This is a genomic window from Microbacterium sp. 18062 (genome assembly GCF_902706225.1).
Taxonomy (GTDB): Bacteria; Actinomycetota; Actinomycetes; order Actinomycetales; family Microbacteriaceae; genus Microbacterium.
Genome location: NZ_CACSKB010000006.1, coordinates 1 through 57,372, shown reverse-complemented (window position 1 = coordinate 57,372; position 57,372 = coordinate 1). Strand labels below are relative to the sequence as shown.

Here is a 57,372-nt window from a genome sequence, read left to right as displayed (position 1 = left end):
GCGACGCCGACATCATCGACGAACCGGTCAGCGTGGACGCCGCCGGCTTCGACATCCTGAGCACGCAGACCGCGCAGGTCGCGGTGACGCTGCCGGTGACGGACGTCGACGACGACCTGGTGGACGACGACATCCTCGCGGACGACATCGCGCCGGAGCCGGTCGCCGTCGTCTCGATCGAGGGCGGCGTGGACCCGGTCGACGACGTTCACGTGGTGCACGAGGACGACGTCGAGGAGACGGTGGACGACGGAGACGACACGACCGTCGACGCCGAGGACGCGGTGGAGGTGCACGACGTGGACACATCCGAGCAGGAGCCTGAGGCCGTGACGTCCCCGGCCACCGGTGCCTCGGCGCCGCAGGAGACACCGGTCTTCCGGTCGACGACTCCGGTCACGCTCCGCACGACCGAGACCCGGCCGGTGACGGTGCGCTCTCCGGACCCGGTGTCGCCGCCCGAGCCCGAGCGCGCCCACGCGACGGAATCCGCATCCGCCGACGCCGTCCCCGCGCCCGTCACGCTGGCTGCGCGTCGCGTGGACGAGCGCGATGCGGAACGGGAGACGGCCGATCTGCTGACGGCCGACCGGCTTCTGCAGAGCGATCGCCTGCCGCGTCGCGAGCCGGAGGGCACGTGGCCGCACTTCGTCTACGCGTTGACCGGAGGCCGCGTGCGCCTCGGCGACAGTCGCCGCGCACGGGCGCGGCGTGCGCTCGACGCGAGGATCGCCGCGCCCCTCAACGGCGGTGCCCGGTTCGTGGCCGTGCTCTCGCGCAAGGGCGGCGTCGGCAAGACGACGGTGACGGCGTTGCTCGGCATGGCCCTCGCGGACGCGCGCGAGGACCGGATCATCGCGCTGGACGCCAACCCGGATCGCGGCACGCTCGCCGAGCGCATCGGCCGTCCGAGCGGCAAGACCGTGCGCGACCTCACCGGGTCCCGCACGCGCGTGCACGGCTTCAACGAGATCTCGTCGATCGTCGTGCGCGACGAGACCCGCCTGGACGTGCTGGCCTCCGACGCCGACCCGCGTATCTCCGAGGCGTTCGACGACTCCGACTACCGGGACGTCGCCGCGCTGGCCGCGCACTACTACTCGATCGTGCTGACCGACACGGGCACGGGCATCGTGCATTCCGTGATGAGCGCGACGCTCGAGGCGTCCGACGCCCTCGTGATCGTCGCCGGGCTCAGCGTCGACGAGGCGCGTCTCGCGTCGGAGACCCTCACCTGGCTCGAGACCAACGGCTACACCGAGCTGGCGCGTTCCGCGGTGGTGGTGCTCAACTCCTCGCGTCCCGGTGCCGCGCTCGTGCGACAGACCGAGCTCGAGGAGCACTTCCGCAGCCGGGTCCGCGCGGTCGTCCGCCTGCCGTACGACGCGCGGATCGCCACGGGCAGCGCGATCACGTTCCGCGACCTCCAGCCCGCGACCCGCGCGGCCGCGCGAGAGCTCGCCGCCGTCGTGGTGTCCGGCATCGGCTCGGTCCCGGTGACGGGCGCCGCGTGACGGTTCGCGCCATCCGCCTCTTCGGCGACCCCGTCCTGAAGACCCCGAGCTCACCGATCGCCGAGATCGACGACGGCATCCGCGCTCTCGTGCGCGACCTCGTCGAGACCGTGGAGCTTCCCGGGCGGGCGGGCGTCGCCGCGCCCCAGATCGGTGTGGGGCTGCGGGCGTTCAGCTACAACATCGACGGAGACATCGGGTACGTCCTGAATCCCGTCCTGGTCGAGGCGTCGGGGGAGCCGGAGCTGATCGGAGAGGGATGCCTCTCCGTCCCCGGGCTCTGGCACGACGTGCTGCGTCATCCGCACGCCAAGGTCGTCGGCATCGATCTCGACGGCGACGAGGTCGTGCTCGAGGGGGACGGGCTGTTGGCGCAGGCGCTGCAGCACGAGACCGATCATCTCGACGGAAAGCTGTACCTCGACCGCCTCGACCGGGAGCGCCGTCGCGTCGCACTGCGCGAGGTGCGCGAGAGCGACTGGTTCTGACTCGAAGGTCTCCGCTCTCGATCCCTGAGCGACGAGACGAGCGGAGCGGAACCCGTTCCGGTGGGGCGCTTCGTCTCGCTGCGCTCGCTCAGCGACCGGACTTTCTCGCCCCACGGCGGCCCCCGCCAGGCGCGGGGGAAGCTGATGCGGAAGTCGCCCGTCCTCGACCCGTCAGCGCAGGACTCTCGCACCGGACTCTTGCTCGCCGCGGACCGCCCTGGAGGAGCGCGGGCCCGTGCTTGGGGCCGCGAGACTGCACGTGGGCGCCGAGACGGTGGGGTTGCCCCACGGTCTCGGCGCCCCGTTGCAGTCTCGCGGGTGAAGGGCGTGCGGGTGAGGACCGCGACCTGTCGTCTCGTCTATCCCGCTCGGGAACCGCGCTCGGGTCCTAGGGCAGCGAGATGTTCTGGGTGTTCTCCGGCACGCTGTAGAGCTCTTCGATCTCGCCCGCGAAGTCGTCGAGGATGACGCTCCGTTTGATCGAGAGCTTCGGCGTGAGATGCCCGCTCGCCTCGGTCCACTCGGTCGGCAGGATCACGAACTTGCGGATCGACTCGGCGCGGGAGACGGTGGCGTTCGCCCGGTCGATGGCGTGCTGGATCTCGGCGCGCACCGCCTCGTCCTTCGCCGCCTCCTGGATCGACAGCTCGGCGCGATGCCCGTTGTTCTGCAGCCACGTGGGCAGCATCTCGGAGTCCAGCGTGATCAGGGCCGAGATGAACGGCTTCTGATCGCCGACCACGACGACCTGGCCGACGATGGGGTTCGAGCGGATGGGATCCTCGAGCGCAGCCGGTGCGACGTTCTTGCCGCCCGCAGTGACGATGATCTCCTTCTTGCGCCCCGTGATCGTGAGGAAGCCGTCGCCGTCGAGCGTGCCGATGTCGCCGGTCTTGAACCAGTCGCCGTCGAACGCGTCCGCCGTGGCCTCGGGATTGCGCCAGTACTCTTTGAACACGTTGATGCCGCGCACCTCGACCTCGCCGTCCTCGGCGACCCGGATGCCGACGCCCGGCAGGGCGGGTCCGACCGTGCCGATCTTCGACTTGGTGGCGAGGTTCACGGTCGCCGGCGCTGTCGTCTCGGTCAGGCCGTATCCCTCGAGGATATGCACGCCCAGGCTGTGGAAGAAGTGGCCGAGGCGGGGGCCGAGCGGAGCGGAGCCGGAGACCGCGAAGGTGACGTTGCCGCCCATCGCCGTCCGCAGCTTCGAGTAGACGAGCTTGTCGAACAGCGCGAACGTGATGCGCATCCCCAGCGGGATCCGCCTGCCGTCCTGCAGACGCTGCGAGTGGTCGATCGCGGTCTGCGCCGCAGCGCGGAAGATCTTGCCCTTGCCGCCGGCCTCCGCCTTCTGCTCGGCGGAGTTGTAGACCTTCTCGAACACACGCGGGACCGCGAGGAGGTACGTCGGGTGGAACGATCCGAGCGCCGCGAGCAGCTGCTTGGTGTCCGGCTGGTGGCCGGTCTTGACGCCCGCGTGCACGTTCAGGATCGAGATGAAGCGCGCGAAGACGTGTGCGGCCGTGATGAACAGCACCGTCGACGCGCCCGGCGTCTGCACGACCTCGTCCAGGGCCTTGGCGGAGTTGCGCGAGAGCTCGACGAAGTTGCCGTGCGTCAGGACGCATCCCTTGGGCCGTCCGGTCGACCCGGACGTGTAGATGAGAGTGGCGATGTCCGATGCGACGGCGAGGCCGCGGCGCCGTTCGATCTCATCGTCGGACACCGATGCTCCCGCCGCGACGATCGTGTCGAGGTCGCCCGCCTGCATCTGCCACGCCGTGCGGATGAGCGGGAGGTTCGCCCGCACCTCCTCGAGGCGCGCCGCGTGCTCGGCGGACTCGACGAGGACCGCGACCGCGCCGGAGTCGGAGAGGATCCATTCCACCTGGTGCGCCGAGCTCGTCTCGTAGATCGGTACCATCACCGCTCCGGCATAGAACAGGGCGAAGTCGACCAGCGTCCAGTCGTACGTCGTGCGAGCGAGGAAGCCGATCTTGTCGCCGGGCTCGACGCCGGCGGAGACGAACCCCTTCGCCAGAGCGATGACCTGCCGCTGGAAGTCGGCGGCGGAGATGTCGCGCCATCCGTCGCCGTCGGGCACCGCGAACAGGGCACGGTCGGGCGTCGCAGCGACCCGGTCGACCAGGAGGTCGGTGACGTTGGCCTGGGGATCGGCGGGGACGATCGCGGGGACTTCGAACTCTACGGCGCTCATTTCGGCAGCTCCTTCGATACCGGGGCGGGCAATGCTGATGAGACGCAAGTCTACGCATGCGTGAGACTGAGTCCCACCGTCGCCGCGCGAGTAGGAGTCGCGAGGCGTCGCGCACTAAGCTTCTGTGGGCTCACCGGAGCCGAAGGGATGGCACCGTGCTCGCAGTGGGGCTCGACACCGAGGAGGTCGACCGGTGTTCTACTGGCTGATGAAGTACGTCGTGATCGGCCCGATCATCAAGGCGATCTTCCGACCGTGGATCGTCGGACGCCGCAACATCCCGGCCGAGGGTGCCGCGATCCTCGCGAGCAACCATCTCTCTTTCGCGGACTCCATCTTCCTCCCGCTGATGATCGACCGGCGGATGTCGTTCCTCGCCAAGAGCGACTACTTCACCGGCCGTGGGATCCGTGGATGGGCCACCCGGTTCTTCTTCAAGGCAACCGGCCAGATCCCGATCGACCGCTCCGGCGGCAAGGCCTCCGAGGCCTCGTTGAACACCGGCCTGCAGGTGCTCGGGCGCGGCGACCTGCTCGGCATCTATCCCGAGGGGACCCGCAGCCCGGACGGCCGGCTGTACCGCGGACGGACGGGACTGGCGCGGATGGCGCTCGAGGCGCACGTGCCGGTCGTGCCGGTCGTGATGGTCGACACCGACACGGTCATGCCCATCGGCAAGCGCATCCCGCGGATCGGGCGTGTCGGCATCATCATCGGTGAGCCGCTGGACTTCTCGCGCTTCGCCGGTATGGAGGGGGACCGCTACGTCCTGCGCTCGGTCACCGACGAGATCATGATCGCTCTGCAGCGGCTCGGAGCGCAGCGATACGACGACGTCTACGCCTCGACGGTCAAGGACCGGGCGGCCGTCGCCGGCGCGTCTGAGACCCCCCGCTCGTCGCTAGACTGACGGGATGCTCTCCTCTCTCGACCCGCTTGATCATTGGCGTGCGCTGCCGATCAAGCAGCAGCCCGTCTGGCCCGACGCCGACGCCGTGGCCACCGTCTCCGCCGAGATCGCGACCCTTCCGCCGCTCGTCTTCGCCGGCGAGGTGGACCGCCTGCGCGACCGCCTGGCGCGCGCCGCATCCGGGCGTGCGTTCCTCCTGCAGGGAGGGGACTGCGCCGAGACGTTCGCGGGGGCGACGGCCGAGCAGATCCGCAACCGCATCAAGACCGTGCTGCAGATGGCGGTCGTCCTCACCTACGGGGCCTCGATGCCGGTCGTGAAGATGGGCAGGATGGCGGGGCAGTTCGCGAAGCCCCGATCGAGCGAGTCCGAGACGCGCGGCGATGTGACGTTGCCCGCGTACCGCGGAGACATCGTCAACGGCTTCGACTTCACCGAGGGCTCGCGCACGCCCGATCCGCAGCGCCTGCTGAAGGGGTACCACACGGCGGCGTCGACGCTGAACCTCATCCGCGCCTTCACCCAGGGCGGGTTCGCGGACCTCCGCGAGGTGCACAGCTGGAACAAGGGCTTCGCCGAGAACCCGGCCAACCAGCGGTACGAGCGGATCGCGACTGAGATCGACCGTGCCATCAAGTTCATGGAGGCCGCCGGCGCCGACTTCGACGCGATGCGCCACGTCGAGTTCTACACCGGTCACGAGGGTCTGCTCATGGACTACGAGCGCCCCATGACCCGCATCGACTCGCGCACGCACACGCCGTACAACACCTCGGCGCACTTCCTGTGGATCGGCGAGCGCACCCGCGAGCTCGACGGGGCGCACGTCGACTACTTCTCCAGGATCCGGAACCCCATCGGGGTGAAGCTCGGCCCGACCACATCGATCGAGACGGCCCTGGCGCTCATCGACAAGCTCGACCCCGAGCGCGAGCCGGGCCGGCTCACCTTCATCACCCGGATGGGTGCGGGAAAGATCCGCGACGCGCTGCCGCCGCTGCTCGAGGCCGTGAAGGACTCGGGTGCGACGCCGCTGTGGGTCACCGACCCGATGCACGGCAACGGCATCACGACCCCCACCGGCTACAAGACCCGCCGTTTCGACGACGTCGTCGACGAGGTGCGCGGGTTCTTCGAGGCGCACCGTGCGGTCGGCACGCACCCGGGCGGCATCCACGTCGAGCTCACGGGCGACGACGTCACCGAGTGCCTGGGCGGCTCCGAGATGATCGACGAGGCGACCCTCGCCACCCGCTACGAGTCGCTGTGCGACCCGCGTCTGAACCACATGCAGTCGCTCGAGCTGGCCTTCCTCGTGGCCGAGGAGCTCGAGAAGCGCTGATGCGGAGGTCTCCCTGAGCTGAGGAGTGCTCGCTCCGAGACGAAGGACGGCGACCGGGCTTCCCCAACCTCATGGAGTGCCCCGCCAGAGGCATGGAGGAGCTGATGTGAAAGTCTCCCCGAGGGGGGACTCCGCATCCTTCGCTGGTCGTCTGCGACCGCGGCCGCTGACCCGGCGGCGAAGGCGGATGCGGCGAGCCGCCCGCATCCGCCTCGTCACTCAGCCGGAGACGTTGAAGCGCAGCGAGACGCGGGTGCCGCGCTCCACCATGGACCCGGCGCTCGGCGACTGGGATTCGACCTCGGTGGCGTCGTTCGGGAACAGATCCCACGTCGAGAGATACTCGGCGGTGAACCCGGCGTTCGACAGCGCCCGCTTCGCCTCGTCGCGCGTCATCCCGTCGACGTCGGGGACGGGGAACAGCGGCGGACCGTCGGAGATGATCAGGGTGACCGTGTCTCCCGGGCGCCAGTCACCGCCGCCGTCGCGATCGGCGAGCCCGATCACGTTGCCCTTGGCGATGTCCTCCGAGTTCTGCGTCGGCCGGTTGTCTGAGACCACCAGCTCGACGCCTTCGAGGACCCGGACGGCGTCGTCCACCCTCAGTCCGGACACATCCGGCACGGGGCCGCGGGAGACGACGAGGCTCGCGGTGTCACCCTCGTAGACCGTGCAGCCGTTCGTGCAGTCGACCGGGTCGCCGCCCGAGGGGCGGACGACGGACGCCGCCACGACCGTGCCGTCGGCCGCGTCCGTGAAGAGGTACTCGGGATCGGTGAGCCCGACCTTCGCCTGCTGCAGGGTCGCGGTCACCTCGTCCAGCGTGCCGCCGGCGAGCGGACCGAGATCGTGGGGCTGCGGCCCGAGCGACACGACCACGCGCACGGTCGAGTCCTTGTCGAGCCGTTCGCCGCTGCCGGGCTCGGTGCGGATCACCCGTCCCGTCTCGATCTCGAGGCTGTACTCCTCGCCGCGCTCCGCGACGAGGGTCTCCGCGCGGAGGGCGCTCTGGGCCTCTTCGAACGTGAGGCCCTCCACGGCCGGCACGGCGACGAGCGATCCGGGGCCCGAGCCGAACCACCATCCGGTGCCGCCGGCGATCGCGGCCAGCAGCAGCACGATCGTGACCAGCCACCCGCCCTTGGCGGCGCGGCGGCGAGCGGCGCGGCGCAGGCGGGTGGCGTTGTCGGCGTCGTCCGCGACCGGCTGCGGCCCGGTGAGGGCGGCCGGCAGTGCCTTCGTGAGCTCGCCCGAGTCGTATCCCTCCTCGGCGACGGCCGTTCCGATCGCGAGGGTACGCGCGACCTGCGGGGCGACGCCCAGCTCGCGCTCGATGTCGCGGAGCCGTCGCAGCATCTCGTCGGCGTCGACGGGGCGGGCATCGGGGGAGCGTTCGGTCGCCCAGAGGACGAGCTCGTCGAGCTGCTCGGGCACGCCCGGGTTCTTCGCGCTCGGCCGCGGCACGGAGTCCGTCGCGTGCTGGTAGGCGATCTGCATCGGCTGCTCGCCCTTGTAGGGCTGCTCGCCGGTGAGCATCTCGTAGAGCATGATGCCGAGTGCGTAGATGTCGCTGCGGGCGTCGGCGCTGCCGCGGGTGACGAGCTCGGGGGCGAGGTACGCGATCGTGCCGAGCAGCATCTGGCCGCTCGCGGTGTTCGCGGTCGTCGCGCGCGCGAGGCCGAAGTCGCCGATCTTGATGCGGCCGTCCTCGGCCAGCAGCACGTTCTCCGGCTTCACGTCGCGGTGCACGATGCCCGCCCGGTGTGCGGCGGCGAGCCCGGAGAGGATCGCGTCCATGATCGTGATCGTCTGCGGGACCGAGAGACGACGGTGCTCCTTGAGCAGATCGCGCAGGGTGATGCCGGGGAGGTACTCCATGACCATGTAGGCCATGTCGCTGTCCTGACCCTGGTCGAACACGTTGACGACGTGCGGATCGGCGAGCCGAGCGGCCGCTCGTGCCTCCTGGATGAAGCGGCTCTGGAACACGGAGTCGTCGCTCAGATGCCCGTGCATGACCTTGAGGGCTACACGCCGCTCGAGGCGCAGGTCGGTCGCAACGTACACCGTCGCCATCCCGCCGCGGGCGATGCGCGCGCGCACGCGGTAGCGACCGTCGACCAGACGGCCGATCAGCGGATCCGCGCGCTGGCTCGTGCTCACGCTCAGAGTCTACGGATTCGCGGCTGTGAGCCCCGGCAGCGGCTCACCCTCTTCCTGCGCGATTCCGTCTCGCCGTGAGCGATCAGTCTGTCAGCCGAGGATCGCGAGCCACGTGGTCGCCGGCTGCTCCCAGCGCGCGTAGCGGTCGGGGTACGCGGAGATCTGCACCGCCTGCGCCGCATCCGCGTAGGGGAGCGTCTCCCACCCGGGGATGTCGAGGAGGCCCTGCGTGCGCGTGCCGTTCGGATCGGCGGGTCCGCCGAAGAACGCGCGCGTCGCGCGGTCGGGGTCCCGCACCTCGTCCGCAGTGCCCCATCCGGTCGACGGACGCTGCTGGAACAGGCCCAGCGAGTCGCGGTCGCCCCAGTCGAGGTTGCGCAGCCAGGACTCCTGCATGGCCGTGCCGAGCGCGATGAGGATGCCGCGGTCGGAGACGCCGAGCTCGCGTCCGATGCGGATGATCGTCTGTGCGTTCGCCGCCTGCTCGGCATCGAGCTCGAGCGCGGGAGCGGCGGCGGGCACCGGTGCGGCGGCGGGCTCGGCGGAGGCGGCGGGCGCGGCTCCCGGGATCGCGATGCTCTGACCCGGGTAGATGATCGAGTCCCACGTGAGGCCGTTGGCGGCGAGCACGGCCTGCGTCGTCGTGCCGTTCCGGCTCGCGATCGCGCTGATCGTGTCGCCCGCCTGCACGACGTGGACGCTCGTCGCGGGCGCGGCCTGTGCCGCCGGGGCGGCGGGTGCCGGCGCGGCCGCCACGGGCGCCGTGAGCCGGAGCACGGCGCCGGGGCGGATGACGGAGTCCTGCCAGCTCAGCCCGTTCCATGCGAGCACGTCCGCGGTCGCCAGGCCGTATCGCGAGGCGATCGCGCTCACGGAGTCGCCGGCGACGACGGTGTGGGTCTCGGGCGGGGGGACGGCAGTGGCGCGCAACGTGTGCGCACCGCCGTTCTCGAGGGCCGAGACGCGGCTCTCGGCCGCTTCGACGGGGGTGGGATGCAGCGCGAGCGCGACCCCGCCGGCGACGGCGGAGAGGCCGAGAGCGGCGAGACGGGAGTGTGCGAGGGCGTGCGAAGACATGGGCGTCCTCCTCATGGTGGATCGTCCTTCCGGGGGTCCGGCCACACTGGCACGCGTGTATAGCTCTGTCAAGGAGAGTGACGCATGGGGCGTATGTGACGAGGGCTTCCCGACGCACGACCACGCTCCCGAAGGTCGGAGGCGAGTGAGACAATGGCGGAGTGACTGGCGACATCGACACCCGCACGCCCACCGACTGGCTCGCTCTGCCGGACCTGGTCGAGATCACCGGCGAATCCCTCAGCCGGGTACGTCGCTACATCGACGACGCGTATCTCATCGGATCGCGTCGGCACGGACCGTTCACGGTGCCGAGCGTCTTCATCGTGGACGGAGCGCCGCTCGGCTCGCTCCGCGGGACGATCATCGCCCTGCGGGACGCGGGACTCACCGACGACGAGGCCATCGACTGGCTGCTCGAACCCGAGGAGTCCATCGGGCAGGCGCCTATCGCGTCTCTCCTGCAGGGACGTAAGAGCGAGGTTCGGCGCGTCGCACGCACCCTCACCTGACCCGAAAGTCTCCGCGCCCCGGTTCTGTTGAGCAGGCGCATTGCCTGGACTTTCCCCACCCCACGGAGCGCCCCGCAGGGGCGCGGAGAAGCTGAAGCGAAAGTCTCCCCTCTCGGTCCCTGAGCGAGAGGCGGAGCGACGAGACGAAGGGGCGGGGTGGGCGCTTCGTCTCGCTGCGCTCGCCCAGCGACCGGAGTGCGCCCCCGCGGTTCCTCCCGTGCGGCGGCGCGTGCCGCTCAGGCGGTCCGCGAGGTCGCCGCGCGCGCGAGGTCCCGCAGCTCGCCGACCGCGACGTTCCCGAGCGGGGCGCCGGAGAGCGCGCGGTCCGCATCCCGGGCGTAGGCCGCGATGAGGTCCTCGACGCGGTCGAGCGCGCCGCTGTCGACGATGGTCCGCTGGAGAGCGCCGATCTGCTCCGCGTCGAGCTCTGGATCGCCGATCAGCTCGTCGACGACGGCGCGGGCGCCGGGCGCCAGCACCTCGCGCGCATACGCGACCAGCACGGTGCGCTTGCCCTCGCGGAGGTCGTCGCCGGAGGGCTTGCCGGTCCGGGCCTCGTCGCCGAAGACGCCGAGCACGTCGTCGCGCAGCTGGAACGCCATGCCCACCGGATGCCCGAACGCGCTGAGCGTCGACAGCTGGCCGGTGCTCGCTCCGGCGAGCGCCGCGCCGATGCGCAGGGGCTGCTCGACGCTGTAGCGCGCGGACTTCAGCGACGCGACGCGCAGCGCTCGCTCGGCGTGCCGGTCGTCGCCCGCGACGAGGAACGCGGACTCCTCGGCGATGTCGAGGAACTGACCGACGGTCACGTCCCGGCGCATTCGCGCGTACTCGGCGCGGGCCGTGGCGGCCTCGTCCGAGCTCGCGGTGGTCAAGCCCTCCTCCAGCAGGTCGTCGCTCCAGGCGACGAGGAGGTCTCCGGAGAGGATCGCGGCCGAGCGTCCGAAGGCGGCTGCATCGCCCGCCCACCGCTGGTCGCGATGGTGCGCCTCGAGGGCGCGGTGCGCGGCGGGCTTTCCTCGCCGGGTGTCCGAGTTGTCGATCAGGTCGTCGTGGACGAGCGCTGCGGCGTGGAAGATCTCGAGCGCCGCGGCCGCCGCGATCACGGCGTCGCCGGGTCGCGCGACCCGGCCGCCGGCCTCGGCGACGGCGCGCCATCCGGTCAGGCAGAAGCGCGCGCGAAGGCGCTTGCCGCCCTGGACGGCGGATGCGGATGCGCGGACGAAGTGCACGGCCTCCGGACCCGCCTCCGTCGCATTCCGCAACCGGGATGCGAAGAAGTTGTCCAGACGCTGGGAAACCGCCTCGATCGCGTCTGACATGCTCGACACGGGCCTAGCCTAGTCAGAGCGCCGACGCGTAGAATTCTTGTCACACCGTCACCCAAGGGGGATGAATGCCTCTCTCCGAACAAGAGCAGCGTCTGCTCGATGAGATGGAACGCCACCTCATGAGCAACGACGCCGATGTCGTCACTGCTCCGCAGGTCGGTCGCGCCCTCAGCTATCGCAACATCGTCTACGGCACGATCATGGTGCTCGCGGGTCTCGGTGGCCTGATCGTGGGACTTTCGACGCAGTTGATCGTGGTCGGTGTCGTCGGTTTCGTCCTGATGCTCGGCGGTGTGATCGTCGCGGTCACCCCTTCCCGCACTCTGCGGAGCTCTCCGTCCTCCGCTCCGCGCGCGGGAGGCAAGGACGCCAAGACGTCCGGCTCCTTCATGGATCGTATGAACGACCGATGGGACCGCCGCCAGGAAGGCCGCTGATCCCACGCTGATCGCCTGAGCGCCGCCCCCTTTCGAGGGGGCGGCGCTCTTTCGTGCGTCCGAGGCGGGGATCGTCGGCGACCGCGCTGTCGAGCTTTTCGGCGTCGGGGGGAGCGCCGGCCCATCTCGGAGCCGTTGCAGGTAGTGAAGTGGAGGAAAGTGGAGTAAAGTGGGGGATACCTCACACGTGGGCCGGACGAAGGAGGGGGGATGCGCGGATGCTGCTGGGTACTCACACCCCCAAGCTCGACGACAAGGGGCGCGTCATCCTTCCGGCCAAGTTCCGCGACGACCTCGGAGCGGGCGTCGTGATCACCCGCGGTCAGGACCGCTGCCTCTACGTGTTCAGCGAGGCCGAGTTCGAGCGCGTGCACGAGCGCATCCGCGAGGCGCCGCTGAGCAACAAGCAGGCCCGTGACTTCCTCCGCATGTTCCTCTCGGGCGCGAGCGCCGAGAAGCCGGACGGCCAGAACCGCGTCACCATCCCGCCGGCCCTGCGCAGCTACGCGGGCCTCGAGCGCGACCTCGTGCTCACGGGCGTCGGCGCCCACGCCGAGATCTGGAACGCCGGCGCGTGGAACACGTACGCCGAGAGCAACGAATCCGTCTACTCCGAGCTGGAGCAGGAGGTGATCCCGGGCCTGTTCTGAGCCCCCGGTCCCGATTCCCAGCCGCCCCCGCCCTGACGCACTTCCCCCGCGCCAGGTAGGAGAGCGGATGGGGATCGGGACCGAGGGACCCGGCCCCCGCATCATGAGCCTCCGTGACATCCACACCCCGGTTCTGCTCGAGCGGACGATCGAGCTGCTCGCGCCGGCGCTCGACGCGCCCGGCGCGGTCCTCGTCGATGCGACGCTCGGCATGGGGGGACACAGCGAGGCGTTCCTGGAGCGTTTTCCCGGTCTGCACCTGATCGGACTGGACCGCGACACCGATGCGCTCGGCATCGCCGGCGAGCGGCTCGCCCGGTTCGCCGGACGCACGACCCTCGTGCACTCCGTGTACGACGGCATCGCGAGCGCCGTGGTGGGCGCGGGCATCGACCGCGTGGACGGGGTCCTCTTCGACCTCGGCGTCTCGTCGCTGCAGCTCGACGAGGCCGACCGCGGGTTCGCCTACGCGAAGGATGCCCCGTTGGACATGCGCATGGACCAGACCGAGGGGCCGACCGCCGCCGACGTGCTCGCCACGTACTCGGAGGGCAACCTCCGCCGTATCTTCGAGCGGTACGGCGAGGAGAAGCTCTCCGCCCGCTACGCCCGCGCCATCGTGATCGCGCGTTCCGACGCACCGCTCGAGCGCTCCGGACGACTCGTCGAGATACTGGACGCGGCCACTCCGGCCGCGCTGAAGAACGCCGGACACCCCGCCAAGCGGGTCTTCCAGGCGCTGCGGATCGAGATCAACGGCGAGCTCGCCTCGCTCGAGCGGGCGATCCCCGCCGCGCTCGATCTGCTACGGGTCGGCGGGCGCATCGTCGTACTCTCGTACCAGTCCCTCGAGGACCGCTTCGTCAAGCGCGAGCTCGCGCGCGCGGCGTCCTCGACCTCGCCCGCGGGCCTGCCCGTGGAGCTTCCCGAGCACGCCGCCCGGTTCCGCCTGCTTGTCAAGGGCGCGGAGCTCGCCGGCGACGACGAGCGCGCGCGCAACCCGCGCGCCATCCCCGTGCGCCTGCGCGCGGCCGAGCGCATCCGGGAGGTCGCGTGAACACGGCAACGGCGGTCACGCCCTACCTCGCTCCGGTCCCCTTCGAGGAGGAGACCGGACAGCGCGACCCGGGTCGAACCCTTCGTCCCGTCGAGCAGCCGGCTCGCCGCCGCCGCCCGCGCCTCGCGTACGGAGTCCTGGCGGTCGCCGGCGCGCTGGCGATCGCCGGCGCGCAGATGCTGTTCTCGGTGCTGTCGACCCAGAGCTCCTTCGAGCTGTCCGCGCTCACACAGCAGCAGCGCGAGCTCACCTGGCAGAAGCAGATCCTCTACGACGAGGTCGCGGGGCTCAGCTCGCCACAGTACCTCGCCGCCAACGCTGCGGCGCTGGGCATGGTCATCAACGAGTCGCCGAGCTACCTGCGGCTGAGCGACGGCGCCGTCCTCGGCAGCCAGCAGGCATCCGTCTACACGTCGTCGATCGACGCGCTCGGGCGCGGCTCGGTGGCGAACTCGCTCCTGACCGAGACCCCGCTCGTCACGGCGCCGGACGCCACGATCGACGGCGTGCAGACGCCGGTCGCGGATTCGGGCGCCGATACCGCGACACCCCCGGCGCTGACCGACGGACTGCCGACCCCCACGACACACTGAGACCATGACGACGAGAAGCACCCGCAGCCCCCGTCGCCGCACCGTCGTGGCCCTCGCCGTCGTCCTGGCGGTGCTGGTCGTCTTCGTCGTCCGGCTCGTCGACATCCAGGTCGTGAACGCCCGCGAGCACGTCGAGGACTCGGTCAACATCGCCACCGGCGGCAAGAACGTCCTCTACGGCACCCGGGGGTCGATCGTCGACACGAACGGGCAGACGCTCGCGGGCAGCATCCTGCAGTACGACGTCCAACTGGACCCGAGCAATGTGGGACCGGTCACGCGCACCGACGCGAACGGCGACACCGTCGAGGTGGACTGGCCGACGATCGCCGCCGAGATCGGCGCGATCACCGGGCAGAGCGCCGAGGACGTGCAGAAGATCGTGTCGGACACGCTCGCGGTCAACCCCGACAGTCAGTACGCCGTGCTCGCGACAGGCCTCTCGACCGAGAAGTACCGGGCTCTCGTGGACCTCGGCCTTCCCTTCCTCACTCCGACGCAGCATCCGGCGCGGACGTACCCGGACGGCGCGGTCGCCGGCAACCTCGTGGGTTTCGTCGGCTCGGACGGCACCCCGCTCGAGGGCCTCGAGAGCTCGCAGGATTCCTGCCTCGCCGCCACCGACGGGGAACGGGTCTTTCAACGCGGGAAGGACGGCGTCGTCATCCCGGGCACCGAGACCGAGACGCCGGCGGTGGACGGGGGCACCCTGACCCTCACGATAGATCGCGACCTGCAGTGGTACCTGCAGCAGCTGATCGCAGAGCAGACCCAGAACCAGGGCGCGCAGCACGGGCAGATCATGGTCGTCGAGGCCAAGACGGGAAAGATCCGCGCGGCGGCCGAGTACCCGACGGTCGACCCCAACAACGTCTCGGCGACGGACGAGTCCGATCGCAGCAGCCGGATCTTCCGCGGCACGTTCGAGCCGGGCTCGACCTTCAAGGCGCTCACGGCCGCGATGGCCATCGACTCGGGCGTCGCGACGCCGACCTCCACGGTGGTGGCGTCGGGCCGGGAGACGTTCCCGAACGGCGCGCGCATCACCGACGCGCTCTCGCACGGCGCCACGACCTACACGCTCGCGGGCGTGCTCATCGACTCGTCGAACGTCGGCATCTCGAAGTTCGCCGAGATGGTGCCCGCCGAGACCCGCTACGACTACCTGCAGCGCTTCGGCATCGGCCAGGTGAGCGCCGTCGGGTTCCCCGGCGAGGAGACGGGCGTGCTGCGCCCGGTCGCGGAATGGGACAACCAGACCTTCTACAACACCTCATTCGGACAGGGCGTGTCGACCACCCTCCCGCAGCTCGTCGGCGCCTACCAGGCGATCGCGAACGACGGTCTCAAGGTGCCGCTCTCGCTCGTCGAGTCGTGCACGCTCGCCGACGGAACGGTCGAGGAGACGGACGCGGGCCCCCCGACCCAGGTCGTCAGCTCGTCGAGCGCGGAGCAGGTGCAGCAGATGCTCGAGAACGTGTTCGTCCAGGGCTCGCTCTCCAAAGCCCTCGCCATCGACGGGTACCGGGTCGCGGGCAAGACCGGAACCGGTGAGATCTCCGAGGGCGGCACGTACAAGAGCGGCGTCTACTTCACGACCCTCATCGGCTTCGCCCCCGCGGACGACCCGGAGTACGTGGTCGCGGTCACCCTCGACCAGCCCACTGGGGTAAGGTCGTCTGCGGCCAACGCGGCGGCCTTCCAGCAGGCGATGACCCAGGTTCTGAAGACATTCCGGGTCATGCCCTCCGACTCGCAGCCGGTCCTGCTGCCCAAGACCGGCTGAGCCGCGGGCACCCGCACCAGACATGATCGCACTCACTCTCTCCCACATCGCGCACGTGCTCGGCGGCACCCTCCGGCTCGCTGGCACCGACACCCCCGACTCCGTCGTCGACGGCGTGGTCGACACCGACTCCCGCGAGATCGGGCCCGGCGACGTCTTCGTCGCCAAACCCGGCGACACGACCGACGGTCACCGCTTCGTCGGCGCCGCGGTGGACGCGGGCGCCGTGCTCGCCATCGTCGAGCGGCCCGTCGAGGTGCCGGTCACCCAGATCGTCGTGGCGGACGCGGTCGGCGCCCTCGCCGACCTCGCGCGCGAGGTCGTTGTCAGAGTCCGCGCCGAGGGCGATCTGCGCGTGGTCGGCATCACCGGCTCGAATGGAAAGACGACGACCAAGAACCTGCTCGCCCGCATCCTCGAGCCCGAGGGCGAGACGGTCGCCCCGCGTGCCTCGTTCAACAACGAGGTCGGCGCCCCGCTCACGATGCTCCGGGTCCGGCAGGACACCGGATTCCTCGTGAGCGAGTTCGGCGCGAGCGGCCCGGGCGAGATCGCGCGCCTCGCGGGGCTCGTCGAGCCCGATCTCGGTGTCGTGCTCATGGTGGGGATGGCGCACGCGGGCGGCTTCGGCGGCATCGAGGCGACCTTCGCGGCGAAGTCCGAGCTCGTGCGGGCTCTGCGTCCCGGCGGCCTCGCCGTGCTCAACGCCGACGACGCACGCGTGCGGGCGATGGCGCCGATCGCGGCGGAGCGGGACGCGTCCGTCCGCTGGTTCGGCCATTCGGCCGAGGCGGCGGTGCGCGCGAGCGACGTCGAGGTGTCCGCATCCGGCACCCGGTTCACGCTCACGGTCGACGGCGAGTCCGCGGCCGCCACGCTCCGCGTGCTCGGCGCCCACCACGTCATGAATGCCCTCGCCGCCGTCGCCGCCGCGACCGCTCTGGGCGTCGGCCTCGCGGAGTGCGTGGCACGGCTCGAGACGGTCGAGATCGCCGAGCGCTGGCGCATGCAGCCCCTCGGCTCGGACCGCATCCGCATCATCAACGATGCGTACAACGCGAGCCCGGACTCGATGACGGCTGCTCTGCGCACCCTCGCGCAGATCACGGGGCCCGCAGAGCGCATGGTCGCCGTGCTCGGTGCGATGAGCGAGCTGGGCGAGTACGCCGGCGAGGAGCACGACCGCATCGGCGAGCTCGCCGTGCGCCTGCGCATCCCGAGGATCGTCGTGATCGGGACGGAGGCGCGGCGCATGTACATCTCGGCGATCGCCGAAGGCTCCTGGAGCGACGAGGCCGTCTTCTTCCCCGACGCCGACGAGGCCTACGACTACCTCCTCGGCGAGCTGCGCGACGGCGACCGGGTGCTGGTGAAGTCCTCCAACTCCGCGGGCCTCCGGTTCCTCGGCGACCGACTGGGAGAATCGTTCTCGTGAGATCCCTCCTGACTGCCGCGGCGATCTCGCTGGCCTTCACGCTGTTCCTCACCCCCGTTTTCCTGCGGCTGTTCCGCAAGTGGGGCTGGGGACAGGTCATCCGTACGCCGGAGAACGTGCACAACCCGAGCCACGGTGCGAAGCGCGGCACCCCCACGATGGGCGGCACGATCTTCATCGTGGGGGCTCTGGTCGGATACTTCATCGGCACGTATGCGGGCGGCAACCCGCCGACGATCTCCGGACTCCTGGTCATCTGGATGATGGTGGGGTTCGGTGCGGTCGGGTTCATCGACGACTACATGAAGGTGCGGCGGCAGAACAGCCTGGGGCTGAGCGGATGGCGCAAGATCCTCGGCCAGGTCCTCGTCGTCGTGCCGTTCGGGATCGTGGCGCTCCAGTTCCCGAACGCCGACGGGCAGACGCCGGCGAGCCCGTACGTCTCGCTCTTCCGCGACATCCCCGTGCTCTCGTTCATGGCGCTCGGGTTCGTCGTCGGATGGATCCTCTACCTCGCCTGGATCGCCTTCCTCGGCGTCGCGGCGTCGAACTCCGTCAACGTCTCGGACGGCCTCGACGGGCTCGCGGCCGGGTCGGCGATCTTCGTCACCAGCGCGCTCGCCCTCATCGCGTTCTGGCAGTTCAAGCAGCCCTGCGACGTCGAGGCGATCGGGCGGGGATTGCAGGACGCCTGCTACCAGACCCGGGATCCGTTCGACCTCGCCATCATCGCGGCGGCGTTCATCGGCGCGCTCGTCGGCTTCCTCTGGTGGAACGCGCCCAAGGCCCAGGTCTTCATGGGCGACGTCGGCTCGATGTCGATCGGTGGGATCATCGCCGCCATGGCGATCCTCACCCGCACCGAGATCCTGCTCGCCGTCATCGCGGGCGTCTACGTCCTCGCCTCCGGCTCGGTGATCCTGCAGCGCGCCTACTTCAAGCTGACCCGCGGCAAGCGGCTGTTCCTGATGAGCCCGCTCCATCACCACCTCGAGATGCGGGGGTGGCCGGAGATCACGATCGTGGTCCGGATGTGGATCATCGCGGGCCTGCTCGCCCTGGCGGGCGTCGGCCTCTTCTACGTGGAGTGGCTGGTGCGCACATGAGCGAGGCGCGCCTCGATGCGCTGACCAGCTGGAACGCCGACTGGTCGGGGCTGCGGGTCGTCGTGCTCGGTCTCTCCGTCACCGGCTTCTCCGTCGTCGACACGCTGGCCGAGCTCGGTGCCGATGTGCTCGTCGTGAGCGAGCAGGCCGACGAGGAGTACGCGCGGCTGCTCCCGGTGGTCGGAGCGCGGCTGTGGACCGGCCCGCTCGACCGGGTGCCGCACGAGGTGCGCCACCATCGTCCCGAGGTCATCGTCGCCTCTCCGGGCTTCGCCCCGTGGCATCCGGTCGTCGGCTGGGCACAGGGCGAGGGCATCCCGCTCTGGGGCGACGTCGAGCTCGCCTGGCGTGTGCGCGACAAGGTCGTGCGGGCAGACGGCACGCCCGCGGACTGGGTGCTGATCACCGGCACCAACGGCAAGACGACGACGACCGGGCTGACGGCCGCCATGCTCGCCGCGGGCGGGCTGCGCGCGGCGCCCTGCGGCAACATAGGGATCCCGGTTCTCGACGCCGTCCGCGATCCCGGGGGTTTCGACGTGCTGGTCGTCGAGCTCTCCAGCCATCAGCTCTGGTACCTGTCGCTGCAGACCGGGCCCGAGCCGCTGTCTCCGCACGCCGGCGTCTGTCTCAACCTCGCCGATGACCATCTCGAGTGGCACGGCTCCGCGGACGCGTACCGCGACGCGAAGGCCGTCGTCTACCGGAACACCCGCGTCGCGTGCGTCTACAACAAGGCGGATGCGGCCACGCGCCGCATGGTGGAGGAGGCCGACGTCGTCGACGGCGCCCGTGCGATCGGGTTCGACCTCGGCTCGCCGGGTCCGAGCGACCTCGGCGTCGTCGACGGGATCCTCGTCGACCGCGCCTTCCTCGAGGACCGCCACCGCAGCGCTCTGGAGCTGACCACTCTCGACGAGCTCCGGGCGCAAGGACTGTCCGCGCCGCACGTGGTCGCGAACATCCTCGCCGCGGCGGCCCTCGCCCGGTCGCTCGAGGTCGCGCCCGAGCACATCCGCAAGGCGCTGGCCGGATTCCGGCTCGACCCGCACCGCATCGAGGTCGTCGCCGTCGCCGGGGGAGTCACCTGGGTCGACGATTCCAAGGCGACCAATCCGCACGCCGCGGACTCGTCGCTCGCGGCGTATCCGGGCGCGATCTGGGTGGTCGGCGGGCTCCTCAAGGGTGTGGACATCGCGGGACTGGTCGCCGGACGCGGGCGCGACGCGAAGGCCGCGATCGTGATCGGCGCGCAGCGCGACGTGATCCTCGCCGCGTTCGCACGACACGCGTCCGACGTGCCCGTCTTCGAGGTCGATCCCACGCAGACTGAAGACGTCATGGCGCAGGTCGTCGAACTGGCGGTGCAGGTCGCGCGTGACGGGGACGTGGTCCTGCTCGCCCCCGCCGCCGCATCCTTCGACCAGTTCGCCTCGTACGCCGACCGCGGCCGGCTCTTCGCCCGGGCCGTGCGGGAACGGATCGGAAGGGATGCGGGTGGTCGACACGACGCGGACCAGACCGGTCCCGCCGGAGCCTGAGCCCGGCCCACGACGGGGTCTCGCCGCGCGCGTCTCGCTCGGCCGCGTGTTCGCCCCGGTGCCGAGCGAGTTCCTGACGATCGCCTCCACGGCGCTGCTGCTCACCGGCTTCGGACTGGTGATGGTGCTCTCGGCGACCTCGGCGACCGCGGAGGACGCCGGCGGCGGACCCTACGACGCCGTGCTGAAGCAGGCGGTGTTCGCCGCGCTCGGCATCCCGATCATGTTCCTCGCGTCGCGCATGCCCCTGACCTTCTGGAAGCGGATCGCGTGGCCGGCGCTGATCCTCGCCACGCTCTTCCAGATGCTCGTGTTCGTCCCGGGCCTCGGTGTGTCGGCCAACGGGAACCGCAACTGGATCTCCATCGCCGGCGTTCAGGCGCAGCCGTCGGAGTTCCTCAAGATCACGCTGGCGGTGTGGCTCGGCTTCATCCTCTACCGCAAGCGCACGCTGCTCGCCGACTGGCGACACGTGTTCATCCCCGCGGTGCCCGTCGCGGTCGCCGTGATCGCGACGGTCATGGCCGGGCACGACCTCGGCACGGTGCTGATCCTCGTGCTGATCCTGCTCGCGGCGCTCTTCTTCTCCGGGGTGAAGCTGCGGGTGTTCATCCTGCCGGCGATCCTCGCGGCCGGTGCGGTGGCCTACTTCGCCATCAGCAGTCCCGACCGGATGCGCCGGTTCATGAGCTTCCTGAACGAGGACTGCCTCGCCGACTACTACGGCGACTGCTACCAGCCGCTGCACGGGATCTGGGGACTCGCCGGCGGCGGCGTCTTCGGCCTCGGCCTCGGCAACTCCAAGGAGAAGTACAGCTGGCTTCCGGCCGCGGCGAACGACTACATCTTCGCGATCGTGGGCGAGGAGCTCGGCCTCATCGGCTGCATCGTCGTGCTCCTGCTGTTCGCCCTCTTCGCCGTGGGCGCCTTCCACATCGTGCGCAAGACCGACGACCCGTTCGTGCGGATCACCGCGGGCGCCATCACGATCTGGATCGTCGGACAGGCGCTGCTGAACATCGGCGTCGTCCTGCGGCTGCTCCCCGTCTTCGGCGTCCCGCTGCCGTTCATGTCGCAGGGTGGCACCTCGCTCGTGTCGGTGCTGCTCGCGTGCGGTGTGCTGCTCTCGTTCGCGCGCTCGCTGCCGGCCCGAGGCGGCCACGCGCCGGCCGTGCCGCCGGCGCGTGGCAGAATCGCCCGGTGACGACCTATCTTCTCGCCGGCGGCGGCACCGCCGGACACGTCAATCCGCTCCTGGCCGTCGCAGACGCCCTGCGCGCACGCGAGCCCGAGGCCGAGATCCTCGTCCTCGGCACGCGCGAGGGACTCGAGGCGCGACTCGTGCCCGAGCGCGGCTACGAGCTGCTCTTCGTCGACAAGGTGCCGTTCCCTCGCCGCCCCGACCGCAACGCCCTCGCGTTCCCCGCCCGCTTGCGGCGGGCGATCGCGCAGGTGCGCGCGCACATCCGCGCCAGGCACGTCGACGTGCTCGTCGGGTTCGGGGGATACGCCGCCGCTCCCGCCTACATCGCGGCCTCCCGGGAACGGGTCCCGTATGTCGTGCACGAGGCGAACGCGAAGCCCGGACTCGCGAACGTGCTCGGCGCCAGGCGTGCGGCGGCCGTCGGCGTGGCGTTCCCGGGCACAGCGCTCCGCCGCGGCGAGGTCGTCGGCATGCCGCTGCGACGCGAGATCGTCGAGCTCGACCCCACGGCGTCGCGCGCGGAGGCCGCCCGCTTCTTCGACCTCGATCCGGACCGTCCGACGCTGCTCGTCTTCGGCGGCTCGCTCGGAGCTCTCCGGCTGAACGAGGCGCTCGGCGGCTCCTGGCGCGACGTGCGGGAGGCCGGCTGGCAGCTCGTCCACATCACGGGGGAGCGCTCCGACCTCGCCGACCCCGGCGAGGTCGGCTACGCCCTCCGCCGTTACGTGGACCGGATGGACCTCGCCTTCGCGCTGGCCGACGTGATCGTGTCGCGCTCGGGCGCGGCGACGGTCAGCGAGATCAGTGCGCTCGGCATCCCGGCCGTCTATGTGCCCTATGCCGTCGGCAACGGAGAGCAGCGGCTCAACGCCGCATCCGCCGTCGCAGCCGGGGCGGCCGTGATCATCCCCGACGCGGAGCTCACCGCCGAGCGCGTGCGCGCCGAGATCGTGCCGCTGCTCGGCGACCGCGACCGGATCGATCGGATGCGGCGGGCCGCCGCATCCGTCGGCACCCGGCGCGGAGCCGAGAACGTCCTCGCGCACATCGACCGCGCTCTCGGGCGCTGACGGCGCGGGCGGTCACTCCGGCGCCGCGGTCAGGGCGTCGGTCACGAGCGCGATGACCTCGCCGTCGCGGAGGCCGAGCTCGCGCATCCGGGAGACGAGCTCGCCCGCAGCGCGCTGCGCCTCGCGGCGGACCGGGTCGCTGTCGAGGCCCACGAACGTCCCGGCCCGGCCGCGCGTCTCGACGACCCCCGCGGTCTCGAGCTCGCGATACGCCCGCGCCACCGTGCCCGGAGCGAGATCGAGTTCGGCGGCCAGCCCGCGCACGGTCGGCAGCCGCTCGCCGGGCGTCAGCGTGCCCGCGGCGGTCGCCGACAGGATCCCGACGCGCAGCTGCTCGAAGGGCGGAGTCTCGGCGGCCGGATCGATCGGGATGCGCAGCGACGTCATGCTGTCCTTTGTAGCGGCTGCGGGCGCCGATCGCCGCCGACCCGCGCGGGCGCGCCCTGGGTGCGCATCCGGGCACGCGAACCTAGACTTGTCGGGTCATGATCAGACCCGACCTGAGCCTTCCCATCCCCTCCTCGATCGATGCCGCGCACTTCATCGGCATCGGCGGGTCCGGCATGTCGGGTCTTGCCCGCATGTTCCTGGCGCGGGGCATCCGCGTCTCGGGATCCGACCGTGCCGACAGCGCCGCGCTGCGTGCGCTCGCGGCCGCCGGCGCCGAGGTGCACGTCGGGCACGACGCCGCCCATCTGGGCGATGCGGACACCGTGGTGCACACCGGAGCGATCTGGCCGGAGAACCCCGAGTACGTCACGGCGAAGGAGCGCGGTCTCGCGGTCATCCACCGCTCGCAGGCGCTGCACTGGCTGATCGGCGGGCGTCGCCTCGTCTCGGTCGCGGGAGCGCACGGCAAGACGACGTCGACCGGGATGATCGTCACCGCCCTGCAGGCGCTCGGTGCCGACCCCCATTTCGTCAACGGGGGAGTGATCGCCCAGCTCGGCACGTCGAGCGGCCCCGGGACGGACGAGCTCTTCGTCATCGAGGCGGACGAGTCCGACGGCACGTTCCTGCTCTACGACACCTCGATCGCCCTCATCACGAACGTCGACCCGGACCATCTCGACCACTGGGGATCACGCGACGCGTTCTTCGACGGGTTCGTCCGCTTCGCCGACGCCGCTCACGAGGCGGTCGTGATCTCGGCCGATGACGAGGGCGCGCGTGACGTGGCCCGCCGGCTGTCGCACGAGCACGTGCTGAGCTTCGGCCTCGCCGCCGACGCCGACGTCCGGATCGCCGACGTCGTCACCGACGGCCCGGTCGCCTTCACCGTCGCCCGCGGCGAGGAGCGCGCCCGCGTGCAGCTGGCCGTTCCCGGTGCGCACAACGCGGTCAACGCGACCGGTGCGATCGCGGTGCTGACAGCTCTCGGCCACCCGTTCCTCGACGCGGCTCGCGCGGTCGAGGGGTTCTCCGGCACCGCGCGCCGCTTCGAGCTGCACGGGGTCGAACGCGGCGTCAGCGTGTACGACGACTACGCGCACCACCCGACCGAGGTCGCCGCGGCGCTCGCGGCGGCGCGGACGGTGCTCGGCGACGGGCGGCTCATCGCGGTGCACCAGCCCCACACCTACTCGCGCACCCGGCTCATGTCCGGCGAGTTCGCCCGCGTCCTGGAGGAGCTCGCCGACCACACGGTCGTGCTCGACGTCTACGGCGCCCGCGAGGACCCCGTCCCGGGGGTGACCGGGGCGCTCGTGCGCGACGCGTTCGACGATGCGGGCAAGGTGCGCTTCGTCGGGGACTGGCAGGAGGCCGCGGACTACACCGCCTCGATCGCTCGTGAGGGGGATTTCGTGGTCACGCTCGGCTGCGGCAACGTGAACCTGATCATCCCGCAGGTCCTGGCGGCGCTCGGCGCGCCCGTTCAGACCGGGAGCCGCTGAGCCCATGCGCCGGCCCTCGCCGCTGCCGCCGCCCGCGGGGGCGTCCGCCCCGCGCGGGCGCGACGAGCCGCGGCGTCCGCGCGAGCGACCGCGCGACGCGGGCGTCGTCCCGAACCCCGCCGCCGCGGATGCCGGGGCGGCGGCCGAGACGCTCGACCCCGACGTCCAGCAGACCGCGCCGATCGCGCCGCTCTTCCCGGAGGCCGGACGGCCGGATGCCGTACGTCTCGAGAAGGAGCCGCTCGCGAACGAGGAGCCGGATGCGGGCGCCCGTCCGGTCGGGATGCGCGACGTCTGGCGCGCCGCGCGGGCGCGCCGACGCGCGCTGCGAGCGGAGGTGCGCCGGTTCACGGTGCGTCAGCGGCGTCGACGTTTCCTCTGGCTCGGCATCGCGGCATCCCTCGTGCTTCTCACCGTCGTGACGGTGGGGGCGGCGTACAGCCCGTTGTTCGCCGTGCGGCAGGTGCAGGTCGTCGGCACGCAGCGGCTGCCCGCCGAGGACGTCGCCGACGCGCTCTCGGCGCAGATCGGCACGCCCCTCGCGGCCATCGACGAGTCGGCGGTGAAAGCGGCTCTCGTCCAGTTCCCGCTCGTCGAGTCGTACACGCTCGAGGCGCGCCCGCCGCACGATCTCGTCGTGCGCATCGTGGAGCGCACTCCGATCGGCGTGCTCTCGTCGGCCGCCGGATACACGCTCGTCGACGCGGCCGGCGTCGCGCTCTCGACGACGCCGGACGCGCCCGAGGGCTACCCCTTGCTGGATGTCGCCGCCGGTGCCGACTCGACGGCGTTCGCGGCGGTGGGGCGCGTCATGCGGGCGCTCCCGGCGGACCTCCGGTCGCAGGTGACCGGGGTCGCGGCATCCACCCCCGACGATGTGACGCTGACGCTCGGCGCCGCGAACGCGCAGGTCGTGTGGGGGAGCGCGGACCGTTCGGCCCAGAAGGCGCTGGTGCTGGAGCGCGGTATGGCGGCCATCCCGCCCGACGGCGTCTCGGTGTACGACGTCTCCTCCCCCGAGGCTCTCGTCGTCCGCTGACCGCCCCCCGAGCTCCAGCTGCCGCTGGAGCTCGGGGGCGGAAGGAACCGGGCGGTGGAGGGACGGCGAAGGGCGGATCGGCGGGCGACTTGCGCGACACGCCCAGGATGCGCGGGGAACGGGTCCGGCTGCCGCATACCTTCAGATCAGGAATTGCATACCGGGTAATTCTTTAAACTTCTAGCTGAGGTTTAAAGTTCGGCCCGGTCGGGACAGGGTTCGGGACGAGACGGAGGCCGGCATGAGCCAGAACCAGAACTACCTTGCAGTGATCAAGGTCGTCGGAGTGGGCGGTGGCGGCGTGAACGCCGTGAACCGCATGATCGAGCTGGGTCTGCGCGGGGTGGAGTTCATCGCGGTGAACACCGATGCCCAGGCGCTGCTCATGAGCGACGCGGACGTCAAGCTCGACGTCGGTCGCGAGCTCACCCGTGGGCTGGGGGCCGGCGCCGACCCCGAGGTCGGCCGACGAGCCGCCGAGGACCACGCCGAGGAGATCGAGGAGGCCCTCGCCGGGGCCGACATGGTCTTCGTCACGGCGGGCGAGGGCGGCGGCACCGGTACCGGCGGCGCGCCGGTCGTCGCGCGTATCGCGAAGTCGATCGGCGCGCTCACGATCGGCGTCGTGACCAAGCCCTTCTCGTTCGAAGGCCGTCGGCGCCAGAGCCAGGCGGAGGCGGGGGTGTCGAAGCTGAAGGAAGAGGTCGACACGCTCATCGTCGTGCCCAACGACCGTCTCCTCGAGATCAGCGACCGCGGCATCTCGATGATCGAGGCGTTCGCCACCGCGGATCAAGTGCTGCTGGCCGGTGTGCAGGGCATCACCGATCTCATCACGACGCCGGGTCTGATCAACCTCGACTTCGCCGACGTCAAGTCGGTCATGCAGGGCGCGGGCTCCGCGCTCATGGGCATCGGTTCCGCGCGCGGCGCCGACCGGGCCATCAAGGCCGCCGAGCTCGCCGTCGAGTCGCCGCTCCTCGAGGCATCGATCGAGGGCGCCCACGGCGTCCTGCTCTCGGTCCAGGGCGGCTCGAACCTCGGTATCTTCGAGATCAACGATGCGGCGCAGCTGGTCAAGGAGGCGGCCCATCCCGAGGCCAACATCATCTTCGGCACCGTGATCGACGACACCCTCGGCGACGAGGTGCGCGTCACGGTGATCGCCGCCGGATTCGACGGCGGCGAGCCGAGTCATCGGCTAGAGCCCGTCACGGCGACGCGTCCGGCGGTGAACCCGCTCACGACGCCCGAGGAGTCCCCGGTGGTCGCCGAGAAGCCGGCTCCGCCGGTCCCGGTCGAGAAGCCGGTCTCCGTGCCCGTCGCCGTGGCCGTCTCCGAGCCGTCCTCGTACGACTCGGCGTTCGGCGACGACGACCTCGACATCCCGGACTTCCTCAAGTAGTCCCGGACACCCGCTCGGGCGGGTCCGCGAGCCTCGGCGCTCTGCGGACCCGCCCGCACCATATCCACCGACATCCGCTCGTCCCGACGGAGGACACGTGCACGACCAGCTCGCCGAACGTCTCGCCGAGATCGACGACCGCGTCGCCGCGGCCGCGCGCGACGCCGGCCGTGATCCGGCCGGGCTCACGCGGATCGTGGTGACGAAGTTCCACCCCGCGTCGCTCGTCGAGCGGCTGCACGCCCTGGGCGTCCGGGACGTCGGGGAGAACCGCCAGCAGGAGCTGACCGCGAAGGCGGCCGACACCGCCCGGCTCGACGATCTGCGCTGGCACTTCATCGGGCAGGCGCAGACGAACAAGGCGCGCGCGGTGCGGTCCGCGGCATCCGTCGTGCACACGGTCGACCGCACCCGCCTCGCGGACGCGCTCGACCGCGCCGCCGCGCCCGACGAACCCGCCCTCGACGTTCTTGTCCAGGTCAACATGACCGACGACCCGGATCGCGGGGGAGCGGCGCCGGACGAGCTGGACGCCCTCGTCGAGCACGTGAGCGGCTGCGCGACGCTGCGGCTGCGTGGCATCATGGCCGTCGCCCCTCTGGACGAGGAGCCGGCCAGGGCCTTCGCGCGCCTGCGCCGGTACGCGGAACGAGTGCGCGCCATCGCCCCGGAGGCGCGCTGGATCTCGGCCGGGATGACGGGGGATTTCGTCGAGGCGGTCCACGCGGGCGCGACACACCTGCGGATCGGCTCGGCAATCACGGGTCCGCGCCCCGAGCGCGGCTAGCCTCGAAGTGACGAGCAAACGGAGGATGCGATGTCGAACCCGCTGAAGAAGACCATGGTGTACCTGGGCCTCGCCGACGAGGAAGAGGTCTACGAGGAGCCCGCGCCGACGCGCACCGGCCGCAAGAGCGAGCAGGTCGTCGAGAAGGCGGCCGCTCCGATCACACCGCTGCACCGTCCCGCCGTCGTGCGCCAGCCCTCGGTGGGTGCCGTCACGGAGATCCTGACGGTGCACCCCAAGCAGTACCGCGACGCGCAGATCATCGCGGAGAACTTCCGCGACGGCGTCCCGGTGATCATCAATCTCTCTCAGATGAGCGACGCGGACGCACGCCGTCTCATCGACTTCGCGAGCGGTCTGTCCCTGGGGCTCTACGGCCGCATCGAGCGGGTCACGAGCAAGGTCTTCCTGCTCTCGCCCGAGAACGTCGCGGTGTCCGGCGACGGGGCGGTCGCACAGGCCGACCCCGAGGCGGCGCCGTTCGCGCAGCAGTAGCCGACCGTGGAGATCGTCCGCCTCGTCGCATCCATCGCGAACGTCCTCCTGCTGATCTACATCCTGGTTCTGCTGTCCCGGGTGATCCTCGAGTACATTCCGATCTTCAACCGGGAATGGCGCCCCAAAGGCGCCGGACTCGTGGCCGCTGAGCTCGTCTACACGGTCACCGACCCGCCGATCAAGCTGATTCGTCGCTTCATCCCTCCCGTGCGCATCGGTCCGGTCGCGCTCGACGTCGCGTTCATGCTCACGATGCTGCTCTGCTTCATCCTGCTGTCTGTGACACGCTCTCTCGCGAGCTGAATCGACCCCGACTATGCTTGGCTGGAGCGGCCCGTTCCGCGGGCATCATCCCCCTGACATCGGCATGCCGCCGCCCCCGAAAGAGGAATCACCATGGCATTGACTCCGGATGACGTCGTCACCAAGCAGTTCCAGCACGTTCGCTTCAAAGAGGGCTTCGACCCCGACGAGGTGGACGACTTCCTCGACGAGATCGTCGTCGAGTGGCGCAAGACGATCGCCGAGAACGACGAGCTGAAGGCCAAGCTCGCCGCGCTCGAGTCGGGCGAGGCCGTACCCGCGCCGGTCGAGAAGCCGTCGGCGTCCGAGCCCGCGGAGACCGTGGTCGTCGAAGAGGCGATCATCGAGACCCCCGCGCCGACTGTCGCAGCAGGCGGCGGCACCGCCGCGACCGCCGGCATCATCGAGCTCGCCCAGCGCCTGCACGACGAGCACGTCGCCGAGGGCAAGGCGCAGCGCGACCAGCTCATCTCCGACGCCCAGTCGCAGGCCGCATCCATCGTGGCCGAGGCCGAGGCGAAGGGTCGCGAGGAGCTGTCGCGACTCGAGAAGGAGCGCGGGGTCCTGGAGAGCCGCATCACCGAGCTCCGCCAGTTCGAGCGGGACTACCGCTCGCAGCTGCGCGCGCTCATCGAGGGCAAGCTCCGCGACCTCGAGACCACGTCGACCTCGACGGGAAACACCCCGGTCTCCGCCATCGGGCTCTAGGTCGGCCGTTGTCGGCTCGACCACCTCTGCGTGCGGCGGCGGCCGGCATCATCATCGCCTCTCTGGCGGTGCTGGTGCTGGCCGCCGACCAGTTCGCGAAGCACCTCGCGATCACTTTCCTCCCGCCGGAGCAGGCCGTTCCGGTCATCGGCGACGCGCTGGTGCTCTACCTGATCCGCAACCCCGGCGCCGCCTTCTCGCTCGGCGAGGGCGTGACGTGGGTCTTCACGATCGCCCTCGCGGGCGTGGCGGGCGCGATCAGCGTGATCGCCCGTCGGGTCCATTCGCGGGCGTGGGCGGTGATCCTGGGCCTCCTGCTCGGCGGAGTCCTCGGCAATCTCACGGACCGGCTGCTCCGCGAGCCGGGATTCCCCGTGGGCCACGTCGTCGATTTCATCTCGACGCCCTGGATGATGCCCGCGATCTACAACGTCGCGGACATCTTCATCGTGACGATGATGATCGGCGTCGCTTTGCTCGTGCTCATCGGACTCCGTTTCGACGGCACCCGCGAGCGCAAGCCGGCTCCCGGCGATGCCCCCGCCGACGACTCGACGCCGATCGGCACGGGGGAGGACCGGGACTCCCTGTTCCCGACCGCGGCGCCCGAGGTCGGCGCGCCGACGGTGACGCCCGAGCCCGGCGAACCCCGTCGGGACTGACGTGGAATCCCGTTCCCTCCCCGTCCCGGACGGGCTCGACGGCGTCCGCGTCGACGCCGCTCTGGCGAAGATGCTCGGCTTCTCTCGCACCTTCGCCGCCGAGATCGCGGATGCGGACGGGGTCACCCTCGACGGACGCGCGATGGGACGCTCGGACCGTCTCCGCGCCGGCGGCTGGCTGTCGGTGGAGTGGACGCCGCGACGGGAGCCCGAGGTGATCCCGGTCGCGGTGCCCGATCTGGGGATCGTCTACGACGACGACGACATCGTGGTGGTCGACAAACCGTCCGGCGTCGCCGCGCACCCCTCGATCGGCTGGGAGGGGCCGACGGTCCTGGGCGCCCTCGCCGCTGCCGGCTTCCGGATCGCGACGACGGGCGCTGCCGAACGGCAGGGCGTCGTCCACCGCCTCGATGTCGGCACGAGCGGGCTGATGGTCGTCGCCAAGACCGAGAGCGCGTACACCGCGCTCAAGCGCGCGTTCAAGGAGCGCGAGGTCGAGAAGATCTACCACACCGTGGTGCAGGGGCACCCCGACCCGCTCGCGGGCACCATCGATGCGCCCATCGGCCGCCATCCCTCGCACTCGTGGAAGTTCGCGGTGCGGCCGGAGGGCAAGGACTCCGTCACCCACTACGAGACGCTCGAGGCGTTCCCCGGCGCCTCGCTGCTCGAGGTGCACCTCGAGACCGGGCGCACGCATCAGATCCGCGTGCACATGGCAGCCCACCGGCACCCCTGCGTCGGGGACCCGCTCTACGGCGCCGACCCGACGCTCTCGACGCGACTCGGACTCACCCGTCAGTGGCTGCACGCCCACGAGCTCTCGTTCACGCACCCGTCCTCGGGGGAGTGGGCGACGTTCGGCTCGCCCTATCCCGCGGACCTCGCGCACGCCCTCGCCGTCCTCCGTGGCGAGTGACCGTCGCGGCAGCGTCGGACGGAGACGGGCTGGCGGGGTGTCGGATGGGGGTGGCGGCGCGAGCATCGAGGTGCGACCGGCCACTCGTTTCGCCGACCTCGCGATGATGGTGGGCTCGAAGCAGCCTGACGCCAACGTGTGCTGATGCCTGAGCTCATGCGCCTCGACCTCGGCTGAGACGACTCAGCGACCGCCCTCGAACAGCGTGGGGCCGTCGAGGAGCGCCGCGGAGATGCGCCGCCGCATCTCGTCGCCGACGCCCCGCAGATCATCGAGCGGATACCAGCCGACTTCCGTCATCTCGCCGTCCGCGGGGTAGGGCTCGCCCTCGAGCCAGCTGCACCGGAACGTCAGGTCCAGGTAGTCGGTGCGATCTCCGTTCTGGTAGGTGACCCGCGGGATCTGGTGGATCCACGCGAGACGGTCGACACGGATGGCGACACCCGCCTCCTCGAGAGCCTCACGCCGCGCCGCATCCGCCGGCTCCTCGTGAGGATCGACGATGCCCGTGATGGGTGTCAGCGCGCCGTCGTCGCTGCGCCGTCCGAGGAGAACGTTCCCGTCGCGGACGATGACCGCGGTGACGCCCGAGAGTGTCAGCGGATGGGTGCCGACCATGCGGCGGAGCTCGAGGATGAAGTCGGGCGTGGCCATGCGGTCCACTCTAGGGTCGTGCGAAGCCTAGGGTCGTGTGAAGACCCGTGAACCGTCCCGGGCGTATCGGGCAATACCCTTCGTGAGCACAGACAGCGAGATCATCCGCCGCTCTCTCGAGCACCCTCCCGCCTTCGCGGAGCTGTTCGAGCGGCACGCGCGGGTCGTCGGCGCGTTCGCGGCACGGTGGGTCGGCTCGGACGCGGCGGAGGACGTCCTCAGCGAGACGATGCTCGTGGCGTTCCGCCGCCGAGGGGACTTCGACGGGACGTGGGACTCGGCCAAGCCCTGGCTGCTGGGCATCGCGTCCCGCCTGATCAAGAGTCACCGCGCGCAGGAGGCCGCCCAGTGGCGGTCGTTCGCGGCCTCTGCGGCACGGGAGGAGCACGTCAGCGACGGCGCGATCGGCGCAGCGGGGGCGCGGGCGGATGCGGCGGCCGCCGTCCGCGCCCTGGCACCGCGGATCGCGGCGCTGTCGGCACGCGATCGCGACACCCTGCTGCTGTACGCCTGGGGCGACCTCACGTACGAGGAGGTCGCGCTCGCGCTCGGAGTGCCGGTCGGGACCGTGCGGTCCCGGCTCAACCGGGTGCGGCGCAAGCTCGCACCACCGGGCTCGCGCACCGCGGCCCGGCTGACCTGGATGGCGAAGGAGGAGACCGATGGAGCTTATGGAACGAGTGCGTGAGATAGGGGCGGATGGCCCGGCGCTCACGGATGCCCAGGTGGAGACGGCGCGGCGGGCACTGCGTCAGGAGCTGGCGAGGTCGGCGCCGGAGCGCGAGAGCGCCCGTAGGCCGCGGGGGCGGTGGCGCGGCATCGGGATCGGCGGCATCGCCACGGCGGCGGCCACGGCCGCGATCGTCGCGGGCGGCGTGCTGGTTCCGGCGCAGACGGCCACCGCGTCGGCGGCGTTCGAGACCGCCGCCGACGCGGCCGAGGCTTCGGCCCCGGCGACGACGCTCGAGCCCGGTCAGTTCCTGCGCGTCGAGACGGTCTTCAGCTGGATCCCGCGCTGGGATGCCGACATGCCCGACGGCGCGCGATTCAACAACGGCGCGCAGGGGGATGCGGAGGCCGCCCTCCGCGTGGAGGACACGATCGCGACCTACGTGCCGGCCGATCCCGGGGACGAGTGGGTCCGGGAGCGCGACCCCTATCGCGTCACCGCGGCATACGGGCCCCGCGCCGACGAGGCGGCTGCGGACTGGGCGGAGACATCGGGGCTCGGGAACGAGCGGCTCGCCGGCGTCACCAGGTATCCCGGTGGCGTGGCCGAGGCGGCGGGCGGCGACGGCGGCACGTTCGAGTACTACCTCGACGACCGCGACCTGTACGCCGACCTGCCGGACGACGTCGACGGCGTGATCGCCTGGTTCGCCGACCGCTACGACGGCGAGGGCGACGCGAACGGTCTCGCCCACTACTTCTCCGAGACCCTCAGCGACGTGAACGTCTTCAACCTCGCCCCGGCCGATGCCCGCGCGGCGCTGCTCCGCGCCTTCGCGACGCTCGACGGCGTGACGGTCGTGGCGACCGACGGCGACCTCACCACCCTCTCGTACGAGCGGGCGACGGGCGCTCCGATCGAGTTCGTTCTCGACACGGCCCGCGGCTACATCGTCGCCGTGACCGACGGAGGGAGCGGGACGGGGACCTTGCCCGCGGGCAGCGAGGAGGCGCCCGCGTGGTCGAGCAGGACCGAGGTGTCGATCTCGGTGGTCGACTCCGCTCCGTAGCGGCCGCGCGGCGCCGATCGGGCCGACGGCGGGAATCGTCCGCGACGCGCCGGCCCGGGCGCATCCGACCCGGCGTGTCACGCGCGTTCCCGCCCTCGCGCGCGGCGCGGATGCGGCGTCACGCCGCGAACGTTCGGGCACCGTGTCGGTGCCGCGAACGTAGACTCGACGGGTGGCAGCAGATTCCTTCGTTCACCTGCACGTGCACAGCGAGTACTCGATGCTGGACGGCGCGGCCCGCATCGGGCCGATGGTGCAGGAGGCCGCCAGGCTCGACATGCCGGCGATCGCCGTCACCGACCACGGCAACACCTTCGCCGCGTTCGAGTTCTACAAGACGGCGAAGGATGCCGGCATCAACCCGATCATCGGCATCGAGGCCTATGTGACCCCCGGCACGCACCGCTCCGACAAGTCGCGTGTGCGGTGGGGCACGCCCGAGCAGTCCAGTGACGACGTCTCGGGATCGGGTGCGTACACCCACATGACCCTGTGGTCGCAGAACAGCCCGGGCATGCACAACCTCTTCCGGCTCTCCTCGAAGGCGAGCATCGAGGGGTACTACTTCAAGCCGCGGATGGATCGCGATCTCCTGCAGAAGTACTCCAACGGACTGATCGCGACGACCGGCTGCCCGTCCGGCGAGGTGCAGACACGCCTGCGACTCGGCCAGTACGACGCGGCGCGAGCGGCCGCGGCCGAGTTCCAGGACATCTTCGGCAAGGAGAACTACTTCGCCGAGATCATGGACCACGGGCTCTCGATCGAGCGACGGGTCATGAGCGATCTGATCAGGATATCGAAGGACCTCGACATCCCGCTCGTGGCGACGAACGACTCCCACTACACGCACCAGCACGACGCGACCAGCCATGCGGCGCTGCTCTGCGTGCAGTCCGGATCGACCCTCGACGACCCGAAGCGGTTCAAGTTCGACGGCGACGGGTACTACATCAAGTCGTCGGCCGAGATGCGGCAGATCTTCCGCGACCACCCCGAGGCGTGCGACAACACACTGCTGATCGCCGAGCGCTGCAGCGTCGAGTTCGACACGAGCGCCAACTACATGCCGCGCTTCCCGGTGCCCGAGGGCGAGACCGAGGAGTCCTGGTTCGTCAAAGAGGTCGAGAAGGGCCTCGAGTACCGGTACCCGGCCGGCATCCCCGACGACGTCCGTCAGCAGGCCGAGTACGAGACCGGCGTCATCGTGCAGATGGGGTTCCCGGGGTACTTCCTCGTCGTCGCCGACTTCATCAACTGGGCCAAGGACAACGGGATCCGGGTCGGTCCCGGCCGCGGCTCGGGTGCGGGCTCGATGGCCGCCTACGCGATGCGGATCACCGATCTCGACCCGCTGCAGCACGGTCTCATCTTCGAGCGGTTCCTGAACCCCGACCGCGTCTCCATGCCCGACTTCGACGTCGACTTCGACGACCGTCGCCGCGGCGAGGTGATCCAGTACGTCACCGAGAAGTACGGCGACGAGCGCGTGGCGCAGATCGTGACGTACGGCACGATCAAGGCCAAGCAGGCGCTCAAGGACGCCGGGCGCGTGCTCGGGTTCCCGTTCAGCATGGGGGATCGGCTCACCAAGGCGATGCCGCCCGCGGTGATGGGCAAGGACATGCCGCTGGACGGCATGTTCAACCGGGAGCACCCGCGCTACAAGGAGGCCTCCGAGTTCCGCGCGCTCATCGAGAGCGACACCGAGGCCAAGACGGTCTTCGACACCGCGGTGGGCCTGGAGAACCTGAAGCGCCAATGGGGCGTGCACGCGGCCGGCGTCATCATGTCGAGCGATCCGCTCATCGACATCATCCCGATCATGCGTCGCGAACAGGACGGCCAGATCGTCACGCAGTTCGACTATCCGGCCTGCGAGTCGCTCGGCCTGATCAAGATGGACTTCCTCGGGCTGCGGAACCTCACGATCATCAACGACGCGCTCGACAACATCGAGGCCAACCGCGGGGAGCCGCTCGTCCTCGAAGACCTGACGCTCGACGACAAGGCCTCGTACGAGCTGCTCTCGCGGGGCGACACCCTCGGGGTGTTCCAGCTCGACGGCGGCCCCATGCGCTCGCTGCTGCGCCTGATGAAGCCCGACAACTTCGAGGACATCTCGGCCGTCATCGCGCTATACCGGCCCGGGCCCATGGGTGCCAACTCCCATATCAACTACGCGCTCCGCAAGAACGGCCAGCAGGAGATCACGCCGATCCACGCGGAGTTCGAGGAGTCGCTCGCCGAGATCCTGAACACGAGCTACGGCCTCATCATCTACCAGGAGCAGGTGATGGCGATCGCCCAGAGGGTCGCCGGCTTCAGCCTCGGCCAGGCCGACATCCTGCGCCGTGCGATGGGCAAGAAGAAGAAGTCCGAGCTCGACAAGCAGTTCGCCGGCTTCCAGGCCGGCATGCACGCCAACGGGTACTCGGACGAGGCCGTGCAGAAGCTGTGGGAGATCCTGCTGCCCTTCTCCGACTACGCGTTCAACAAGGCGCACTCGGCCGCCTACGGGCTGGTGTCGTACTGGACGGCGTACCTCAAGGCGCACTATCCCGCCGAGTACATGGCGGCGCTGCTCACCAGCGTCGGCGACTCGAAGGACAAGATGGCGGTGTACCTCAACGAGTGCCGTCGCATGGGCATCAAGGTGCTGCCGCCCGACGTCGGGCAGTCGATCCGGTACTTCGCGGCCGTCGGGGAGGACATCCGCTTCGGTCTCGGCGCCGTGCGCAACGTCGGGACGAACGTCGTCGACGGGATCGTGGCGGCGCGTGCGAACGAGAGCTTCGTGAGCTTCCACGACTTCCTCACCAAGGTGCCGCTGCACGTCGCGAACAAGCGCACCGTGGAGTCGCTGATCAAAGCAGGTGCCTTCGACTCGCTCGGGTCCACCCGCCGAGCATTGATGGAGGTCCACGAGGATGCCACCGAGGCCGCAGTGGAGACCAAGCGCAAGGCGGCGACCGGCGCGATCGGGTTCGACTTCGACAGCCTGTACGACGAGGCCGAGGAGATCATGCCGGCCAAGGTCCCGGAGCGCCCCGAGTGGACGAAGAAGGACAAGCTGGCGTTCGAGCGCGAGATGCTCGGGCTCTACGTCTCCGACCACCCGCTCGCGGGGCTCGAGATCCCGCTCGCGAAACACGCCTCGACGGGGATCCACGATCTGCTGGCGTCCGAGGACGTCGCTGACGGCGACCAGGTCACGGTCGCGGGGCTCGTGACGAGCGTCCAGCATCGCGTGGCCAAGGCCAGCGGAAACCCGTACGGCATGATCACCGTCGAGGACTTCAACGGCGAGATCACCGTGATGTTCATGGGCAAGACCTACACCGAGTTCCAGGCGCAGCTGCAAGCCGACTCGATCCTCGTCGTGCGCGGGCGGGTCTCCCGACGCGACGACGGCATGAACCTGCATGCGCAGAGCTGCTTCTCGCCCGATCTGGGCACCGTGGACACGGCCGGCGCCCTGGTGCTCGTCGTGCCGGAGCAACGGGCGACGCAGAGCGTGGTCGAGGATCTCGCGGCCGTCCTCGCGCGTCATCGCGGCGAGACCGAGGTGACTCTGAAGCTGCACCGCGACGGCGTGGCGAAGGTCTTCGAGGTGCCGCATCCGGTCTCGGTCAGCGCCGACCTCTTCGGCGATCTGAAGGGGCTGCTCGGGCCGAATTGCCTTGGATGAACACCTCGTGGTCGACACCGGCCACCGCCGTTAGGATCGAACCGATCTCCCCGCCCTGTGTGCCCGCGCCCGGAAGGATGCGACATGACCGATGACCAGACCCCCCAGAACTCCGACGAGGAGCTCGACGGCCGCTTCGAGGACGACGACGTCGTCGAGACCGACGTGACGGCGCCGCCCCAGTACGGCGTGGGCCCGTTCTCGATCCGCGAGATCGTGCTGCTCGGCATCTGGGCGCTCGGGTTCCTCTTCTCCTTCTTCTCGCTGACGCCCGGCGCGTTCCAGTCGGTGTGGACCGCCGGACTCCTCTGGGTGCTGACGATCGGCACCCCGACCGTCGCGGTCTTCCTGATCGTCCTCCGGCGGTTGTCGCCGACGGGCATCCGGCGCGTCGGATCGCTCGGCATCGATCAGTTCGCCTCCGTCGCCTTCTCGGTGTCGGCCGTGCTGTGGCTGCAGTACGTCTGGGACATCGTCGCCTTCGGTGCGGCGCGAGGCGTCTGGGTGCCGGGCTGGGTCCAGTGGGTCCAGCTGGTGCTGATGACGGCGGGTGTGGTCTTCACCGTCTTCGCCCCGTTCATCCCGACGATCGGCGACGACTTCGACTACCGCGACGAGACGATCGCGCACCGGAACGCCCGGCCCTTGCGTCCGGTGGTCGCGCGTCCCGCACCCGAACCGGCCGTGCACGCCCCTCAGGACGCCACCGGCGCCCACCCGCAGACCGTGTACCCGGTCGCCGATCAGACGGCCACGGTCGATCCGACCGCGGTGCCGGCCGCGGAGCCCGCGAACACCACCGCGGCGTACGACACGGGGGAGTTCACCCCGCTCGGCGATGCCTTCTCGTCGTCGCCCGTCGTCGACGATGCCTCCGACCCCGACCCGGTGGCCGTACCCGCGCAGCAGCCGTTCTGGGCTCTGGCCCCGGTGGAGCGCGAGGTGCTCGACGAGACGGGCGCGACGCTGTTCGTGATCGGCCCGACCGCGTGGGCCCTGGTGATCGAGGACCGCGGCGAGGTGTTCGTGGTGCGGCACGAGGACGGTCGCATCGGCTACCTGCACGACGTGTCGGACGTCACCCGGGGGTGACGTCCGACGGCCGCGGTCGCCGCTTCCGAGCCGGTAGCCTGGAGGGATGCTGCGCACCATCGACCTTCGCGGCCGCACGCTCTCGGCGGCCGAGCTGCTGGCCGCCGTCCCGCGGGCGGATGTCGCCCGCGAGTCGGCGCTGACGACGGCGGCGCAGCTCGTCCATGACGTGGCGGTGTCCGGCGAGGCGGCGTTGCGTGCGCAGGCCGAGCGGTTCGACGGCGTCACGGGACACGCCGTCCGTGTTCCGTCGACGCACCTCGATGAGGCTCTCGCGACCCTGGACCCGAAGGTGCGGGCCGCGCTGGAGGAGGCCATCGCCCGTGTGCGCACGGCATCCGCGGCCCAGGTCCCGGCTCCTGTCGTGACGGAGGTCGGACCGGGCGCGCGGGTGACGCAGCGCTGGCAGCCGGTGCGCCGCGTGGGCGTGTACGTCCCCGGCGGCAAGGCGGTCTATCCCTCGAGCGTCGTCATGAACGTGGTGCCGGCGCAGGTCGCCGGTGTCGAGGTCGTGGCGCTCGCCTCGCCCCCGCAGCGCGATCAGGGAGGCCGCGTCCATCCCGTGATCCTGTCCGCCGCGCGTCTGCTCGGCATCGACGAGGTCTACGCGATGGGCGGTGCCGGCGCGATCGGCGCGTTCGCGCACGGCGTGGACGCTCTCGACCTCGACCCGGTGGATGTGGTCACGGGCCCCGGCAACAACTTCGTGGCGGCTGCCAAGCGCGCCGTGGCGGGCGTGGTCGGAACCGACTCCGAGGCGGGCGCGACCGAGATCCTGATCGTCGCCGACGACTCGGCCGATCCACGTCTGGTCGCGGCGGACCTCATCAGTCAGGCGGAGCACGACGAGCAGGCCTCCGCCGTGCTCGTCACCGCCTCGTCCGTGCTCGCCGATGCGGTCGCGGCCGAGCTCATCATCCGGGCACCGCGCACGCGCCACGCCGAGCGGGTGGCCGCGGCCTTCGACGGGCCGCAGTCGGCGATCGTGCTCGTGGACGATCTGACCCAGGCCACCGCCTTCAGCAACGCCTACGCGCCCGAGCACCTCGAGCTGCACCTGGACGATCCCCGGGTGGAGGAGTTCGTCAATGCGGGCGCCGTCTTCGTGGGCGACCACGCCCCCGTGAGCCTCGGCGACTATCTCGCCGGCAGCAACCACGTGCTCCCCACGGGCGGACAGGCCCGGTACGCCGCCGGGTTGTCGGCGGCGACGTTCCTGAGGCCGCAGCAGGTCATCGAGTACGACCGCGACGCGCTGGCCGCCGTGCGCGACGCGATCGTCACGCTGGCACAGGCCGAAGCGCTCCCTGCGCACGGCGAGGCCGTCGAAGCGCGGTTCGAGAGATAGCCTGTCGCTGTCATGCATTGCCCTTTCTGCCGCCATCCCGATTCCCGCGTCATCGACTCGCGCACGAGCGACGACGGTCTCAGCATCCGCCGCCGCCGTCAGTGCCCCGAGTGCGGCGGCCGGTTCTCGACCATCGAGACCGCGAGCCTCAACGTGATCAAGCGCTCCGGCGTCATCGAGCCGTTCAGTCGTGAGAAGGTCATCTCCGGAGTTCGGAAGGCCTGCCAGGGGCGTCCGGTCACCGATGCCGATCTCGCGGTGCTCGCGCAGAAGGTCGAGGAGGCGGTGCGACAGACCGGCTCCTCGCAGATCGACACGAACGAGATCGGTCTCGCCATCCTCGGCCCGCTGCGCGAGCTCGACGAGGTCGCGTTCCTCCGGTTCGCGAGCGTGTACCAGGCGTTCGACTCGCTCGAGGACTTCGAGACGTCGATCGAGCAGCTGCGCGAGGACCGCGCGCGTCGGCTCTCGGCCGCGCCGGGGGAGTGACCCGTGTCGGTCGGGTGGGGCGTACGGCGGTAACCTGACTGACGATGTATCCGCTGCTGTTCCGCCACGTCCTCTCCCGCATGGATCCCGAATCGGCGCACCACGTCGCCATGCGGGTGATCCGGATGCTGTCGGTGCCGCCGTTCTCGATCGCCGCGCGCGCGTTCACGCGTCCGGCGGCGGCGCTGCGCACGAGCGCCCTCGGGCTCGAGTTCGACTCGCCGTTCGGGATCGCGGCCGGGTTCGACAAGGACGTGACCGGTGCCGCGGGACTGTACGCACTCGGCTTCGGGCACGTCGAGGTCGGCACGATCACGGCGGTGCCGCAGGAGGGAAACCCCCGTCCGCGACTTTTCCGCCTCATCCCCGACCGCGCGGTCGTGAACCGGATGGGGTTCAACAACCGTGGCGCCGAGGCTGCGGCGGCGAAGCTCGTGCGGCTGAGGAGGCACGTGCACCGGCCCGTCGTCGGCGTGAACATCGGCAAGAGCCGGGGCGTGGAGGTCGAGGACGCGACCGACGACTACGTGCGCAGCGCCCGGCTGCTCGCTCCGCTCGCCGACTACCTCGTGGTCAACGTCTCCTCGCCGAACACCCCGGGGCTGCGCGGGCTGCAGGCGGTCGAGACGCTCCGCCCCCTGCTCGAGGCGGTGCACGCGGCATCCGGCACGACACCGCTGCTGGTGAAGTTCGCCCCCGATCTCGCCGATGACGAGATCGAGGCCGTCGCGCGTCTCGCGGTAGAACTGGGGCTCGCCGGCGTGATCGCGACCAATACCACGATCTCGCGTGAGGGTCTGCGGACTCCGGCGGCGGTCGTGGAGGCGGCGGGGGCCGGCGGACTGTCCGGCGCGCCGCTCAGGGCGCGTTCGCTGGAGGCGCTGCGCCTTGTGCGTGCCGTGGTGCCGGAGGACTTCTGCGTCATCTCGGTCGGCGGCGTCGAGACGGCCGCCGACGTGCAGGAGCGGCTGGACGCCGGCGCCACGCTCGTGCAGGGCTACACGGCGTTCCTCTACCGCGGCCCGCTCTGGGGGCGGCAGATCAACCGCGGGCTCGTCGCCGCATCCCGCTCCCGCTGACCCCGCCTTCCTGAGAACGCGGGGTCAGGCGGGACGCTGGCCGCGCTTGGCCTGCGGCTTCGGCAGGCGCATGAAGCGCATCTGCACCGTGCGCATCGCGCCGTACCAGCCGAGACCGCGCTCAATGCGGCCTTCGCCGAACTTCTGGCGCGCGGCCTTCTTGACGCGGAACGAGGTCAGCACCATGTCGAGGACGGCGATGACGATGAACCCCCACAGTGCGACGTACGAGTAGAACTGCAGGAACGGGATGTTGACGAACATCAGCAGCAGCACGACGACCATCACGGGCATCACGAGCTCGGCGACGTGCCACCCCGAGTCGACGAAGTCGCGGACGAAACGGCGCTGCGGCCCCTTGTCCCGTACCGGGAGGTAGCGCTCGTCACCGGCGGCCATGCCGACGCGCGCCTTCTCCCGGGCGGCGGCGAGCTCCGCACGGGCGCGCGCCTTCGCCTCCTTGGTGTCGGCCACGAGGGGGCGCTTGCGGGCCGCCTCCTGCTCGGCGCGGCTGGGCGTGGGACGCCCCTTGCCGCTCACGGGGGTGCTCTCGGCGTCGTGCGGAGCGGAGTCTGCGGAGGTGTTGGCCACGGGAGTTCCTCGGGGAGGCGGAAAGGGGGTTCGCCCTAAGATTACCCGCATGACCTCCGAGACTCCCCGGAAGGATGCCGTCCACGAAGCGGTCGCCACCGGCATCCCCACCGCCCTCGCCGATCTCGGTGCGCTCGTGCGCATCCCCTCGATCGCCTGGCCGGCATTCGACCAGACGCAGCTGCAGCGCAGTGCCGAGGCGGTCGCCGCTCTCGCCGAGGCAACCGGAGTCTTCGATCGGGTCGAGGTGAAGCGCTCCCGCATACCGGGGACCGAGGAGCTCGGACAGCCCGCGGTGCTGGCCACCCGCGCCGCGCGCGACGGCCGGCCCACGGTGCTGCTCTACGCGCATCACGACGTGCAGCCGACCGGTGACGACGCCCTCTGGGAGACGCCTCCGTTCGAGCCGACGGTGCGCGACGGGCGCTTGTACGGGCGCGGCGCCGCAGACGACAAGGCCGGAGTGATGGTGCACATCGCCGCGCTCCGGGCGCTCCGCGAGGTCGTCGGCGACGACCTGTCACTCGGTGTCGCCCTGTTCATCGAGGGCGAGGAGGAGTACGGCTCGCGCTCGTTCGGCCAGTTCCTCGCCGACAACGCCGACGCGCTCCGCAGCGACGTGATCGTCGTCGCCGACTCGGGGAACTGGGATGCCACGACCCCCGCGCTGACCGTGTCGCTGCGCGGCAACACGCGGTTCACGCTGACCGTGCGCACGCTCGATCACGCCTCTCACTCCGGCATGTTCGGGGGAGCGGTGCCCGACGCGCTCCTCGCGACGGTGAAGCTGCTCGCCACCCTCTGGGACGACGACGGCGCCGTCGCGGTCGAGGGTCTCGTCGAGCGGGATGCGCAGACCCCGGAATACGCCGAGGCCACCCTCCGGGGGGAGGCGGGTCTGCCCGAGGGTGTGCAGACGATCGGGCGGGGCTCCATCCTCGGCCGCATCTGGAACAAGCCCTCGATCACCGTCACCGGGATCGACGCGACGAGCGTCGCCGCCGCATCCAACACGCTCGCGCCCGAGATCTCGGTCGTCGTCTCCGCGCGTGTCGCGCCCGGCCAGCGCGCCGAGGAGGCGTACGCCGCGCTGGAGACGCATCTGCGCGCGCATGCTCCGTTCGGCGCGCAGCTCACGTTCTCCGACGTGGACTTCGGAGACGCCTTCCTCGTCGACACGAGCGGCTGGGCGGTCGGGCTGGCCCGCACCGCGCTCGCCGAGGGATACGGCGTCGAGCCGGTCGACATCGGCGTCGGCGGATCGATCCCGTTCATCGCGGATCTGGTCGAGCAGTTCCCGGACGCGCAGATCCTCGTGACGGGGATCGAGGACCCGCACACCCGCGCACACAGCCCCAACGAGTCGCTGCACCTCGACACGTTCCGTCGGGCGGTGCTGTCCGAGGCGCTGCTGCTCCAACTGCTCGACGCGCGCACGAATTGACGACGCCCGGTGCCTCCGGGGCCGGGACGTCGTAGAATCGAGGCATCCCGCCATACGCCGCGGGCTCGCACCGAAGGAGAGTCATGACCGACACCGCACTGTCGACCGACCAGGCCACCGAGGCCCACGGTGTGGCGCTCACCGACGCCGCCGCCGTCAAGGTGAAGAACCTTCTCGAGCAGGAGGGCCGCGACGACCTCCGTCTGCGCGTCGCCGTCCAGCCGGGCGGATGCAGCGGCCTCATCTACCAGCTGTACTTCGACGAGCGCTTCCTCGACGGCGACCAGACGGTCGACTTCGACGGGGTCGAGGTCATCATCGACGACATGAGCGTCCCGTACCTCGACGGCGCCACGATCGACTTCAAGGACACGATCTCGGAGCAGGGCTTCACGATCGACAACCCGAACGCCTCGGGCTCCTGTGCCTGCGGCGACAGCTTCCACTGACGTATTTTGTCGTGCCGCGCATCGGCGCGGTCGGGCCCGGATTTCCGCGGTTCGACCGCGCCGACGTGTTTTCGCTGCCTGGGCGCATGGCCTGAATCGGGTGTGAGCTTGCTCTAGACTGAAGGAAGCTTCATCCGTGATCTGAAAGGTGCGCCGTGCCTTCGAAACGTCGAAACCGCTGGGCCGTTCTCCCCCTGGGGATCGCGTCGGCAGTCATCCTCGCCGGATGCAGCCCGACCGAGCTGCACGGCTTCCTTCCCGGCTTCGTCGAGGACGGCACGCCCGCCACGAACCACACCGACATGGTCGCCGGTCTCTGGGTCAACTCGTGGATCGTGCTGCTCGTGGTCGGCATCATCACCTGGGGGCTGATGCTCTGGGCGATGATCGCCTACCGCCGTCGCAAGGGCCAGACGGGTCTGCCGGTGCAGCTGCGGTACAACATGCCGATCGAGATCTTCTACACGGTCGTGCCGCTCATCCTCGTCGTCGGTTTCTTCGCCTTCACGGCGCGCGACCAGATGGTCCTCGAGACGCAGACCGAAGACCCCGATGTGTCGATCGTCGCGATCGGCAAGCAGTGGGCCTGGGACTTCCAGTACAACGGCGACGACGGGTCGACGGACGACGCCGTGTGGTCGATGGGCATCCAGGCCCAGACCGACGCCGCGGGCAACGTCGACCAGGCGCAGCTGCCGACGCTCTACCTCCCCGTCGACAAGACGGTGAAGATCGAGCTCCAGTCGCGCGACGTGATCCACTCCTTCTGGATCATCGACTTCCTCTACAAGAAGGACATGTACATCGGGCACGAGAACTACTGGTCGTTCACCCCGACGCGCGAGGGCACGTATGCCGGCAAGTGCGCGGAGCTGTGCGGCGAGTACCACTCGATGATGCTGTTCAACGTGAAGGTCGTCAGCGAGAGCGAGTACGAGCAGTACCTCGAGACGTTGCGCGACGAGGGCCAGACGGGCGACATCCAGGACGCCTACGACAGGCTGGCCAACCTCCCGGGAACGGGTGCGACCGCCGAGGGAGACGAGTGATCATGGCGACGACGCTTCCACCGCAGGAGAAGGCACCGTCCCGCCCGACGACGCTGCCTCCCCGTCAGGCCGCTCTGCTCAGCACGTCGCGTGTCGAGCAGAAGGGCAACATCATCGTCAAGTGGATCACCTCCACTGACCACAAGACCATCGGGTACATGTACCTGATCGCGTCGTTCCTGTTCTTCCTGCTGGGCGGCGTGATGGCGCTCATCATCCGTGCGGAGCTCTTCGAGCCCGGGATGCAGATCATCCCGACCAAGGAGCAGTACAACCAGCTGTTCACGATGCACGGCACGATCATGCTGCTGATGTTCGCGACCCCGCTGTTCGCGGGCTTCGCGAACGCGATCCTGCCGCTGCAGATCGGTGCGCCCGACGTCGCGTTCCCGCGTCTGAACGCGTTCGCCTTCTGGCTGTTCCTGTTCGGATCGACCATCGCGGTGGCAGGCTTCCTCACCCCGGCGGGTGCCGCCTCGTTCGGGTGGTTCGCGTATCAGCCGCTCGCGAGTGCGTCGTTCACCCCGGGTGCCGGGGGGAACCTCTGGATGCTCGGCCTCGGCATCAGCGGGTTCGGCACGATCCTGGGAGCCGTGAACTTCATCACGACCATCATCACGATGCGCGCTCCTGGCATGACGATGTGGCGGATGCCCATCTTCTCCTGGAACACGCTGGTCACGAGCATCCTGATCCTGCTCGCGTTCCCCGTGCTCGCCGCCGCGATCTTCGCCGCCGCCGCCGACCGCGTGCTCGGCGCGCACATCTACGATCCGCAGAACGGCGGCGTGCTGCTCTGGCAGCACCTGTTCTGGTTCTTCGGCCACCCCGAGGTGTACATCATCGCGCTGCCCTTCTTCGGCATCGTCTCGGAGATCTTCCCGGTCTTCAGCCGAAAGCCGATCTTCGGGTACAAGACGCTGATCTACGCGACGATCGCGATCGCCGTCCTGTCGGTGGCCGTGTGGGCTCACCACATGTACGTCACCGGTGCGGTCCTGCTGCCCTTCTTCGCCTTCATGACGATGCTCATCGCCGTGCCGACGGGCGTGAAGATCTTCAACTGGATCGGCACCCTCTGGCGAGGGTCCGTGACCTTCGAGACACCGATGGTGTTCGCGCTCGGCTTCCTCGTCTCTTTCGTCTTCGGCGGCCTGACCGGCGTCATCCTCGCCTCGCCGCCGCTCGATTTCGCGCTGTCCGACTCGTACTTCGTCGTCGCGCACTTCCACTACGTCGTCTTCGGCACGGTCGTGTTCGCGATGTTCGCCGGCTTCTACTTCTGGTGGCCGAAGTGGACCGGCAAGATGCTGAACGAGCGTCTCGGCTACATCCACTTCTGGATCCTGTTCATCGGCTTCCACATGACCTTCCTCATCCAGCACTGGCTGGGGGTCGACGGCATGGTCCGCCGCTACGCGGACTACTCCAGCGCCGACGGGTGGACCTGGCAGAACCAGGTGTCGACCATCGGCTCGATGGTGCTCGCCGCCTCGGTCATCCCGTTCCTGTTCAACGTGTGGATCACGGCGCGGAAGGCCCCCAAGGTCACGGTCAACGACCCGTGGGGCTACGGCGGATCGCTCGAGTGGGCGACCTCCTGCCCGCCGCCGCGTCACAACTTCACGTCGATCCCGCGCATCCGCAGCGAGCGTCCCGCGTTCGATCTGAACCACCCGGAGGCGGCGGTGCCGGTCGGCGTGGGCCCTGCGAAGGACGCGCCCGACGCCCCGGTCGTCGACGTCGCCGACGGAGAGGTCAAGTAAGTGCGTACCAACACCAACCTCTGGTGGATCCTCGTCGTCTTCTTCGTCTTCATCGACATCGTCTACACGGGCTGGAACATCCTCGCCCACCCGGACGTGCCGTGGCCGAACGCGATCGAGTGGGTCGGGTCGATCTCGATGCTCTTCGGGGCGCTGATGGCGGCGATGATCGGCTTCTACACCCACCGCGTGCACAAGTCCCAGGGCGGTGAGCTGCCCGAGGACACCCTGACGGCCGACATCGACGACGGCGACCCCGAGCTCGGCGAGTTCAGCCCGTGGTCGTGGTGGCCGCTCGTGCTCGCCGCATCCGCCGCCGTCGCCGCGATCGGACTCGCGGTCGGCACCTGGCTCGTCCCGATCGGACTCGGCATCTTCGTCGTCGCGATCGTCGGCTGGGTGTTCGAGTACTACCGCGGGTACTTCGCGCGCTGATCACGTGCCGATCCGGCTGAGACCGGCCGTCGTCTCCGACATCGGCCCGCATCGTTCATCCAACCAGGATGCCGCCTTCACGGCGTCCTGGGGCGCCGCCGTCGCGGACGGCGTGGGCGGAGGCCCCTCCGGCGACCTCGCGTCGGCGGCGCTGGTGCACCGCCTCGTTCCGGATCCCTTGCTGGTGGCCGACCCCGAACAGCTGCTCGCGCGCATCCGCGAGGCGAACTGGGACCTCGGAGCCCATGTCCGGCGCGATCCGACGCTGCAGGGGATGGCGACGACGTTCACGGGCATCTTCGTCGCGCCCGGTGATCGACTGCTGCTCGCCCACACCGGCGACTCCCGCGCGTACCTTCTCCGCCATGCGCAGCTCGAGCGCCAGACGCGCGACGACTCCTACGTGCAGGCGCTCGTGGACAGCGGGCTGCTGGCCCCGGAGGCCGCGGCCTCCCATCCGCGCCGTAACATCATCACCGCCTCGCTCGGCGGCGGCGAGGAGGACATCGTGTCGGTCGCTGAGCGCTTCCCGGTGGTCGGCGACCGTTGGCTGCTATGCAGCGACGGCGTGAGCGACTATCTCGACGACGAGGAGATCGGCCTGATGCTGCTGCGCCACCGTGACGTGGCCGCCGCTGCTTCCGCACTCGTCCGGCTCGCGCTCGAGTCCGGCTCGCGCGACAACGTGACGGCGGTCGTCTGTGATGTGGAGGAGGGCGAGGCGGACGCGGCGGAGCAGGCGATGTTCGCCGGCTCCGCGGGCGAGCTGTTCCAGGAGCACCTGGACGTCATCGCCTGACTCGGACCCCCGTTCTCGGCCCCGGAGCGAGGAGCACGTGTCGAGACGAAGGGGCGCGGCAGCTCATCCCCGGTCGCGCACGACCATCACGAGCGGGTCGAAGGTGCGGGGGAGCTCGCCCTCGTCGTCTTCCACGGGCTGTCCTTCCCGTGCCCAGTACTCGAAGCCGCCCATCATCTCCCTGACCGGGTAGCCGAGGAGAGCGAACTCGTGGGCGCCCTTCGCGCCGGCGTTGCAGCCGGGACTCCAGCAGTACACGACGATCGGAGTGCCGGCGGGGATCTCCTGCGGCGCCCGCTCGGTGATCTCGCGGTACGGCATATGGATCGCACCCCGGATGCGCCCCTGCGCCCACGCCGCGCTCCCGCGGACGTCCACGAGGACGACGGGCCTGCCCGCCCGCTGCGCGGCGTAGACATCGGAGGGATCCGTCTCGTGGGCGAGCTTGGACGCGAAGTGGGCGAGCGCATCGGTCATGGTTCCGAGCCTACGGGCCGGGCTGCGGCGTCGCGGAGCATGCGACGGTCGCAGAACGAAGGAATCCTGCCCGGTCAGGTCAGCAGGCCGCCGATCGTCACCGGGCTGTCCGCGATGTTGCCGACGATGCCTCGGATGACGTTCTCCCCGGTCTCGCGGCGGAGGCCCTCATACCAGGCCGCCGTGGTCTCCGGATCGAAACCGTGGGTCTCCTCCGCGCGCTTGCGCGCGCGGAGGACCAGATCGGCTGCGCGTTCGGTTCGCGCGCGTTCGTAGCGCCGCAGCGAGTCGGTCACGCCCAGCGATGTGGTGGCGAAGACGAGCCCGAGCACGAAACTGTCCTCGAGCGCCGAGCATGCCCCCTGCCCGATGTCGGGAGCGGTGTTGTGGGCGGAGTCCCCCAGGAGAGCGACGCGGCCGCGGGTCCACGTGTGGAAGGGGTCGACATCCCAGATCTCCACCCGGTTGAGAGAGACATCGGGGTCGATCGCGTCGAGCAGCGTCTGCACCCCCGGGGCCCACCCCGCGAACGCCGCGCGCAGGGGAGCGACGCCGTCGGCGCGGTCGTAGGCGAGTCCGGACGGCTGAGGGACGTCGCAGAAGAAGTAGAAGCGGTCGCCCGCCACCGGCATGACCGACACCCGTTTTCCGTCGGCCACGTACGTGGTCCACTGATCGACCGGTCCGATGCGGGTATCGGCCGGGACGAGGCCGTTGAAGTTGGTGTAGCCGGAGTAGGTGCGCTCGGTGGGCCGTCCGAGCACGTAGTCGCGGGTGGCCGACCGAGCGCCGTCCGCGCCGATGACCAGGTCGGCCGTGGCGGTCTCGCCGTTCTCGAAGGTGACGGTCACCTCATCCTCGGTCTGGTCGACCGCCACCATCCGCATCCCGAGACGGATGCGGTCGGGCCCGACGGCGTCCATGAGAAGCGCCTGCAGGTCCGCCCGGGCGACGGGGTAGGAGCGCTGACCGGTCTGCGCCGTCACCGGGTCGAGGCTGAACCGACACATGCTGTCGCCGGTGAGCCCGTCGGCGTATGCCATCGTGTCCATGCGACCGCCGAGCGCGGCGACCTCGTCGCGCAGGCCCAGCCAGTTGAGCACCTTGACGCCGTTGGGCCACAGGGAGAGTGCCGCTCCGACGGGTCGGTTCTCTCGGATCTGGTCGTAGATGCGCACATCGTGCCCGAGCCGCTGCAGGGCGATGCCCGCACTCGTTCCGCCGATGCCTGCGCCGATGATGATCACTCGCACCCCGTCACGCTATCGGGGCGCTGTCACGGCCGTGTTACAGACATGAACATCGAAGAATGCGGAATGCCCCGATCCGAGGGCCGGGGCATTCCGTCGTGGAGTACTCAGCCCTTGGCGTCGTCGTCCTTCGGCTTGTTGATCTCTTCGAGACCCTTCGGCGAGGGGAGCTCCACCTCGGCCTTGTCGTGCAGCGAGACGGTCGGGCGTCCCTCCGCCTCGGCGCGTTCGGCGGCGCCTTCGATCTCCGCGGCCTCCTCGGCGTCGATGTGGTCGAGCTCATGGTGCTGGTGGGCGACCGCTGCGGCGATCTCGGCCTGCGTCAGTGGGGAGAGGCGGTCCTCGAAGAACCAGCGCGAGATGGACGCGCGCACGTTCTCATGCCACGGAATGCGGCCCTGAGCGTTCGGGCGGACCACCAACGGCTCGTTCACCTCGTTGTCGACGAGCTTCCAGCGCTCGTACTCGTCCACCGGCTGGTGGACCTCGATGTATTCGCCGCCCGGAAGGCGCACGATCCGGCCGGACTCGTAGCCGTGCAGCGCGATCTCGCGGTCCTTCCTCTGAAGAGCGATGCAGATTCGCTTCGTGACGAAGTAGGCGATGATCGGGCCGAGGATCAGCAGGGCCTGCAGGGTGTGGATGACACCCTCCATCGTGAGCCAGAAATGGGTCGCGATGATGTCGGAGGACGCCGCCGCCCAGAGCACGGCGTAGAAGGTGACGCCGGCCGCACCGATCGCGGTGCGCGTGGCAGCGTTGCGGGGACGCTGTGCGATGTGGTGCTCGCGCTTGTCGCCGGTGATCCACGCCTCGATGAAGGGGTAGATGAGCACCAGCACGATGAAGATGCCGATGACGACGAGCGGGAGCAGGATGTTCCACGACCACGTGCGGTCGAGGAAGACCGTCTCGAGGTGCGGCGGCACGAGACGAAGGGCACCGTCGGCGAAGCCGATGTACCAGTCGGGCTGGGTGCCGGCCGACACGGGGGAGGGATCGTATGGACCGTAGTTCCAGATCGGGTTGATCGTGAACAGCGACGCGATCAGGACGATCACGCCGAAGGTGATGAAGAAGAACCCGCCCATCTTCGACATGTAGACGGGCATCATCGGGTAGCCGACGACGTTGCTGTTCGTGCGCCCGGGGCCGGCGAACTGCGTGTGCTTGTTGATGATCATCAGCACGAGGTGCAGAGCGAGCAGGGCGATGAGGATCGCCGGCAGCAGCAGGATGTGCAGCGTGTAGAGGCGGCCGACGATGTCTGTTCCGGGGAACTCGCCGCCGAAGAGCAGGAACGAGATCCAGGTCCCGACGAGCGGGATGCCCTTGACCATGCCGTCGATGATGCGGAGGCCGTTGCCCGAGAGCAGGTCGTCGGGGAGCGAGTAGCCCGTGAATCCCTCTGCCATCGCCAGGATGAACAGGATGAAGCCGATCACCCAGTTCAGCTCGCGGGGCTTGCGGAACGCGCCCGTGAAGAACACGCGGAGCATGTGCACGCCGATGCCGGCGACGAACACGAGCGCGGCCCAGTGGTGGATCTGACGCACGAGGAGGCCGCCGCGCACGTCGAAGGAGATGTGGAGGCTCGACTCGAGCGCCGCGGACATCGCGATGCCACGCATCGGCTCGTAGGCGCCGTAGTAGTGCGTCTCGACCATCGACGCCTGGAAGAAGAACGTCAGGAACGTGCCCGAGAGGAGCACGACGACGAAGGACCACAGGGCGATCTCGCCCAGCATGAACGACCAGTGATCGGGGAAGATCTTGCGACCGAGCTCCTTGACCAGGCCCGAGAGACTCGTGCGCTCGTCGAGGTAGTTCGCCGCGGCGCCGACGAAACGGCCGCCGAGCGGCTTGCCGTCACGGTCGGCCGTCGCCGTCGTGGCGCCCGACGCAGGCTCCTGCGTGACGTTCTCCGTGGGGTGAGTGGCGGTACTCAATGACGCTCCCAGAAGCTCGGGCCGACGGGTTCGGTGAAGTCGCTGCGTGCGACGAGGTAGCCCTCGTCGTCGACCGTGATCGGCAGCTGGGGCAGCGCGCGTGCGGCCGGGCCGAAGATGACCTTCGCGCCGTCGGACACATCGAACTGCGACTGATGGCATGGGCAGAGCAGATGGTGCGTCTGCTGCTCGTAGAGCGCGACGGGGCAGCCGACGTGCGTGCACACCTTCGAGTAGGCGACGATGCCGTCGTACGACCAGTCCTTGCGCTCCTCGGTCTCGACGAGCACCTCCTGCGGCATGCGCATGAGCAGGACGATGGCCTTGGCCTTCTCCTCGAGGTAGCCGTCGTGATGGCTGAGGTCGGCGAGCTCCTCGGGGATGACGTGGAACGCCGAGCCGAGCGTGACGTCGGACGCCTTGATCGGGCGGCCGCTGGGGTCGTGCGCGAGGCGCGTGCCCTCCTTCCACATCGTGTGGCTGAGCAGGTGCACGGGATCGCCGGCGTAGGGGTCGTCCGGGCTGGACTCGGGGGCGAGACCTCGGAACAGCACGACGCCGGGGACGACGGACGCGACCAGGGCGGCGAGCAGCGAGTTCCGGATCATCACGCGGCGACCGAAGCCGGACTCCTCGTTGGCGACGGCGAAGTTCGCCACCACGGCCTCACGGGTCTCATCACGTCCGCGGGTCGCGTGGCGGGGCTCGATGAACTCCTTGTCGGACATGATCGCCTTCGACCAGTGGATCGCGCCCACGCCGATGGCCAGCAGCGCGAAGGCGATGCCGAGTCCGATGAACAGGTTGTTGTCGCGGATGGCGGTGATCGAGCCGTCCTCGATCGGGAACACCATGTAGGCGACGACGGCCCAGATGGATGCGGCGACCGACAGGTAGAAGAGCGTGTAGACCGTGCGCACAGCGCGCTTCATCGCCGCCGGGTCCTTGTCCGTGATGCGCTCCCGGTGCGGCGGCAGGCCGGGGTTGTGCACCGGGTCGGACACTGCCACAGCGAGACCACGCGACGGCTTCCAGGAAGCCCTCTCGTGCTCGAGCGGATCGCCCTCGTGTGCCATGGTGCTCCTCGTACGTTCCGTATGGTCGATGGGGGACGGTCAGTTCGACTTCGCGGTGATCCACACCGTGATCGCGATGAGCGAGCCGATACCGAAGATCCAGATGAACAGGCCCTCGGAGACGGGGCCGAGAGAGCCGAGCGTGAATCCGCCGGGCGACTCGTTGTCCTGCATGTAGAGGAGGGCCGAGATGATGTCCCGCTTGTCCTCCGCCGTGAGGTTCATGTCGCTGAACACGGGCATGTTCTGCGGGCCCGTCACCATGGCGGCGTAGATGTTCAGCGCGCTCGTCGTGTGCAGGCTCGGGGCGTACTTGCCCTCGGTGAGCGCACCGCCGGCTCCGGCGACGTTGTGGCACATCGCGCAGTTGATGCGGAACAGCTCCGCGCCGTTCGAGACGTCGCCGTCGCCGTCGAGGATCTCGTCGTCGGGGTAGGTGGGGCCGGGGGCGATCGACTGGACGAACTCCGCCATCGCCGCGGTCTGCTCCGCCGTGAACTGCACCGGCTTCTGCGGTGCCTGGGGAGCCTGTGCCTGCAGCGGCATGCGGCCGGTCGAGACCTGGAAGTGCACGGCGAGCTCGCCGACGCCGTAGAGCGACGGACCGTTCTCGGTGCCCTGCAGGTCGAGACCGTGGCAGGTCGCGCAGTTCGCCTGGAAGAGCTTCTTGCCGTCTTCGACGGTGAGGGAGGATGCCGCGGCGGACGTGTCGGTCGTCGCGGCCATCGCGGCCGACGCGCCGGCGTACACGCCGCCCGTCAGCAGCAGGCCGATGCCGATGAGGGCAGCGGCGGCCAGGGGACTGCGACGACCGGACTGGCGGCGCTTCTTCTCTCGTGCCATGAGGTGGTGGTGCTCCGCTCTATCGCAGGAAGTAGATGACGAGGAACAGGGCGATCCAGACCACGTCGACGAAGTGCCAGTAGTACGACACGACGATCGAGGTGGTCATCTCCTTGCGCCCGAAGTTCTTGACGGCGTACGCGCGCCCGATGACGAGGAGGAACGCGACCAGGCCGCCCGTCACGTGCAGGGCGTGGAAGCCGGTCGTGAGGTAGAACGCCGACGCGTAGGCGTTCGCCGCGATCGGCATGCCCTCGGCGACGAGCTGGGCGTACTCCCACACCTGACCCGACACGAAGACCGCGCCGAGGAAGAAGCTGAGGAAGAACCACTCGACCATTCCCCACCTCAGCGGGTTGCGGGCGGTGCGGTAGGGCTGGAAGCGCTCGGCGGCGAACACGCCCATCTGGCAGGTCACGGAGGAGAGCACGAGGATGATCGTGTTCACCGTCGCGAAGGGCACGTTGAGCAGCGACGACTCCTGGGCCCACAGCTCGGGAGACGTGCTGCGGAGCGTGAAGTAGATCGCGAACAGACCCGCGAAGAACATGACCTCGCTGCCGAGCCAGACGATCGTGCCGACGGCGACCGGGTCGGGCCTCTTGACCTTGCGCAGGGCCTGGGAATACGTCGCTGGGGTCGTCACAGTCCCCATTATGACCGATATCCGGGGCCGATTCTTGCACCGTGGACCCTTGTGCGGGCCGCGTCGAAGCTTAGGGGAACCTAAGAAAACCGGGTGAGCTCGCCGGGAGTCCGCCCGCCATCGGGCGTTTCCCGCGGTGCGCGGCGGGGCGGGGCCCTCGATAGGATTCTGAGTCATGGTGGACCTCCGCGACTGGCCGACGATACTCACGCGACTTCTCGACGGAGCCGACCTCAGCGTCTCGGAGTCGACGTGGGCGATGCGCCGAGTGATGGCGGGGGAGGCGACTCCGTCGCAGCTGGCCGGCTTCCTCATCGCGTTGCGCGCTAAGGGCGAGACGGTGGACGAGATCGTCGGGTTCCGCGACGCGATCCTCGAGGCGGCGCTTCCCCTGCCGGTCGACTCCCGCGTCCTGGACATCGTCGGCACCGGCGGTGATCGATTCGGCACGGTGAACATCTCGTCGATGTCGGCGATCGTGGCCGCCTCCTCGGGCATCCCTGTGGTCAAGCACGGAAACAAGGCCGCGAGCTCGTCCTCGGGGTCGTCGGACGTCCTCCGCGCGCTCGGAATCGATCTGACGCTCTCGCCGGAGGCCGTCGCCGAGACGCTCGCGCGTTGCGGGATCACGTTCGCCTTCGCGGCCGCGTTCCATCCCGGGTTCCGGCACGCCGGCCCGACGCGCGCCGAGCTCGGCGTGCCGACGGTCTTCAACTTCCTCGGGCCGCTGTGCAACCCGGCGCGCGCGGAGGCGAACGCGGTGGGCGTGGCGCAGCTCGACCGAGTGCCGTTGATCACCGGCGTGTTCCGCACGCGCGGGGCGACGGCACTGGTCTTCCGTGGGGACGACGGCCTGGACGAGCTCACGACCACCGGTCACAGCCGCATCTGGGAGGTCTCACGGGGCGACATCCACGAGCACGACCTCGATCCGCGTGATCTGGACATCCCGCTCGCGAGCATCGACGACCTGATCGGCGCGGATCCGGAGTACAACGCCGCGGTGGTGCGGCAGGTGCTCGCCGGGGAGCCGGGGCCGGTGCGCGACATCGTGCTCCTGAACACCGCCGCGGGGATCGCGGCGTATCGGCTCTCGCACGACCCGGCACAGGCGCAGCGCCCGATCCTCGTCCGTCTCGCGGAGGCGAGGGATGCCGCCGCGGCGGCGATCGACAGCGGTGCGGCCGAGGCGACGCTCGCGCGGTGGGTCGAGACCACCAGGGAGCTCGCGGGCTGATGCGAGAGTCTCGTCCTCTCGGTCCCTGAGCGAGGAGCGAAGCGACGAGACGAAGGGCAGCGACCGGGCTTTCGCACCCCGCGGAGTGCCCCGCAAGGGGCCCCGAGAAGCTGATGCGAGAGTCTCCCCCGGAGAGGGGAGACCTCGGGTCTGTCCCGGATGGTCATGGACCACGCGCCGCTGACGCGGCACGCGTGACGCTGCGGGACCGGATCGTGTTTCTCACGGCCCGCAGACCATTGACGGATGTGGTCTGACCTCTTAGCATGGGGACAATAGCCGCGATCCCGAGGAGGAACGCTCATGTCCGACACCACAGCAGCCACGGTCGATGCCGTCGAAGCCCCCGTGAAGAAGGTGGGGCTGGTCAAAGTCGTCGGCATCCTCGGGATCCTCGGCGGGATCGCGCTGATCGTGGTCGGCGCGGTCGTCTGGATCATGGTCTCGTCGCAGCTCCGGGCGGAGAACATCACCGTCCCGGACGACGCGATCGCCTTCCAGGGACAGACGGTCGCCGGGCCCTTCACCGCGTTCGTGCAGGCCGACATCATCCAGCACCACGCGATGGAGGCGTCCGGCGGTCAGACGTACGCCGAGCTCGACCGGGAGGACCCGGTCCGCGCGACGATGATGAACGCGTCGTTCCTGCGAGCATCGCTGTTCACCTCGGTCGTGTCCTTCGGTGTCGCCGCGTTCGCCATGGGCATCGGCGTCCTGTCGATCCTGTTCGGCACGGCGCTCCATCGGCTCGCCTCGGTTCCGGTCGTCGTGAAGCGATCGGCCGTCGCCGGCTCCTAGGCCCGACCCGGACGGCGGGCCCGCACCACCACGGTGCGGGCCCGCCGTTCCCGGGCCGGGAGGGTGCGCCGGCGGCGGCTGGACGGCATCCCTCGTGGATGCGGACGGGCCTTGCCGTCGCCTGCTGGGTGTCGCCGACCTACGGGGTGTCGCTGATCGCGGCGATGGCGGCCGCCGCGCGTTCGAAGGCGGCGCCGAGTCCCCAGCGAGCGGCGAAGGCCGCGGCGTCGGCCGCCGCATCCGCGAGGATCGGTGCGAGGCGGGGGTCCGGGATCTCGAGCGGGAGGTCGCGCACCACGCGCACGACGGCCGGAGCGACAGCGAGATAGTCGGCGCCGGCGAGCACCTTCGCGCGGACGCCGGCGGTCATGCCTTCGCCGCGATCCGCGGCCGCCGCGATGCCGGAGAGGTCGCCGTGGGCGGCGAGCAGGGCCGCGGCGGTCTTCTCGCCGATACCGGCGACGCCGGGGAGGCCGTCGGATGCATCGCCACGCAGGACGGCGAAGTCGACGTACTGTGCCGCATGCACCCCGTACCGGCCGCGGATCGTCTCGTCGGTCACGACCTCGAGGTTGCTCATGCCGCGGGCCGTGTAGACGACGCGCACCTCGGCGTCGTCATCCACGAGCTGGAACAGGTCCCGGTCGCCGGTGACGATGTCGACGGGCAGTCCCGCATCCGTCGCCAGGGTCCCGATCACATCGTCGGCCTCGTGCTCGGCCGCGCCAGCGACGGGGATTCCGAGAAGGGCCAGCGCCTCGAGGATGAGGGGGACCTGTGCCTCCAGCGGGTCGGGCACCTCTTCCACGTCGGGGCCGCCCGCGACGACCTCGACCACGCGGTGGGTCTTGTAGGTGGGGATGAGATCGACGCGCCATTGCGGGCGCCAGTCGTCGTCCCAGCAGGCGACCAGGTGCGTCGGCCGGTACGTGCCGACGAGCTTCGCGATGATGTCGAGGAAACCGCGCACCGCGTTGACGGCCGTGCCGTCGGGGGCGGTGACCGACTCGGGCACGCCGTAGTACGCCCGGAAGTAGAGGGACGCGGAGTCGAGGAGCATGAGGCGTGAGGTCACGCGCTCATCCTGTCACGGGGGTGCTCGAGGGGGCAGGCCGGGCGATGCGTCAGAGCGCCGCTCAGACCAGAACGGCGACGCCCATCACGAGCGTGGCCAGGCCCATCGTCCCGAGCTGGGCGCGCTCGAGCGGCGCGTGCGAACGTGCGCACTCGATCGCCGACCAGGCGGCGAACCCCGCGGCGCCCGCGACCAGCGCGCCGGCCACGACGGTCGACGCCCCGTGGACGTGTGCGGTCGTCGCGACCGGCTGCGCGGGAGCCATCGCCAGCATGATCGCGGCCATCAGCACCAGCCCGAGCGTCGTGTGCACGGTCATGACGGCGGAGACGGCCGGCCGCATCCGTCGCCTTCGCCGCGGGCTGCGGTGGGCGGCGAGCACGACCGCGGCCGCAATGAGCATGCCCGCCCAGTAGGCCGGCGGCACCACGGTGCCGGTCGCACTGTCGAGCATCGCCAGGAGCATCCCCACGGCCGACGCGAGCTCGGGCGCCCGCACCCGCCGGCGGTCCGCCGCGACGCAGCAGGCCGAGGCGGCGGCGGGAGCGAGCGCCCACAGATGCAGGACATCGTTCACGGCTCAGCGACGTTCGTGGGCGCCGTGATCGGTGGCCGACGCCCCCTGATGCGCACCGTGGTCGTTCGGCCGATGGCCATGACCGTGCGCACAGGACTCGTGCGCGGGAGAGCCGTGACCGTGCGCGGCGGCGGGGGTGCAGTGCGCGGACACGGGGGCGGGG

At 70.1% G+C, this 57,372-nt stretch carries 54 protein-coding genes (1 of these 54 only partly in view); 39 read left to right on the top strand and 15 right to left on the bottom strand.

Annotated features, from left to right (window positions below; genetic code table 11):
• Positions 1 to 1,514, top strand: the 3' portion of a protein-coding gene (locus GVL03_RS03800; RefSeq protein WP_159499657.1) for a MinD/ParA family protein. 34 nt of this gene lie to the left of the window's left edge; the window shows 1,514 of its 1,548 coding nt (coding positions 35-1,548); the start codon falls outside the window, past its left edge; it ends in the stop codon at positions 1,512 to 1,514.
• Complete coding sequence (def, locus tag GVL03_RS03795; RefSeq protein ID WP_159499656.1) at positions 1,511 to 2,002, top strand: peptide deformylase; 492 nt, start codon at positions 1,511 to 1,513, stop codon at positions 2,000 to 2,002. The genes GVL03_RS03800 and def overlap by 4 nt, the downstream gene beginning before the upstream one ends.
• Positions 2,003 to 2,390: 388 nt before the next feature.
• On the opposite strand, the gene GVL03_RS03790 is transcribed toward def, so the two are convergent.
• Positions 2,391 to 4,223 carry a long-chain fatty acid--CoA ligase gene (locus GVL03_RS03790; RefSeq protein WP_159499655.1) on the bottom strand — a complete coding sequence of 611 codons (1,833 nt, stop codon included), beginning with the start codon at positions 4,221 to 4,223 and terminating at the stop codon, positions 2,391 to 2,393.
• A gap of 193 nt (positions 4,224 to 4,416) precedes the next feature.
• Here GVL03_RS03790 and GVL03_RS03785 point away from each other — a divergent pair, with 193 nt between their 5' ends.
• Both GVL03_RS03785 and GVL03_RS03780 read left to right on the top strand, forming a co-directional pair.
• Positions 4,417 to 5,133: a 1-acyl-sn-glycerol-3-phosphate acyltransferase gene (locus tag GVL03_RS03785; protein WP_159499654.1), complete on the top strand. Its 717-nt coding sequence runs from the start codon at positions 4,417 to 4,419 to the stop codon at positions 5,131 to 5,133.
• 4 nt (positions 5,134 to 5,137) lie between these two features.
• Positions 5,138 to 6,475 (top strand): class II 3-deoxy-7-phosphoheptulonate synthase, encoded by a 1,338-nt coding sequence (locus GVL03_RS03780; RefSeq protein ID WP_159499653.1) that lies wholly within the window; start codon positions 5,138 to 5,140, stop codon positions 6,473 to 6,475.
• 219 nt (positions 6,476 to 6,694) lie between these two features.
• Here the strand turns inward: GVL03_RS03780 and pknB are convergent, their stop codons facing one another.
• On the bottom strand, positions 6,695 to 8,638 hold the full coding sequence (gene pknB / locus GVL03_RS03775) for a Stk1 family PASTA domain-containing Ser/Thr kinase (protein WP_159499652.1): 1,944 nt from the start codon (positions 8,636 to 8,638) through the stop codon (positions 6,695 to 6,697).
• Between the two features lie 90 nt (positions 8,639 to 8,728).
• Entirely contained in the window at positions 8,729 to 9,715 is a 987-nt protein-coding gene (locus GVL03_RS03770) for a LysM domain-containing protein (protein WP_235038006.1), read from the bottom strand.
• 161 nt (positions 9,716 to 9,876) lie between these two features.
• Between GVL03_RS03770 and GVL03_RS03765 the strand changes: the two genes are divergently transcribed.
• Complete coding sequence (locus GVL03_RS03765; RefSeq protein ID WP_235038005.1) at positions 9,877 to 10,227, top strand: Rv2175c family DNA-binding protein; 351 nt, start codon at positions 9,877 to 9,879, stop codon at positions 10,225 to 10,227.
• 236 nt (positions 10,228 to 10,463) lie between these two features.
• On the opposite strand, the gene GVL03_RS03760 is transcribed toward GVL03_RS03765, so the two are convergent.
• Positions 10,464 to 11,549: a polyprenyl synthetase family protein gene (locus GVL03_RS03760; RefSeq protein WP_159499707.1), complete on the bottom strand. Its 1,086-nt coding sequence runs from the start codon at positions 11,547 to 11,549 to the stop codon at positions 10,464 to 10,466.
• Positions 11,550 to 11,623: 74 nt separating this feature from the next.
• Between GVL03_RS03760 and GVL03_RS03755 the strand changes: the two genes are divergently transcribed.
• The 10 genes from GVL03_RS03755 (at position 11,624) to murG (ending at position 22,437) form a co-directional block, all read left to right on the top strand.
• Positions 11,624 to 11,995: a DUF3040 domain-containing protein gene (locus tag GVL03_RS03755; protein WP_159499650.1), complete on the top strand. Its 372-nt coding sequence runs from the start codon at positions 11,624 to 11,626 to the stop codon at positions 11,993 to 11,995.
• A 218-nt stretch (positions 11,996 to 12,213) separates the two neighbouring features.
• Entirely contained in the window at positions 12,214 to 12,645 is a 432-nt protein-coding gene (mraZ, locus tag GVL03_RS03750) for a division/cell wall cluster transcriptional repressor MraZ (RefSeq protein ID WP_159499649.1), read from the top strand.
• A 67-nt stretch (positions 12,646 to 12,712) separates the two neighbouring features.
• The gene (gene rsmH / locus GVL03_RS03745) at positions 12,713 to 13,702 is read left to right on the top strand and encodes a 16S rRNA (cytosine(1402)-N(4))-methyltransferase RsmH (protein ID WP_373683825.1); all 990 of its coding nucleotides are present in this window, start codon (positions 12,713 to 12,715) and stop codon (positions 13,700 to 13,702) included.
• A complete protein-coding gene (locus GVL03_RS03740; RefSeq protein WP_200847049.1) occupies positions 13,699 to 14,295 on the top strand; it encodes a hypothetical protein in 597 nt (198 codons plus the stop codon). The genes rsmH and GVL03_RS03740 overlap by 4 nt, the downstream gene beginning before the upstream one ends.
• A 4-nt stretch (positions 14,296 to 14,299) precedes the next feature.
• The gene (locus tag GVL03_RS03735; RefSeq protein WP_159499648.1) at positions 14,300 to 16,081 is read left to right on the top strand and encodes a penicillin-binding protein 2; all 1,782 of its coding nucleotides are present in this window, start codon (positions 14,300 to 14,302) and stop codon (positions 16,079 to 16,081) included.
• Positions 16,082 to 16,103: 22 nt separating this feature from the next.
• Positions 16,104 to 17,516, top strand: a complete 1,413-nt coding sequence (gene murF / locus GVL03_RS03730) for a UDP-N-acetylmuramoyl-tripeptide--D-alanyl-D-alanine ligase (protein WP_159499647.1) — start codon at positions 16,104 to 16,106, stop codon at positions 17,514 to 17,516.
• A complete protein-coding gene (gene mraY / locus GVL03_RS03725) occupies positions 17,513 to 18,622 on the top strand; it encodes a phospho-N-acetylmuramoyl-pentapeptide-transferase (protein WP_159499646.1) in 1,110 nt (369 codons plus the stop codon). The genes murF and mraY overlap by 4 nt, the downstream gene beginning before the upstream one ends.
• Complete coding sequence (murD, locus tag GVL03_RS03720; protein ID WP_159499645.1) at positions 18,619 to 20,163, top strand: UDP-N-acetylmuramoyl-L-alanine--D-glutamate ligase; 1,545 nt, start codon at positions 18,619 to 18,621, stop codon at positions 20,161 to 20,163. The genes mraY and murD overlap by 4 nt, the downstream gene beginning before the upstream one ends.
• Positions 20,120 to 21,367, top strand: coding sequence for a putative lipid II flippase FtsW (ftsW, locus tag GVL03_RS03715; protein ID WP_235038003.1), 1,248 nt, complete (start codon positions 20,120 to 20,122; stop codon positions 21,365 to 21,367). Before murD ends, ftsW begins: the two co-directional genes overlap by 44 nt.
• A complete protein-coding gene (gene murG / locus GVL03_RS03710; RefSeq protein WP_159499643.1) occupies positions 21,364 to 22,437 on the top strand; it encodes an undecaprenyldiphospho-muramoylpentapeptide beta-N-acetylglucosaminyltransferase in 1,074 nt (357 codons plus the stop codon). The genes ftsW and murG overlap by 4 nt, the downstream gene beginning before the upstream one ends.
• A 12-nt stretch (positions 22,438 to 22,449) precedes the next feature.
• Here murG and GVL03_RS03705 read toward each other — a convergent pair whose 3' ends face one another.
• A complete protein-coding gene (locus GVL03_RS03705) occupies positions 22,450 to 22,824 on the bottom strand; it encodes a GntR family transcriptional regulator (protein WP_200847048.1) in 375 nt (124 codons plus the stop codon).
• A 98-nt stretch (positions 22,825 to 22,922) separates the two neighbouring features.
• Between GVL03_RS03705 and murC the strand changes: the two genes are divergently transcribed.
• From murC to GVL03_RS03660, 9 genes are all read left to right on the top strand, one after another.
• Positions 22,923 to 24,332 carry a UDP-N-acetylmuramate--L-alanine ligase gene (gene murC, locus GVL03_RS03700; protein ID WP_159499642.1) on the top strand — a complete coding sequence of 470 codons (1,410 nt, stop codon included), beginning with the start codon at positions 22,923 to 22,925 and terminating at the stop codon, positions 24,330 to 24,332.
• A 4-nt stretch (positions 24,333 to 24,336) separates the two neighbouring features.
• Positions 24,337 to 25,371, top strand: a complete 1,035-nt coding sequence (locus tag GVL03_RS03695; protein ID WP_159499641.1) for an FtsQ-type POTRA domain-containing protein — start codon at positions 24,337 to 24,339, stop codon at positions 25,369 to 25,371.
• 241 nt (positions 25,372 to 25,612) lie between these two features.
• A complete protein-coding gene (gene ftsZ, locus GVL03_RS03690) occupies positions 25,613 to 26,776 on the top strand; it encodes a cell division protein FtsZ (RefSeq protein ID WP_159499639.1) in 1,164 nt (387 codons plus the stop codon).
• Positions 26,777 to 26,873: 97 nt separating this feature from the next.
• Positions 26,874 to 27,563 carry a YggS family pyridoxal phosphate-dependent enzyme gene (locus GVL03_RS03685; RefSeq protein WP_159499637.1) on the top strand — a complete coding sequence of 230 codons (690 nt, stop codon included), beginning with the start codon at positions 26,874 to 26,876 and terminating at the stop codon, positions 27,561 to 27,563.
• 30 nt (positions 27,564 to 27,593) lie between these two features.
• Positions 27,594 to 28,058 carry a cell division protein SepF gene (locus GVL03_RS03680; RefSeq protein WP_159499635.1) on the top strand — a complete coding sequence of 155 codons (465 nt, stop codon included), beginning with the start codon at positions 27,594 to 27,596 and terminating at the stop codon, positions 28,056 to 28,058.
• A 6-nt stretch (positions 28,059 to 28,064) separates the two neighbouring features.
• Entirely contained in the window at positions 28,065 to 28,364 is a 300-nt protein-coding gene (locus GVL03_RS03675) for a YggT family protein (RefSeq protein ID WP_159499633.1), read from the top strand.
• Positions 28,365 to 28,457: 93 nt separating this feature from the next.
• A complete protein-coding gene (locus tag GVL03_RS03670; protein ID WP_159499631.1) occupies positions 28,458 to 29,072 on the top strand; it encodes a DivIVA domain-containing protein in 615 nt (204 codons plus the stop codon).
• A gap of 8 nt (positions 29,073 to 29,080) precedes the next feature.
• Positions 29,081 to 29,734: a signal peptidase II gene (locus GVL03_RS03665; protein WP_159499629.1), complete on the top strand. Its 654-nt coding sequence runs from the start codon at positions 29,081 to 29,083 to the stop codon at positions 29,732 to 29,734.
• 1 nt (position 29,735) lies between these two features.
• Entirely contained in the window at positions 29,736 to 30,656 is a 921-nt protein-coding gene (locus GVL03_RS03660; RefSeq protein ID WP_159499627.1) for an RluA family pseudouridine synthase, read from the top strand.
• A gap of 183 nt (positions 30,657 to 30,839) precedes the next feature.
• On the opposite strand, the gene GVL03_RS03655 is transcribed toward GVL03_RS03660, so the two are convergent.
• Positions 30,840 to 31,310, bottom strand: coding sequence for an NUDIX domain-containing protein (locus tag GVL03_RS03655; RefSeq protein ID WP_159499625.1), 471 nt, complete (start codon positions 31,308 to 31,310; stop codon positions 30,840 to 30,842).
• A gap of 82 nt (positions 31,311 to 31,392) precedes the next feature.
• Between GVL03_RS03655 and GVL03_RS03650 the strand changes: the two genes are divergently transcribed.
• The 7 genes from GVL03_RS03650 to GVL03_RS03620 all read left to right on the top strand — a co-directional run bounded on the left by GVL03_RS03650 (position 31,393) and on the right by GVL03_RS03620 (position 40,748).
• On the top strand, positions 31,393 to 31,998 hold the full coding sequence (locus tag GVL03_RS03650) for an RNA polymerase sigma factor (protein ID WP_159499623.1): 606 nt from the start codon (positions 31,393 to 31,395) through the stop codon (positions 31,996 to 31,998).
• Positions 31,973 to 33,049 carry a hypothetical protein gene (locus GVL03_RS03645; RefSeq protein WP_159499621.1) on the top strand — a complete coding sequence of 359 codons (1,077 nt, stop codon included), beginning with the start codon at positions 31,973 to 31,975 and terminating at the stop codon, positions 33,047 to 33,049. The genes GVL03_RS03650 and GVL03_RS03645 overlap by 26 nt, the downstream gene beginning before the upstream one ends.
• Positions 33,050 to 33,221: 172 nt before the next feature.
• Complete coding sequence (gene dnaE / locus GVL03_RS03640) at positions 33,222 to 36,740, top strand: DNA polymerase III subunit alpha (RefSeq protein ID WP_159499620.1); 3,519 nt, start codon at positions 33,222 to 33,224, stop codon at positions 36,738 to 36,740.
• 84 nt (positions 36,741 to 36,824) lie between these two features.
• Positions 36,825 to 37,832, top strand: coding sequence for a hypothetical protein (locus GVL03_RS03635; RefSeq protein WP_159499618.1), 1,008 nt, complete (start codon positions 36,825 to 36,827; stop codon positions 37,830 to 37,832).
• 46 nt (positions 37,833 to 37,878) lie between these two features.
• Positions 37,879 to 39,180, top strand: a complete 1,302-nt coding sequence (gene hisD / locus GVL03_RS03630; RefSeq protein ID WP_159499616.1) for a histidinol dehydrogenase — start codon at positions 37,879 to 37,881, stop codon at positions 39,178 to 39,180.
• Between the two features lie 12 nt (positions 39,181 to 39,192).
• On the top strand, positions 39,193 to 39,669 hold the full coding sequence (nrdR, locus tag GVL03_RS03625; RefSeq protein WP_159499614.1) for a transcriptional regulator NrdR: 477 nt from the start codon (positions 39,193 to 39,195) through the stop codon (positions 39,667 to 39,669).
• 44 nt (positions 39,670 to 39,713) lie between these two features.
• A complete protein-coding gene (locus GVL03_RS03620; protein WP_159499612.1) occupies positions 39,714 to 40,748 on the top strand; it encodes a quinone-dependent dihydroorotate dehydrogenase in 1,035 nt (344 codons plus the stop codon).
• A 24-nt stretch (positions 40,749 to 40,772) separates the two neighbouring features.
• Here GVL03_RS03620 and GVL03_RS03615 read toward each other — a convergent pair whose 3' ends face one another.
• Positions 40,773 to 41,390 (bottom strand): DUF3043 domain-containing protein, encoded by a 618-nt coding sequence (locus GVL03_RS03615; RefSeq protein WP_159499610.1) that lies wholly within the window; start codon positions 41,388 to 41,390, stop codon positions 40,773 to 40,775.
• On the opposite strand from GVL03_RS03615, the gene GVL03_RS03610 reads away from it, so the two are divergent.
• The 6 genes from GVL03_RS03610 (at position 41,389) to GVL03_RS03585 (ending at position 47,281) form a co-directional block, all read left to right on the top strand.
• On the top strand, positions 41,389 to 42,783 hold the full coding sequence (locus tag GVL03_RS03610; RefSeq protein ID WP_159499608.1) for a dipeptidase: 1,395 nt from the start codon (positions 41,389 to 41,391) through the stop codon (positions 42,781 to 42,783). The two genes, GVL03_RS03615 and GVL03_RS03610, sit on opposite strands and share 2 nt — an antisense overlap.
• 83 nt (positions 42,784 to 42,866) lie before the next feature.
• Complete coding sequence (gene erpA, locus GVL03_RS03605; protein WP_159499606.1) at positions 42,867 to 43,232, top strand: iron-sulfur cluster insertion protein ErpA; 366 nt, start codon at positions 42,867 to 42,869, stop codon at positions 43,230 to 43,232.
• Between the two features lie 155 nt (positions 43,233 to 43,387).
• A complete protein-coding gene (gene coxB, locus GVL03_RS03600) occupies positions 43,388 to 44,281 on the top strand; it encodes a cytochrome c oxidase subunit II (protein WP_159499604.1) in 894 nt (297 codons plus the stop codon).
• 2 nt (positions 44,282 to 44,283) lie between these two features.
• Complete coding sequence (ctaD, locus tag GVL03_RS03595) at positions 44,284 to 46,047, top strand: cytochrome c oxidase subunit I (protein WP_159499602.1); 1,764 nt, start codon at positions 44,284 to 44,286, stop codon at positions 46,045 to 46,047.
• Positions 46,048 to 46,482, top strand: a complete 435-nt coding sequence (locus tag GVL03_RS03590) for a cytochrome c oxidase subunit 4 (RefSeq protein ID WP_159499600.1) — start codon at positions 46,048 to 46,050, stop codon at positions 46,480 to 46,482. It abuts the gene before it with no gap.
• A 4-nt stretch (positions 46,483 to 46,486) separates the two neighbouring features.
• Entirely contained in the window at positions 46,487 to 47,281 is a 795-nt protein-coding gene (locus tag GVL03_RS03585; RefSeq protein ID WP_159499598.1) for a PP2C family serine/threonine-protein phosphatase, read from the top strand.
• A 63-nt stretch (positions 47,282 to 47,344) separates the two neighbouring features.
• Here GVL03_RS03585 and GVL03_RS03580 read toward each other — a convergent pair whose 3' ends face one another.
• The 6 genes from GVL03_RS03580 to GVL03_RS03555 form a co-directional block, all read right to left on the bottom strand.
• Positions 47,345 to 47,758 carry a rhodanese-like domain-containing protein gene (locus tag GVL03_RS03580; protein WP_159499596.1) on the bottom strand — a complete coding sequence of 138 codons (414 nt, stop codon included), beginning with the start codon at positions 47,756 to 47,758 and terminating at the stop codon, positions 47,345 to 47,347.
• Between the two features lie 74 nt (positions 47,759 to 47,832).
• A complete protein-coding gene (hpxO, locus tag GVL03_RS03575; protein ID WP_159499594.1) occupies positions 47,833 to 49,011 on the bottom strand; it encodes an FAD-dependent urate hydroxylase HpxO in 1,179 nt (392 codons plus the stop codon).
• 104 nt (positions 49,012 to 49,115) lie between these two features.
• Positions 49,116 to 50,957, bottom strand: coding sequence for a cytochrome bc complex cytochrome b subunit (locus GVL03_RS03570; RefSeq protein WP_159499592.1), 1,842 nt, complete (start codon positions 50,955 to 50,957; stop codon positions 49,116 to 49,118).
• Positions 50,954 to 52,033: a ubiquinol-cytochrome c reductase iron-sulfur subunit gene (locus GVL03_RS03565; protein ID WP_159499590.1), complete on the bottom strand. Its 1,080-nt coding sequence runs from the start codon at positions 52,031 to 52,033 to the stop codon at positions 50,954 to 50,956. Before GVL03_RS03565 ends, GVL03_RS03570 begins: the two co-directional genes overlap by 4 nt.
• Positions 52,034 to 52,072: 39 nt before the next feature.
• Positions 52,073 to 52,876 carry a c-type cytochrome gene (locus GVL03_RS03560; protein WP_159499588.1) on the bottom strand — a complete coding sequence of 268 codons (804 nt, stop codon included), beginning with the start codon at positions 52,874 to 52,876 and terminating at the stop codon, positions 52,073 to 52,075.
• 19 nt (positions 52,877 to 52,895) lie between these two features.
• On the bottom strand, positions 52,896 to 53,531 hold the full coding sequence (locus GVL03_RS03555) for a heme-copper oxidase subunit III (protein ID WP_159499586.1): 636 nt from the start codon (positions 53,529 to 53,531) through the stop codon (positions 52,896 to 52,898).
• Positions 53,532 to 53,697: 166 nt separating this feature from the next.
• Between GVL03_RS03555 and trpD the strand changes: the two genes are divergently transcribed.
• Positions 53,698 to 54,759 carry an anthranilate phosphoribosyltransferase gene (gene trpD / locus GVL03_RS03550; protein ID WP_159499584.1) on the top strand — a complete coding sequence of 354 codons (1,062 nt, stop codon included), beginning with the start codon at positions 53,698 to 53,700 and terminating at the stop codon, positions 54,757 to 54,759.
• Positions 54,760 to 55,062: 303 nt separating this feature from the next.
• Positions 55,063 to 55,557: an aromatic ring-opening dioxygenase LigA gene (locus tag GVL03_RS03545; protein WP_159499582.1), complete on the top strand. Its 495-nt coding sequence runs from the start codon at positions 55,063 to 55,065 to the stop codon at positions 55,555 to 55,557.
• Positions 55,558 to 55,696: 139 nt separating this feature from the next.
• Here GVL03_RS03545 and GVL03_RS03540 read toward each other — a convergent pair whose 3' ends face one another.
• Positions 55,697 to 56,632 carry a 5'-3' exonuclease gene (locus GVL03_RS03540; protein ID WP_159499580.1) on the bottom strand — a complete coding sequence of 312 codons (936 nt, stop codon included), beginning with the start codon at positions 56,630 to 56,632 and terminating at the stop codon, positions 55,697 to 55,699.
• A 61-nt stretch (positions 56,633 to 56,693) separates the two neighbouring features.
• A complete protein-coding gene (locus tag GVL03_RS03535) occupies positions 56,694 to 57,209 on the bottom strand; it encodes a hypothetical protein (protein WP_159499578.1) in 516 nt (171 codons plus the stop codon).
• Positions 57,210 to 57,372 lie beyond the last annotated feature (163 nt).

Bases quoted from the DNA above. Each gene is read 5' to 3' on its own strand.
- GVL03_RS03790 (WP_159499655.1), bottom strand. From the start codon at position 4,223: ATGAGCGCCGTAGAGTTCGAAGTCCCCGCGATCGTCCCCGCCGATCCC.
- GVL03_RS03780 (WP_159499653.1), top strand. From the start codon at position 5,138: ATGCTCTCCTCTCTCGACCCGCTTGATCATTGGCGTGCGCTGCCGATC.
- GVL03_RS03770 (WP_235038006.1), bottom strand. From the start codon at position 9,715: ATGTCTTCGCACGCCCTCGCACACTCCCGTCTCGCCGCTCTCGGCCTC.
- GVL03_RS03760 (WP_159499707.1), bottom strand. From the start codon at position 11,549: ATGTCAGACGCGATCGAGGCGGTTTCCCAGCGTCTGGACAACTTCTTC.
- GVL03_RS03755 (WP_159499650.1), top strand. From the start codon at position 11,624: ATGCCTCTCTCCGAACAAGAGCAGCGTCTGCTCGATGAGATGGAACGC.
- mraZ (WP_159499649.1), top strand. From the start codon at position 12,214: ATGCTGCTGGGTACTCACACCCCCAAGCTCGACGACAAGGGGCGCGTC.
- rsmH (WP_373683825.1), top strand. From the start codon at position 12,713: ATGGGGATCGGGACCGAGGGACCCGGCCCCCGCATCATGAGCCTCCGT.
- GVL03_RS03735 (WP_159499648.1), top strand. From the start codon at position 14,300: ATGACGACGAGAAGCACCCGCAGCCCCCGTCGCCGCACCGTCGTGGCC.
- murF (WP_159499647.1), top strand. From the start codon at position 16,104: ATGATCGCACTCACTCTCTCCCACATCGCGCACGTGCTCGGCGGCACC.
- murD (WP_159499645.1), top strand. From the start codon at position 18,619: ATGAGCGAGGCGCGCCTCGATGCGCTGACCAGCTGGAACGCCGACTGG.
- GVL03_RS03705 (WP_200847048.1), bottom strand. From the start codon at position 22,824: ATGACGTCGCTGCGCATCCCGATCGATCCGGCCGCCGAGACTCCGCCC.
- murC (WP_159499642.1), top strand. From the start codon at position 22,923: ATGATCAGACCCGACCTGAGCCTTCCCATCCCCTCCTCGATCGATGCC.
- GVL03_RS03695 (WP_159499641.1), top strand. From the start codon at position 24,337: ATGCGCCGGCCCTCGCCGCTGCCGCCGCCCGCGGGGGCGTCCGCCCCG.
- ftsZ (WP_159499639.1), top strand. From the start codon at position 25,613: ATGAGCCAGAACCAGAACTACCTTGCAGTGATCAAGGTCGTCGGAGTG.
- GVL03_RS03680 (WP_159499635.1), top strand. From the start codon at position 27,594: ATGTCGAACCCGCTGAAGAAGACCATGGTGTACCTGGGCCTCGCCGAC.
- GVL03_RS03670 (WP_159499631.1), top strand. From the start codon at position 28,458: ATGGCATTGACTCCGGATGACGTCGTCACCAAGCAGTTCCAGCACGTT.
- GVL03_RS03655 (WP_159499625.1), bottom strand. From the start codon at position 31,310: ATGGCCACGCCCGACTTCATCCTCGAGCTCCGCCGCATGGTCGGCACC.
- GVL03_RS03645 (WP_159499621.1), top strand. From the start codon at position 31,973: ATGGAGCTTATGGAACGAGTGCGTGAGATAGGGGCGGATGGCCCGGCG.
- GVL03_RS03635 (WP_159499618.1), top strand. From the start codon at position 36,825: ATGACCGATGACCAGACCCCCCAGAACTCCGACGAGGAGCTCGACGGC.
- hisD (WP_159499616.1), top strand. From the start codon at position 37,879: ATGCTGCGCACCATCGACCTTCGCGGCCGCACGCTCTCGGCGGCCGAG.
- nrdR (WP_159499614.1), top strand. From the start codon at position 39,193: ATGCATTGCCCTTTCTGCCGCCATCCCGATTCCCGCGTCATCGACTCG.
- GVL03_RS03620 (WP_159499612.1), top strand. From the start codon at position 39,714: ATGTATCCGCTGCTGTTCCGCCACGTCCTCTCCCGCATGGATCCCGAA.
- GVL03_RS03610 (WP_159499608.1), top strand. From the start codon at position 41,389: ATGACCTCCGAGACTCCCCGGAAGGATGCCGTCCACGAAGCGGTCGCC.
- GVL03_RS03615 (WP_159499610.1), bottom strand. From the start codon at position 41,390: ATGCGGGTAATCTTAGGGCGAACCCCCTTTCCGCCTCCCCGAGGAACT.
- erpA (WP_159499606.1), top strand. From the start codon at position 42,867: ATGACCGACACCGCACTGTCGACCGACCAGGCCACCGAGGCCCACGGT.
- ctaD (WP_159499602.1), top strand. From the start codon at position 44,284: ATGGCGACGACGCTTCCACCGCAGGAGAAGGCACCGTCCCGCCCGACG.
- GVL03_RS03580 (WP_159499596.1), bottom strand. From the start codon at position 47,758: ATGACCGATGCGCTCGCCCACTTCGCGTCCAAGCTCGCCCACGAGACG.
- GVL03_RS03565 (WP_159499590.1), bottom strand. From the start codon at position 52,033: ATGGCACACGAGGGCGATCCGCTCGAGCACGAGAGGGCTTCCTGGAAG.
- GVL03_RS03560 (WP_159499588.1), bottom strand. From the start codon at position 52,876: ATGGCACGAGAGAAGAAGCGCCGCCAGTCCGGTCGTCGCAGTCCCCTG.
- GVL03_RS03555 (WP_159499586.1), bottom strand. From the start codon at position 53,531: ATGGGGACTGTGACGACCCCAGCGACGTATTCCCAGGCCCTGCGCAAG.
- trpD (WP_159499584.1), top strand. From the start codon at position 53,698: ATGGTGGACCTCCGCGACTGGCCGACGATACTCACGCGACTTCTCGAC.
- GVL03_RS03545 (WP_159499582.1), top strand. From the start codon at position 55,063: ATGTCCGACACCACAGCAGCCACGGTCGATGCCGTCGAAGCCCCCGTG.